This window comes from Streptomyces sp. NPDC017940, from assembly GCF_044328435.1.
Taxonomy (GTDB): Bacteria; Actinomycetota; Actinomycetes; order Streptomycetales; family Streptomycetaceae; genus Streptomyces.
Window position 1 is genome coordinate 283589 of sequence record NZ_JBIRHJ010000003.1, and the last position, 57179, is coordinate 340767.

A 57179-nucleotide genomic window follows, 5' to 3' on the forward strand; every position below is an offset into this window, starting at 1 on the left:
TGGGCCGCGCGGTCGATGCCGCTCGGCGCGGTGAGCGAGACGGGACGGTCAGTGGCGCGATCGGTCCAGGTGGTCACTGGTACTTCCAACTCCCCCGGTGGAATGGGTGGTTCAGCGAGCGGGTCCTGTGCTGCGGCGGACGGGTCTGTGCGGTGTGCGTGGGGCGGGCGGCGAGGCGCCCCGGGCGGGTGGCGGCGGGCGTCGGACGGGCGCCGGGGTGCCTCGGGCGGGCGGCGGCCGGTGCCGGACTCAGTGCGCGCCGTCCCAGTGCGCCGCGAGGTCGCCCCACAGGTAGGCGCTGGTTTCGACGCCCTTGAGGAGCAGGTCGAGCTCGACCTTCTCGTTCGGTGCGTGCCAGCCGTCCGACGGGACGGAGATGCCGAGGAAGAGCACCGGCGCCCCGAGGACGTCCTGGAGGTCGGCCGCCGGTCCCGAGCCGCCCTCGCGGGTGAAGCGGATGTCCTGCTCGAAGGCGCGGCCCATGGCGCGCGCCACGGATTGCAGGGCCGGGTGGTCGAGGGGCGTCAGACAGGGCCGTGTGGCCCCGCTGAAGGTGATCGTGTGCCGGATCCCGGCGGGCAGCTGCTCGGCGACCCACGCGCGGACCGCCTTCTCGACGCGGTCCGGGTCCTGCCCCGCGACCAGCCGGAACGACAGCTTCAGGAGCGCGCTCGACGGGATGATCGTCTTGCCGCCCGCGCCCTGATAGCCACCGCCGATGCCGTTGACCTCGGCGGTGGGGCGGGCCCAGATGCGCTCCAGGGTGGTGTGCCCGGCTTCCCCGTGGGGGGCGTGCGACTTGGCCGTACGCAGCCACTCGGCCTCGTCGAAGGGCAGCTCGGCGAAGAGTTGCCGCTCCCGCTCGGTGAGCTCCACGATGCCGTCGTAGAAGCCCGGCACCGCCACGCGCGCGTGCTCGTCGTGCAGGGCCGCGACGAGGCGGGCCGCCGCGGTCGCCGGGTTCGGCACGGCGCCGCCGAAGGAGCCCGAGTGGATGTCCTGGTCCGGGCCGAACAGTTCGATCTCGCACTCGGCGAGACCGCGCATGCCCGTGCACACCGTGGGGGTGTCCCTCGACCACATGCCGGTGTCGGAGACGATCACCGCGTCGGCGGCGACGCGGTCCCTGTGCTGCTCCACGAGGGCGCGGAAGTGCGGGGAGCCGGACTCCTCCTCGCCCTCGACGAGCAGCTTCAGGTTCACGGCGGGCGCGGTGCGGCCGGTGGCGGCGAGGTGGGCGCGTACTCCGAGGGTGTGGAAGAAGACCTGGCCCTTGTCGTCGGCGGCCCCGCGGGCGTAGAGGCGGTTCCCGCGGACGACGGGCTCGAAGGGGTCGGTGTCCCAGCCGTCGTCCAGGGCGGCCGGCTGCACGTCGTGGTGGCCGTAGACCAGCACGGTGGGCGCGTCCGGGTCCCCGGACGGCCACTCGGCGAAGACCGCGGGGGCACCCGGGGTCTCCCACACCTCCGCTGTCGGGAAGCCGGTGTCCAGGAGGCGCCCGGCGAGCCAGTCGGCGCTGCGGCGCACATCGGCGGCGTGGTCGGGCTGCGCCGACACGGAGGGGATGCGCAGCCACTCGGCGAGGTCGTCGAGGAACGCGGCGCGGTGGTCGTCGATGAACGCGCGCACGGCGGCGACGGCACCGGCGTCGTGCACGTCACTGGCGGCACGAACGGCACGGTCGGCGTTGTCGGCGTTGACGGCACTGTCAGCGCTGGGGACGGGCTTGCTCATGGTCACGAGCCTATCGGCCCGTGGGAGCGGTCCGGCCAGGTCGCCCGGCCGTCCTGCTGCCCGCCGGGCGCCGTGGGGCCCGCGCTACCGGGCCCGGTGCCGTCGGGGGCCTCGTGCGGGTGGTGCTCGTCACGTTCGCCGAGCAGGATCCGCTCGAGTTCCGCGCGACCCGGCAGGTTCGTGGGGCGTACGGTCTCGCCGCTGCGTACGTAGAGGAACGTCGCCCGTACCGACTCCGGTGGGATGCCGTGCTGCTCGGCCCAGGCCAGGCGGTAGACGGCGAGCTGGAGGGGGTCGGCGTTCTGGGTGCGGCCCGTCTTCCAGTCGACGATCTCGTACGTGGTGTCGTCGCCGTCGCCGTCCTTGTAGACGGCGTCCATCCGGCCGCGGATGACGCGGCCCGCGACGGCGAGCTGGAAGGGCAGCTCGACGCGGTGGGGCGTGCGGCGGGCGTACTCGGTGCGTTCGAAGGCCTCCTTGAGTGCTTCCAGGTCGCGCTCGTCGGCGATCTCCGCCTCCCCCGGGCCGCCGCCGGGCAGCTCGTCCGGGTCGAGCATGGGCAGCCGCAGCTCCTCGAAACGGGACTCGATCCAGGCGTGGAAGCGGGTGCCCCGGCGGGCCGCGGGTTGGGGCGGGCGCGGCATCGGGCGCGCGAGGTCCTGGGCGAGGCCGTCCGGGTCACGGGCCAGGTGCAGGAGCTGCGAGGCGGTGAGCGTGGCGGGCAGCGGAACGTCGTGCACGCCCTCGCGGGCCCGCAGGAGCTCGCCAGTGAGCGCGTCCAGGTCGCGGTCCCAGGAGGACAGGGTGCGGGTCTCCTCCGGAGTGAGATGCGGGACCTGGTGCGGGACGCGCGCGGGCGGGGCGGTTTCCCCCGGCGCGTGCGCGTGCGAGGCGGTTTCCCCCGGGGCGCGCGCGTGCGGGGCGGTTTCCCGTGCGGGCTCTTCGGAGAAGGGCGATTCTGGTGCGGGGTGGGGCGGTGCGGGGCGGGTCGGCGCGGGGCGCTGCCGCGACCAGGAGTCCCACTCCAGGGGATCGGTGGGGTCCGAGTCCTCCGGCGGCGCGAGGGCCTCCGGGTCCGTCCCGTGCTCCGCGGGCTCGGCCGGGTTCTCGTACGGCGGGGCGCACGCGGCCGGGTGGGCCTCCTCGTGGGAGCGGGCGCCGTCGGCCGCGGGGCGGTTCAGATGGGCGAGCACGGTGTCCGCGGCGGCCCGGCGGCGGGCCAGTGAGTCCGCGTCGAGCGGCAGCGGCCAGGCGTGGTCCGCCGCCTTCTCGTGCAGCGCGGGGTTCTCCTCGTCCTCCTCCGGCTCGTCCGCCCAGGCCTCGATCTCGCCGTGCCCGGCCGCGCAGTGGTCGTACAGCGCCCGGAGGAAGTCGGACGGGCCACGAGGCTTCTTCTGGCTGGGACCCCACCAGTGCCCGGAGCCGAGCAGGAGGCTGCGGGGGCGGGTGAACGTCACGTACCCGAGACGGAGCTCCTCGGTGTGCTGGTGGTCCTTCATGTCGGCGTGGAAGGCCTTCATGGCCTTGGCGTCCCAGGCGCCGATGTCGGGGAGGGTGTCGGCGTCGCCGCGCAGGGCGTGCGGGACGACCTTGGCCCGGGCCGTCCACTTCTCGCGGCCCTGCGTGCTCGGGAATGTGCCGGTGACCAGGCCCGGCACGGCGACGACGTCCCACTCCAGGCCCTTGGACCTGTGGGCGGTGAGGACCTTGACGGTGTTCTCGCCGCCCGGCAGGGCGTTGTCGAGTCCCTTCTCGTACTGCGCGGCGGTGCGCAGGAAGCCGAGGAAGGCGAGCAGCGAGGCCGAGGGTTCGTTGGCGGCGAAGGACGCGGCGACGTCCAGGAAGTTGGACAGGGTCTCGCGGCGGCGTGCGGCCAGGGCGTGCGGGGACGCGGAGAGCTCGACTTCGAGGCCGGTGACGGCGAGGACGCGGTGCAGGACGTCCATCAGCGGGTCGGCCAGGGAGCGGCGCAGGTCGCGCAGTTCCGCGGCGAGGCGCGCGAACCGCACCCGGGCCTCCGCCGAGAACGGCAGCCCGTCGTCCTCGAAGGACTCCACCGGCGTCTCCAGGAACGTGTCGAGGGCGTCCGCGAGCGAGGTCACCTCGGCCGGGTCGACGCCCTCCACGGCCTCGGCGAGCCGCCGGTCGGCTTCCTCCGGGGTCTCGGGGGCGCCGGACCCGCTGCGGCTGTGGCGTACGAGAAGGCGGGCGCGGCGGCCCAGGAGGGCGAGGTCGCGGGCGCCGATGCGCCAGCGCGGGCCGGTGAGGAGGCGCACCAGGGAGGCGTTGGCCCCGGGGTCCTGGAGCACCTCGCAGACGGCGACGAGGTCGGCGACCTCGGGGAGGTGCAGGAGTCCGGAGAGGCCGACGACCTCGACCGGGACGTCCCGTGCCACGAGGGCGGCCTGGATCTCGGCGAAGTCGCCCGCGGTGCGGCACAGGACCGCGATCTCCCCGGGGGCCGTGCCGGTGGCGACGAGGTGGGCGAGGGAGTCGGCGATCCACGCGATCTCCTCGCCGTGGGTGCCGAGCAGGGCGCAGCGCACCGTCCCGTCGCGCTCGGCTCCGGGGGCGGGGCGCAGCGCCTCCACGCCCGCGTGCAGCGCGCGCAGCGGCTCCGCGAGGCCGTTGGCGAGGTCCAGGAGGCGGCCGCCGCTGCGGCGGTTCTCGCTCAGGGCGTACCGCGTGGCGGGGCGGCCGTCGGCGTGGGCGAAGTGCTCGGGGAAGTCGTCGAGGTTGGCCACGGAGGCGCCGCGCCAGCCGTAGATCGCCTGGCAGGGGTCGCCGACGGCGGTCACGGGGTGCCCGGTGCCGCCGCCGAAGAGACCGGCGAGGAGGACGCGCTGGGCCACCGACGTGTCCTGGTACTCGTCGAGCAGGACGACGCGGAACTCCTCGCGCAGGATCCGGCCGACGTCCGCGCGGGTGCGGGCGAGGGTCGCGGAGTGGGCGATCTGGTCGCCGAAGTCGAGGAGGTCGCGGGCGCGCTTGGCCGTGCGGTACCGGTCGACGAGTTCGGCGAGCTGGAGCCGGGCGGCGGCCGTCTCGGGGACCCTGCGCAGGTCGGCGTTGGTGAGCTGGGCGTCGGCCAGGGTGCGCAGCAGGCCGGTGTCGTACGCCCGGAGCCTGTCGGGGGCCACCAGGTGCTCGGCGAGCTCGCCGTCCAGGGCGAGGAGGTCGCTGACGAGGTCGGGGAAGGAGCGGGTCAGGGCGGGATACGGGCCCGGGGCCTCGCGCAGCACGCGGGCGGCGAGCTGGAAGCGGGTGGCGTCGGCGAGGAGCCGGGAGGTGGGCTCCAGGCCGATGCGCAGGCCGTGCTCGGTGAGGAGGCGGCCCGCGAAGGCGTGGTACGTGGAGATGACCGGCTCGCCGGGGGTGTCGGCGGGGTCCGCCGCGTCGGGGTCGGTGACGCCCGCCCTGATCAGCGCCCGGCGGACGCGGTCGGCGAGCTCGCCCGCCGCCTTGTTCGTGAACGTCAGGCCGAGGACCTGCTCCGGGGCGACCTGCCCGGTGCCGACCAGCCACACCACGCGCGCGGCCATCACCGTCGTCTTCCCCGAGCCCGCTCCGGCCACGATCACCTGCGGGGCGGGCGGCGCCGTGATGCAGGCCGTCTGCTCCGGGGTGAACGGGATGCCGAGGAGCTCTTTGAGCTGCTCGGGGTCGGTGAGGCGAGGAGACACGTCAGAGAGGCTAGCGGCGGCCACTGACAACCGGGGCGTGCCCCGTCACCGGCCCGGGAGGCCGGGGGCGGGGCACGCGGGGTGGTCGTGCGGGCGTCAGGAACCGCCGCCCAGCTTGGCCGGGTCGACGACCTGGTCGGCGGGCGGAGCCTTGACGTCGACCGGCTTGCCGTAGTCGCTGAAGGTCACCGAGCCGGCTCCGTCGCCGCCCTCGTTGTCGACCTTCAGGAAGTACGGCTTGCCCTCCAAGGCGACGTAGAAGGTGCTGGTCTCCTTGCCCTTCTTCCGGGTGAGCACGGCGGTCTTCCTGCCGTCGACCTCGGCGTCGTCCTTGCGCTCCAGGTTGTTGAGGTTGTCGTTCCTGAACATGCCCTTCTGGCCGCAGGGGCTGCCGCCGGGCGACTTGACCCAGCGTCCCTTGGCGATCTCACCAGCGGTGGAGGAGCCGGTCTGCGCCTTCCAGAAGTCCTCGCCCGCCTTGATGTAGGTGTCCTTGCCGGAAGCGACGATCTCGGCCTTGCCCTTGCGGGTGGACGTCATCGAGCCCTTGCAGCCCCCGGCGTCGGAGACCGACAGGTCGATGCGGTTCTTGCCGCCCTCTTCCTTGAACTCGCCCAGCATCCGGTACGAGCCCGCGCCCTTGGAGGCCGCGGAAGCCTTGTCGGCGATCTTGTCGGCGCTCATGCCGTCGAAGGGGTCCTTGTCGCCGTCGTCGCCGCCGCAGCCGGCGATGCCGACGACGGCGGTGCAGGCCACGGCCACTGCCAGGAGCTTCCGGTTGGCTGCCATATACGCGCTTCTCCTCAAAACGGTGCAAGGACGGGTGCTGCGAGCAGCACCTGGGCTGAAACTCTAGAGGGCCCGTGCGGTGATCGGGGCCGACGGGTCAATCGACGACCTGGCGGCCCTCCGGGCGGGCGCTGCACGAGGCGCGGAAGGCGCAGTGCGTGCAGTGCTGGCCCGTCGCGGGCGTGAAGCGCTCGTCGAGCACCTTGCCCGCGGCCGTGGCGAGCAGCCCCCCGATCCAGTCGTCACGGCCGCCCTCCGCGGCGCCTTCCCCGCCCTCGTCCGGCTCGCCGGCGCCGCCGTCCAGCGGCCCCTGGGCCTGCACCTTGGGCAGGGCGTCACCGCCGTCCTTCTTGGCCGCGCCCTGGCGCAGGTGCACCAGTTCCGCGCCGCCCACCTCGGGACGTACGCCTTCGAAGACGTCGTCGGCCGCGCCCTCGCGGACCGCCAGCTGGTAGACGGCCAGCTGCGGGTGGCGGGCGACGTCGGCGGCGCTCGGGGCCTGCTTGCCGGTCTTGAAGTCCACTACGTAGGCACGGCCTTCGCCGTCGCGCTCGACGCGGTCCATGGAACCGCGTACGCGTACTTCGTAGGCGCCCGCCTCCAGGGTCACGTCGAAGTCGTGCTCACTGGCGACGGGCGTGCGGCCGGCGTGGGCGCCGCTGACGTGCCACTGGAGGAAGCGTTCGAGTGCCTCGCGCGCGTGGCCCTTCTCCTGCTCCGACTTCCAGGGGGCGTCGAAGGCCAGGGCGTCCCATACCGATTCGAGGCGCTCCATGAGCACGTCGAGGTCGGCGGGTGTCCTTCCGGAGGCGACCTCGTCGGCCAGGACGTGCACGACGTTGCCGAAGCCCTGGGCCGCGGTCGCCGGGGCGTCGGCCTTCACCTCGCGGCCCAGGAACCACTGCAAGGCGCAGGTGTTGGCGAGCTGGTCCAGTGCGCTGCCGGAGAGCACGACCGGCTTGTCGCGGTCCCTGAGGGGCACCGTGCTCGCCGTCGGGTCGAACATGCCCCACCAGCGGTAGGGGTGCGCGGACGGCACGAGAGGGCGCCCGTCGGCGTCGCTCAGGGCCGCGAGGCGGGCCAGGCGCTGGGCCGCCGCCTCGCGCAGGGCGTCCGAGGCGTGCGGGTCCACGGTGGTGGCGCGCAGTTCCGCGACGAGCGCCGCCACGGACAGGGGGCGGCGCGGGCGCCCCGCCACGTCCTTGGGCTCGACGCCGAGCTCGGTGAGGAACCGGGAGGGCTGGTCGCCGTCGTCGGCGGCCGCCTTGACGGCGGTGACGACGAGGCGTTCCCGCGCGCGGGTGGTGGCTACGTAGAACAGCCTGCGCTCTTCGGAGAGGAGTGCTCGCGGGGTCAGGGGTTCCGCGATGCCGTCGCGTCCGATGCGGTCGGCCTCCAGGAGGGAACCGCGGCGGCGCAGGTCCGGCCAGAGTCCCTCCTGGACCCCTGCCACCACGACCAGGTGCCATTCGAGCCCCTTGGAGCGGTGCGCCGTCATCAGGCGTACGGCGTCGGGGCGCACCGTGCGGCGCGTGAGCGTGTCCGCGGCGATGTCCTGGGCCTCGATCTCGTCGAGGAAGTTCAGGGTTCCCCGGCCGCCGGTGCGCTCCTCCGCGCGGGCCGCCGCGGCGAACAGGGCGCAGACCGCGTCGAGGTCACGGTCGGCGTTGCGGCCCGCGGCGCCGCCGCGTCGGGCCGCGCGCTCCAGGCGGCGCGGCCAGGGCGTGCCATTCCACAGGTCCCACAGCGCCTGCTCCGCCGTGCCGCCGTCCGCGAGCCGCTTCCTCGCAAGTCCCATGAGCGCGCCGAGGCGCTGGGCGCCCTTCGCGTACGCGGGGTCGTGCGCGGCGAGGCGCTCCGGCTCGGCCAGGGCCCTGGCGAGGAGTTCGTCGGAGGGCGGGGGGAGGTGGTTGCCCGCGGCCCGCTCCTCCTCGCGCAGGGCCCGCCCGAGCCGCCGGAGGTCGGCGGTGTCCATGGCCGCCAGCGGGGAGGTGAGCAGCGCGAGGGCGGTCTCGGTGTCGAGCCAGGCGGGGGTCACGGACGCACGGGACGCCCCCGGTTCGCCGGGCTCCGCGACAACGGCGTCCGGGGCTTCCGGCGCGCCCGGTGCTTCCGGCGTCTTCAGAGCTTCCGGCTCGTCCGGCTCATCCGTCTCACCCGACTCATCCGTATCACCTGAGTTACCCGGGACATCCGAGTTGTCCGGATAGTCCGGCATAACCGACGCATGTGGCACATCCGACGAAACCCCCTCACCGGACTCCGCCCGTGCCACCGTCCGCAGGGCCGTCAGGAGGGCCGTCACGGCGGGCTCGTGGCGCAGGGCCAGGTCGTCGCCGTCTATGTCCAGGGGCACGCCCGCCGCGGTGAGGCTCCGGCGGAAGGAGGGGATGGTGCGGGTGCCCGCGCGGACGAGTACGGCCATGTCGCTCCAGGGGACGCCGTCCTCCAGGTGGGCGCGGCGCAGGATGTCCGCGATGTCGTCGAGCTCCGCCCCGGCCGTGGGGTACGTCCGCACGTCGACGCGGCCGCCGCCCCTGACGGCCGCCGGCTCGCGGTGGGCCCGTACCTGCCGCGCGGGCAGCCTGCCGAGCGGCATGCGCGCGGTGACCAGGCGGGTCGCCGCCAGCAGCTGCTCCCCCGACCTCCGGGACGTCGTCAGAACCTCCACCGGCGCCGGGGTGCCGTCCGCGCGCGGGAAGTCCTCGGGGAACCGGAGGATGCCGTTCACATCGGCGCCGCGGAAGGTGTAGATCGACTGGTCGGGGTCGCCGAAGGCGACCAGGTCCCGGCCACCGCCCCCGAGGGCGTGCAGCAACCGCACCTGCGCCGGGTCCGTGTCCTGGTACTCGTCCACGTACACCGCATCGTACTGCGCGGCGAGCGCCCTCGCGACCTCCGGCCTGCGGGCGAGCAGCACCGCCCGGTGCACCAGCTCGGCGTAGTCGAGCACCCCCTGCATGTCGAGCACGTCCAGGTACTCGGCGAGGAACGCCGCCGCCGCCCGCCAGTCCGGCCTGCCGCCGCGCCGGGCGAAGGCGTCCAGGGCTGCCGGGCCAAGGCCTAGCTCCCGGCTGCGCGCGAGCACGGCACGCACCTCGTCGGCGAAGCCGCGCGTGGTCAGGCAGGCGCGCAGCTCGTCCGGCCACCGCACCCGCGCGAGGCCCTCCCTGGCGAGGTCGGACTGGCCGGTGAGGAGTTCTCGTACCGCGACGTCCTGCTCGGGTCCCGAGAGCAGGCGCAGGGGCTCCACGAAGAGGTCGGCGTCCTGGTGGGCACGTACGAGGGCGTAGCAGAACGAGTGGAACGTGGTGGCCTGCGGGGCGTCGGCGGCACCTATGCGGTGCGCCATGCGGTCGCGCAGCTCGACCGCCGCCCTGCGGCTGAAGGTGAGCACGAGGACGCGCTCGGGATCGGTCCCCTTGGCCACGCGCGCGGCCACCGACTCCACCAGGGTGGTGGTCTTGCCGGTGCCCGGACCAGCGAGAACGAGCAGCGGACCGCCCGCGTGGTCAACCACGGCACGCTGTCGTGCGTCCAGGTGAGGGGGGTCCGCGGCAACCGGCGGCGTGCGCACCAGGCGGTAGGCACCCGTGGTCCCCTGTCGTACCCGGGGGTGCGACAGGTGCCGGGTGGGCCGAGGGTGCTCGGCGTGCCGGGCGGATGAAAGGGAGCTCACGTGGATCGCCGGTCCTGGTGGGTGTACTGGTCGAGGTGCGGCTGCGTGACAGCCGCGGAGTGAGAGTGCATGCGTGTGGTCGACGCTACGCCAGCGGGCGCGCGGGACGGGTGGCTTCCTCCGGACGGGCCACCCGGCCGCCTCCGGGACGCCGTACGGCGGAAACTGTCGGGTGTGAGCCTCCGGAAACCGTCAGATGCGAGCCTCCGGGAACTGTCAGGTACGAGCCTCCGGGAACTGTCAGGTGCGAGTCTTCGGGAACTGTCAGGTGTGAGCCTCCGGTCCCGCACCTGCCGCGCCGCCCGTGTCCGGCGCGCCGCTCACCCCGCCTCCGCCGCGCACATCCGCTGCCACGCCGTCCCAGCGCGCTCTGCGCATGTCGAGGCGCGGCAGGCTCCCCTCGGCCGTGCGGTGCGCCTCCCGCAGCGGGGTGCTCTCCGCGCGGTACTCCGCGAGGGCCCGCAGTTCGTGTCCCGGCAGCAGCACGCCGTCCGACCGGACCACGCGCCACCACGGCACCGCGCTTCCGTAGAGCGCCATCACCCGGCCCACCTGACGGGGACCGCCCTCCTCCAGCCACTCGGCGACGTCTCCGTAGGTCATCACCCGCCCCGGAGGGATGCGCTCCGCCACGTCCAGGACCCGTTCCGCGTACTCCGGCAGCTCCGGTGCCGGTCGGCTCTCCTCGCTCATCCTGACCATCCTGCCGCATGGCACCGACACCGCGGCTGCCTCCCGGCAGAGGGTGCGACGGGGCGCCCGACACGGGACGAAGCGGCAAATCGTGACCGTATCGCGCCCCCGGATAGCCCCCTGATGCCCCCCGCCATCAGCGGGGCATGCCACCATCGTGCGGGCGGTGACTGGTGATACGAGATCAAGAAGAGGCTACGGAGCAGCAGGGCGTGCATTCCGACAAGACGGCAGGCACCCCTGCGGACCCGGCACGCCCCGGCACCGGTGAGCCCCCGCTGAAGCCGGACGACGACCGGCCGCCGCAGCCGGAGACCACCGGGGAGCGGTCCGAGCCGGAAGCCGACCGACCCGACGCGGACACGGACCGACGCGACGCGGACAGGGACCGACCCGCCCCGGACGCCGACCGACCCGAGCCGGACACGGCTCGCACCGACCCCGCCCCCGAGCCTGGCGCCGACCTCACGGCCCCCGGCGAAGCCACTCCCGCCCCCTGCGGCGACGAAGAAGAGGACGCGCACTCCGAACGCGTGGAGGGCGACGAACCCCTCCTCCCCGCGCGCGTGCACCGCCCCTCCGACCTCATGCGGCTGCTCGTCGGCATCCTGGCGATCGCCGTGCTGCTCGCGATCTCCGCGTTCGCCCACGGCACCACGTCGGGCCTGGAACAGGACATCAACGCGGGCACGGGTGAGCCACCGGACCTGCTGATGAAGCTGGCGGGACTCACCGCGAGCATCGGGGTGCTGCTCGTCCCGGTGGCGTTCGCCATCGAGCGCCTGATCAAGAGGGACGGCCTGCGCATCGCCGACGGCGTGCTCGCCGCCGTCCTCGCGCACGGCGTGACACTGGCCACCGACCTGTGGGTCGCCAAAGCCGCGCCCGGATCCATCCAGGACGCGCTCACCCAGCCGTCGCCCGGCGACGTCAACTCGCTCACCGACCCCGTGCACGGCTACCTCGCGCCGGTCATCGCGTACATGACCGCGGTGGGCATGTCCCGCAGGCCGCGCTGGCGTGTCGTCCTGCTCGTGGTGCTGCTGCTCGAAGCCTTCACCATGCTGGTCTCGGGCAACACCACACCGTTCTCGATCATCCTGACGGTCCTCATCGGCTGGTCCGTGGCCTACGGCACGCTGTACGCCGTGGGCTCGCCGAATGTGCGGCCCACCGGCCAGACGCTGCTCGCGGGCCTGCGGCACGTCGGCTTCCGACCGGTGAGCGCGGCCCGCGAGGACACCGGTGAGGCGTCCGACCAGAGCACCGACCGCGGTCGGCGGTACTTCGTGACGCTGGAGGAAGGACCACCCCTCGACGTCACGGTCATCGACCGCGAACAGCAGGCGCAGGGGTTCTTCTACCGCGTGTGGCGCAGGCTCACGCTGCGCGGCATCACCCAGTGCCGCAGCCTCCAGTCGCTGCGCCAGGCCCTCGAACAGGAGGCCCTGCTCGCGTACGCGGCCATCGCCGCGGGGGCGAACGCGCCGAAGCTGATCGCCACCTCCGAGCTCGGCCCGGACGCCGTGATCCTCGTCTACGAGCACACGGGCGGCCGTTCCCTGGACTCGCTGCCGGACACGGCGCTCACCGACGACCTGCTCCGCGACACCTGGCGGCAGGTCAGGGCACTCCAGTCGCGGCGCATCGCGCACCGCAGGCTGGCCGGGGACGCGATCCTGGTGGATCGTTCCGGCACGGTCATCCTGACCGACCTGCGCGGCGGTGAGATCGCGGCCGGCGACCTCGTCCTGCGCATGGACATCGCCCAGCTCCTGACGGCGTTCGGCCTGCGTGTCGGCGCCGAGCGGGCCGTCGCCACCGCGGTGGACGTCCTCGGCCCCGACGCCGTCGCGGACTGCATGCCGCTGCTCCAGCCGATCGCCCTGACCCGCTCCACCCGCGGCACGCTGCGCAAGCGGGCCCGTGAGCGCGCCGAGCGGGAGCGCGAGGCGGTCCTGGAGGCGTCCCGGAGCGCGAAGCTCGCGCGCGCGGAGGCGGACGAGGAGACCGACGGCGCCTCCGAAGAGGCGGCCGTGGTCGCCGCACGCAAGGCCGACCGGGCGGAGAAGCAGGCCGAGAAGCAGGCCATGGACGAAGCGCTCGAACAGGCGCGCGAGGAGGACCTGCTCACGCAGATCCGCCACCAGGTGCTCCTGATCCGGCCCACGGCACCCGTGGAACCCGCGCAGCTGGAGCGGATCAGGCCACGCACCCTGATCAGCTTCATCGCCGGTGCCTTCGGGGCCTACTTCCTGCTGTCCCAGCTGACGCACGTCGAGTTCGGCACCATCTTCGGAGAGGCCGAATGGGGCTGGGTCGCCGCGGCCGTGGCGTTCTCGGCGCTGAGCTACTTCGCCGCCGCCATGAGCCTGCTCGGCTTCGTACCGGAGCGGGTGCCGTTCCTGCGGGCCGTGTCCGCACAGGTCGCCGGGTCGTTCGTGAAGATCGTGGCACCGGCGGCGGTGGGCGGTGTCGCGCTGAACACCCGCTTCCTCCAGCGCTCGGGCGTGCGCTCCGGGCTCGCGGTGGCGAGCGTCGGCGCCTCCCAGCTCTTCGGCCTCGGCTCGCACATCCTGCTCCTGCTGGTGTTCGGCTATGTCACGGGTACGCAGAAGACCCCGACCCTGACGCCGTCGAGGACGGTCATCGCGGGCCTGCTCACGGTCGCGGTCCTCGTCCTGGTGGTGACCGCCATCCCGTTCCTGCGCAAATTCGTCGTCACGCGCGTGCGGTCGCTGTTCGCCGGTGTCGTGCCGCGCATGCTCGACGTCCTCCAGCGGCCGCAGAAGCTGCTCACCGGCATCGGCGGCATGCTGCTCCTGACGTTCCTGTTCGTGCTGTGCCTCGACGCCTCGGTGCGGGCCTTCGCGAGCGAGGAGATGGGCACGCTGAGCCTGGCAAGCGTCGCCGTGGTCTTCCTCGCGGGCAACGCCCTCGGCTCCGCGGCACCCACGCCGGGCGGCGTCGGCGCGGTGGAGGCGACGCTGACGCTCGGCCTGATCGCGGTGGGCGTGCCGAAGGACGTGGCGGCGCCCGCTGTGCTCCTGTACCGGCTCCTCACGCTGTGGCTGCCGGTGCTCCCCGGCTGGCTGTTCTTCAACCACCTCACCCGTAAGGGGCTGTTGTAGGAGCGCCCTGACGGCCCCCGCCGCAGGATGGAGCCATGCCCAAGCTCCCGCCGCGCGCCAAGGCCCTGGCCGCCACCGCCGCCCTGCTGACCGCCGCGCTCACGGCCTGCGGGGACTCCGGCTCCCGCGCGGGCGAGGACGGGGCGTCGGCGGACCAGAAGCTCAGCTGGAAGGACTGCCCGGCGCCGTCCGCCGCGGAGGGCGGGGGCGACGCCCCGTCTCCGTTGCCCGGCGGCGCCGAGTGGCAGTGCGCCACCATGAAGGCACCGCGCGACTGGGACGAGCCCAAAGGCGACACCCTGGACATCGCGCTGATCCGCGCCCGGACGAGCGACCGGGACAGGCGCATCGGCTCGCTCGTCTTCAACTTCGGCGGCCCCGGCGGCTCCGGCGTGACCTCGCTGCCCGCGTTCGGCTCGGACTACGCGAAGCTGCGCACCCGCTACGACCTGGTGAGCTTCGATCCGCGCGGGGTGGGCCGCAGCGAGGCCGTGGAGTGCGAGGACGACGAGCAGCTCGACGCGTACTACCAGCAGGACGCGACGCCCGACGACGGCGCCGAGCGGACGAAGCTCATCGACAACGTCAAGAAGTTCAACGAGGCGTGCGAGAAGAACTCCAAGAAGGTGCTCCCCCATGTGCGCACCACGGACGCGGCCCGCGACATGGACCTGATGCGGCAGGTGCTCGGCGACGACAAGCTGTACTACTTCGGCATCTCCTACGGCACGGAACTGGGGGGCGTGTACGCGCACTTGTTCCCGAAGAAGGTGGGCCGCGCGGTCTTCGACGCCGTCGTCGACCCGACGCAGACACCGGAGCAGGGTTCGCTCGGGCAGGCGAGAGGGTTTCAGCGAGCGCTCGACAACTTCGCGAAGGACTGCGTCTCGAAGGCGGAGGACTGCCCCGTCGGCGACAGCGCACAGGACGTGAAGAAGCGCATCGCGGGTCTTCTGGAGGACCTCGACAGGAAGCCGCTGCCCGGTCTGCCGCCGCGCGAGCTGACACAGACGGCGGCGACGAACGGCATCGCCCAGGCCCTGTACTCCCAGGACTTCTGGCCGTATCTGACGCAGGGCCTCGAGGACGCCTACGACGGTGACGGCAAGATCCTCATGGTCCTCTCCGACTCGATGAACGGACGCAACGAGGACGGCGAGTACAGCAACATCCAGGCCGCCAACGTCGCCATCAACTGCGCCGACGACAGACCCCGTTACACGCCCGACGACGTCGAGGCGAAGCTGCCCGAGTTCCGCGAGGCATCCCCGCTCTTCGGCGACTACCTCGCGTGGGGCATGGTCAACTGCACCGACTGGGCCGTCGAAGGCGCCGCCGACCGCCCCGACGTGCGCGCCCCCGGAGCGGCACCCGTCCTCGTCATCGGCAACACCGGCGACCCGGCCACGCCCTACGAGGGCGCACGCAAGATGGCCGACTCCCTCGGTGCGGGCGTCGGCGTCGAGCTCACGTACAAGGGCCAGGGGCACGGGGCGTACGACAGCGAGAACACCTGCGTACGCGGAGCCGTGGACGGATACCTGCTGGAGGGCACGGTGCCGAGGAGGGGCACCGTCTGCGCCTGAGCGGGGACCGCCCGCGCCGTGTGCGCGCTCCGCCCGCCCGAACCGTTGTCAGTGGCCGTGCCTACTATGGGCTGACTGTCTTGTGAGGGGGGAAGCGTCATGCCGCGTTTCGTACGGTCCGCAGCTCTGGCCGCCGCCGGGGTCCTGGTGGCCGGGCTCGCCGTCGGATGCGGGGGCTCCTCGGACGACGACAAGGACGACGCGAAGCGGCCCGGGCCCTCGGGGGCCGACCCGGCGCCGCGGCCCGACCCCTCGTCCACCCTGCCCGCCTCCCTCACGTCGCAGAAGCTCGACTGGGGGCGCTGCGAGGCCTCGGGCGAGGACGCGGCGCCGGGCGACACCTGGCAGTGCACGACGCTCAAGGTCCCGCTCGACTACGCGAAGCCCGACGGGGAGACGATCGGCATCGCGCTGATCCGCGCCAGGTCCACCGGCAAGGGCGACCGCATCGGCTCGCTCCTGTTCAACTTCGGCGGCCCGGGCGGCTCCGGCGTCTCCATGCTCCCGTCCTTCGGCGACCAGTACGCCAAGCTGCGTGAGCGCTACGACCTGGTGAGCTTCGACCCGCGCGGGGTCGCGGCCAGCGAGGGCGTGCGCTGCCGCAGCGACAAGCAGACCCAGGCGGCGGAGAACACCGACCCCACCCCGGACACCCCGGCCGAGGAACGCGCGTATCTCAAGGACGCCGCGGACTTCGGCGCCGGCTGCGCGCGCAGTGCGAAGAAGCTGCTCCCGCACCTCTCCACGGCGGAGGCCGCCCGCGACATGGACGTGCTGCGCCAGGTACTCGGCGACAGCAAGCTGCACTACTTCGGCATCTCCTACGGCACCGAACTCGGCGGGACGTACGCCCACTTGTTCCCCAAGAAGGTCGGCCGCCTCACGCTCGACGCCGTGGTGGACCCGACAACGGGAGCCGTGGGCCACGCCGAGAACCAGGCCAGGGGCTTCCAGCGCGCCCTGGAGAACTACCTGAAGGCCAACGGCCAGGAACCGAAGGCAGGCACGAAGAAGATCGTCGACCTGCTGCGCCGCATCGACGCCGAGCCGCTGCGCACGGACACCCCCGGGCGGAAGCTCAGCGAGTCCCTGGCGACGACCGGCATAACGGTCACGCTGTACAGCAAGCAGACCTGGCCCGCCCTGACCAACGCCCTGGAGGAGGCCGAGAAGGGCGACGGTACGGCCCTGCTCGAGCTGGCCGACGCGTACAACGAACGCGACGCCTCCGGGCGTTACAGCACCCAGAGCCACTCACAGCGCGCGATCGCCTGCCGCGACACCAAGGAGCGGCCGACGCCCGCGCAGGCCAAGGCGGGGCTCGACCGCTTCCGTGAGATATCGCCGGTGTTCGGCACGTTCATGGGCTGGGACACGGCGGGCTGGTGCCACAACTGGCCGGTCGAGGGGCTCCATGACTCCCCGGAGGTGAGCGCCCCCGGCGCCGCTCCGATCCTCGTCGTCGGCAACACCGGCGACCCGGCCACGCCGTACGAGGGCGCGCGGAAGATGGCGGACGAGCTGGGCAAGGGCGTCGGTGTGCACCTGACCTGGAAGGGCGAGGGCCACGGGGCGTACGGCAATGGCAGCGACTGCGTCGACGACGCGGTGAACGGCTATCTCCTGGACGGCAAGGTCCCCGGGGACAACAAGGTCTGCGAGTCCTGAGCACCGGCCCGGCCGGGGAGTTCTGCCCCGGACCGGCCCCGGCCCCGGGGCGCCGCAGGCCTCGGAGTGCCGAAGGTCCCGCAGTGCCGAAGGCCCCGCCCACCGGAAGGTGAGCGGGGCCAAGGGAAGCATCGAGCCTCGGGGAAGCCGCGTGCGGGAGCCGCAGGCCGCGGAGCCGCGGAGCCGCGTCTAGTAGACCGGCTTCTCCGGCTCGATCTGGTGGACCCAGCCGATCACTCCGCCGCCGACGTGCACGGCGTCCGCGAAGCCCGCGGACTTGAGCACGGCGAGGACCTCCGCACTGCGGACACCTGTCTTGCAGTGCAAGACGATCTTCTTGTCCTGCGGAAGCGACTCCAGGGCGGTGCCCATGAGGAACTCGTTCTTCGGGATCAGCTTGGCGCCCGGGATGGAGACGATCTCGTACTCGTTCAGCTCGCGGACGTCGATGATCTCGATCTTCTCGTCGGCGTCGATCCACTCCTTGAGCTGCTTGGGAGTGATCGTCGAACCGGCCGCCGCCTCCTGGGCCTCTTCGGAGACGACGCCGCAGAAGGCCTCGTAGTCGATGAGCTCGGTGACGGTGGGGTTCTCGCCGCAGACGGCGCAGTCCGGGTCCTTGCGGACCTTGACCTGGCGGTACTGCATCTCCAGGGCGTCGTAGATCATCAGGCGGCCGACGAGCGGCTCGCCGATGCCCGCGAGGAGCTTGATGGCCTCGTTGACCTGGATGGAGCCGATGGACGCGCACAGCACGCCGAGCACGCCGCCCTCGGCGCAGGACGGCACCATGCCGGGCGGCGGGGGCTCGGGGTACAGGCAGCGGTAGCACGGCCCGTGCTCGGACCAGAACACCGAGGCCTGGCCGTCGAAGCGGTAGATGGAGCCCCACACGTAGGGCTTGTCGAGCAGCACGCACGCGTCGTTGACCAGGTAGCGCGTGGCGAAGTTGTCCGTGCCGTCGACGATCAGGTCGTACTGGCTGAAGATGTCCATCACGTTGTCGGCCTCGAGCCGCTCCTGGTGAAGGACCACGTTCACGTACGGGTTGATGCCGAGGACCGAGTCCTTGGCGGACTCGGCCTTGGAACGGCCGATGTCGGCCTGGCTGTGGATGATCTGGCGTTGCAGGTTCGACTCGTCGACCTCGTCGAACTCCACGATGCCGAGGGTGCCGACGCCCGCCGCCGCCAGGTACATCAACGCCGGCGACCCCAGGCCGCCGGCGCCCACACAGAGCACCTTGGCGTTCTTCAGCCGCTTCTGCCCGTCCATCCCGACGTCCGGGATGATCAGGTGGCGGGAGTACCTGCGGACCTCGTCGACGGTGAGCTCAGATGCTGGCTCGACCAGGGGTGGCAGCGACACGGGGACTCCGTTGGTCGAAAGTGCGATCGAAGTCCCCCGGTCCGGGCAGCGCCGGACCGGGGGACGCTTGTTCTCCTGGTAACACTGCCACGGCCTCCTTCATTCCGAGACACCTGGTCCGATGCGCGAGACGATTTCGTCCCAGTAACCGGGCAGGGACTCCCACGGGTCGACCGTGGGGCCGCTGTCGGTGCGGTCGGTGCCGTCGGTGCGGTCGGTGAAGTAGATCGTGGACGCGCCTTGCCAGCGGGCCACGCGCAGGGCCTCGTCGAGGTGGCCGAGCGGCACGCCGTGGACGAGGTGGCAGAAGCGTTCGGGCGGATGGTCGGCGGTCCACTCGGCCACCTGCGACCAGCGGTACCGGTTCCAGGGACCGGCGAAGGTCACCAACTGGTCGGCGGCGTCCGCGTATCCGGGGCAGGGGTGGGAGCCGTGGCCGAGGACGATGTGACCGTCGCCGGGCGCGCCCCCGAGCAGCGCGCGCAACGTGCTCACCGTGCGCACGACCTCCGGCAGGTCGGTGCGCCCGGTGGGGCAGCGGCCGAGGAAGAACCCGTCGACGAGATACCAGTCGAGGTAGCGGGTGGCGTCGGAGACGAGTTCACCGCAGGAGCGGGCGCCGTACGTCAGGTCGAGCCGCCCGAGGACACGGACCCCGGCGTTCCGCAGCCGCCCGACGGCCTCCAGGCAGTGCTGGTCGGGGCGGCCGCCCGGACCGTGGTGGACATTCAGGACGACCCAGTGCAGCGGGGTCCCCGGGCGGGTGAGTTCGGCCCATTCGGTGGTGGCGAGCAGGGGGTGCGCGAAGCCGGGCACGCCGAACCCGACGCGCAGGCCGGTCCTCGCGGCGCCCGTGGCCGCGCTGCTCAGATGCGGCATGCCGCCTCCATCCAGATGTCGGCCAGGGACTCCTCGAGGTTGATGCGGGGCCGCCAGCCGAGCCGGTCGCGCGCGGTGCGCACGTCGGCCTGCTGCCAGCTGCCGCAGCCGTCCGGGTACGGGTAGGCGGTCGGCGCCACGTGGTCGGGGTCGGGGCGGGGGTGGCCGATGACGGGCCGCCCCGCGGGTTGGTCGAGTTCGTGCAGGGCGCCGCCGTAGCCGGCGACACGGGCGAGGACGGCCGCCGCGTCCCGCAGCCGCACGGCACGCCCCGAGCCGATGTTGACGACGCCCTGGGCAGCCGACAGCGAGGCGGCGTGCACGGCGCGGGCGATGTCGCGTACGTCGATGAAGTCCCGTTGGACGCCGAGTCCGCCGAGTTTGAGCTCGCCGTCGCCTGCCTGCATGGCGCGCCGCATGGCCTCGGCGAGCCGGCCGAGCGGCGAGCCCGCGGGGGTGCCGGGTCCTGCGGGTGAGAACACCCGCAGGACGACGGCGTCGAGGCCGGAGCCGAGGACGAGTTCGGTGGCGGCGAGCTTGCTGACGCCGTACGGGCCGCCGGGGCGGGGTACGGCGTCCTCGGCCGTGGACGATCCCGGCTGGCTCGGGCCGTACTCGGCGCCGCAGCCGAGCTGCACCAGGCGGGCACCGCAGCCGCTGCGGCGCAGGGCCTCGCAGATGGTGGCGACGGCGACGGTGTTGTGCCGGGTGAGGTCGCGGGCACCGCCGCGGGTGGCGCCGGCGCAGTTGATGACGACGCCCGGGTGCACGGCGTCCAGGAAGCGGGTGAGCGCCCCGGGACTGCCGTTCGCGAGGTCGAACCGTACGTCGGAGTCGTCGCCCCGTCCGAGGGCGGTGAGCTGCACCGCCGGGTCGGCGAGCAGCCGGTCCGCGACGAACCGGCCGAGGTATCCGTTGGCTCCGATCAGCAGCACCCTCATCGGGCGGCTCCTGGGACACTCGCTCGGAGGCTGGGGGTGGTCATCTGCGTTTCTCCTTCAGGATGTTGCCGTGTTCGAGGAAGGGACGGACGGAGCGGGAAGGTCCCCGCCGGGCTCGGCGGGCTCGGCGGACGCACGGGGCGGCACGGCGGGGGCCGGGGCGTGAAGGTGTCTGAGGGCGGCCCGCGCCGCCGCACCCGGGCGTGCACGGCGCCCGGGGTCGCGCAGCGGCGCCACGCACGCCTGCGCGAGCGCCCGCGGATTGCGCGGCGGCACCACGAGACCGGTGCCACCGATGATCTCCACTACCGCGCCGACGCCCGTCGGGACCGTCGCGCGTCCGCAGAGCATCGCGGGGCGCTCGCGCTCACCGACCTCGCCGGAGCGGCTCGAAGGCGGGCCCGGAGGGACCGTGCGCGGCTCGGTCCGGTCCGCGCCGCACCGTTCCTGCCAGCGGCGCGCGTGCGCGTTGCCCGAGGTCGCGTACGCGTTGCCCGAGGTCGCGTGCGCGTTGCCCGAGGTGATGACGGTGGCCTGCCGGTACCGCTCGTTGGCGAGCCTGGCCTGGATGGCCTCGATCAGCGCACGCACGGGCACCGCGAGCCCCGGCTCACCACCGGCACCGGCCTGCGCGTCCGCGCCCGCTCCGCCACACGCACCCGCACCCGCACCCGCACCCGCACCCGCACAAGGAACAGCACAAGGCCCAGCACCAAGCAGGTCAAGCACCCCGGCGGCGCGCGCGGCCCTACGTGCGCCCGGCGCGCGACCCTGCACGCGGCGGCCCTGCACGCGGCAAGCCTTCTCCAGGGCCCACCCAGCGACTTCGGACCGCAGCGAGCCCGCCGGGCCACCGGCGTCACGGGGCAGGACACGTGCCAACTTGGCGAGCCCGTACAGCGAACTGCCGAAACGGTCCGCCAACTCGTCGGAGCCGACCCCGGAGCCCAGCCCGAATCCTGAGCGGATGCCGAACCCCCGCGCCCCCCGCCGCCCGCTCCGGCCCAGCGGGTACACATCGCACTCGCGCTCCCCGAGCCCGCGCACGAGCCGGTCGCACCGGAGCACGGACGCACCGCCCCCATACGGATGGCCACCCTCCGTAAGCAATCCTGTGCGCACGTGTGCACCCCCGTTCTCCCCTGTGGGGAGCCGCCGTCGGGTCGGCGGCTCGCAGCGGGACGAAGGTATGCGGACATGGCGGTGGCGCGACGGACGGTTGTCCATCGCGCCACCAGAAGGGGTGAAGCGCCGTAACTTCTGGGTGTAGGTAGCGTTCCGTCGCGCTATGGCGGGGTCAGGTCAGGACGATAGTGGTAGAAAAGCCGCATTTCCTCCCAAGCCGTCACACCCGTATGTACGGAACGTCACGCTGCGGCCAGCTCCTTGCCGGCGGCGCCGCCGCCTTCGCGCACCGCGTGCGCACCGGCCGCGCGCGCCGCGCGCCGCTCCGCGGCGACCGCCGGATCCAGGGCGGGCACCGCGGCGAGCAGTTGCCGGGTGTACGGGTCCTGGGGAGATCCGTACACCTCGTCCACCGATCCCTGTTCGACGATCCGCCCGTTCCGCATCACCGCGACCCGGTCGCTGACCTGGCGGACCACCGCCAGGTCGTGCGCGACGAAGACCAGGGCGAGCCCGAGTTCCCGTTGCAGCTCGGCGAGGAGGGCCGTGACCTGCGCCTGGGTGGTGACGTCGAGGGCGGAGACCGGTTCGTCGCAGACGATGAGCCGCGGGTCGGCGGCGAGCGCGCGGGCGATGCCGACGCGCTGGCGCTGGCCACCGCTGAACTCGTGCGGGTAGCGGTCGTAGTGGGCGGCGTCCAGGCCGACGCGCGCCATCAGGTCGCGCACCCGGGTCCGGATCGCGTCCTCGTCGCGGTCGCCCCGCGCCCGCAGCGGATCGGCGATCGACTCGCCGACGGAACGCCGCGGGTTGAGCGAGGAGACGGGGTCCTGGAACACCATCTGCACCCCCGGCACCACGCCCTTGCCGGACTTCTCCGCACCCCCGTGGCGGAGCTGCCCGGACGTCGGCTCCAGGAGGCCCACGAGCATCCGGCCGAGGGTCGTCTTGCCGCTGCCGCTCTCACCGACGACACCGAGCGTCTCGCCCGCGCGCACCGTGAGCGAGACCCCGTCGACGGCGGCGAAGGCCCGCCTGCCGCGGCCGAACACACGCCGCAGCCCCTCGGCCTCGACGACGACGGCACCCGCCGCTCCCCCCGCGTCACCGGGCTCCGAGCGCCCCCCGCGCGCCCCGTCCACCCGCGGCACCGCGCTCAGCAGCTCCCTGGTGTACGCCTCCCGCGGGGCCCCGAGCACCTGGACGACGCCTCCGCGCTCCACCACGCGCCCGTCCCGCATGACGAGCACGTCGTCCACGCTCTCCGCGGCGACGCCGACGTCGTGGGTGACCAGGAGCAGGCCCATGCCGGTCTCCTCGCGCAGCGCGTGCAGCAGGTCGAGGATCTGGGCCTGCACGGTGACGTCGAGGGCGGTCGTGGGTTCGTCGGCGACGAGGAGGTCCGGCTCGCAGGCCAGCGCCATGGCGATCAGGGCGCGCTGGCGCATGCCGCCGCTGAACTCGTGCGGCCGCGAGCGGGCGCGGCGGGCGGCGTCCGGGATCCCGACCCGGCCGAGCACGTCGACGGCGCGGGCGCGGGCCGCCCGCCGCGAGGCGCCGGAGTGCGCGCGGTAGACCTCGGCGATCTGGTCGCCCACGGCGAAGTAGGGGTCGAGCGCGGACAGCGGGTCCTGGAAGACCATGGCGGCGACCCCGCCGCGCAGCCGCCGCAGTGCGTCGTCCCCGGCCGTCGCCACGTCCACGCCGCCGACCCGCACGGACCCCGTCACCCGGGCGCCGGTGTCCCGGTGCAGACCGAGCAGGGCGGCGGCGACGGTCGACTTGCCGGAGCCCGACTCGCCGACGAGGCCGAGCGCGGCGCCCGGCGCCAGCGTGAAGGAGACCGAGTCCACCGCGCGTACGGCACCGAACCCGACACTCAGGTCCTCGACTTGTACGAGGCTCATGACAGCACCACCCGTCGGTCGGCCACCGCGTACAGGACGTCCGCGACGGTGTTGGCGAGTACCACGAAGAAGCCGGTGACGAGGACCATGCCGACGACCACCGGCAGGTCGACGACCCGTACGGCCTGTACGAGTTCGCGCCCGAGGCCGGGCAGGCCGAACAGCGTCTCGGTGAGCATGGCGCCGCCGAACATCGACCCGAAGTCGTTGGCGCTGAGCGCGATGACGGGGGCGAGCGCGCCGCGCAGGGCGTGTCTGCCGACGATGGAGCGCTCGCGGACACCGTACGCGCGGAAGGTCCGCACATGGTCGTCGGCGAGCGTCTCCAGCATCGACGAGCGCGTGAGGCGGGCGTACTTGGCGGCCTCGATGAGAGCGAGCGACACCCAGGGCAGGAGCAGGTTCCACGCCCACTGCTGCGGGTCGTCGGTGAACGGCACGTACTGCGGGAACGGCAGCCATTGCAGCTTGCCGCAGATGAGGATCATCAGGAGCAGGCCGATGACGAACACGGGCGTGGCCGTACCGGCGAGGGTCACCGCGGTCAGGACGCGCTCGGTGGCGCGGCCGCGGCGCCAGGCGGACAGCACACCGGTGCCGACGCCGAGGATCAGCCACAGCACCATGGCGCCGATCGCGAGCGAGCCGGTGACGGGCAGCTTGTTCAGGATCAGGTCGGTGACCTGCTGGTCGGTCTGGTACGACAGGCCGAGGCAGGGCGCGTCGCAGTGCAGCACGCCGGTACCGGTCGAGTAGTCCTGGCCGACGAGAAGGCCGCGCAGGAAGTCCAGGTAGCGCACGTGGATCGGGTCGTCCAGCTTGAGCTGCTCGGAGACCTGCTGCACCTGCGCGGGCGAGCAGCGCGGGCCGCAGGTGATCTGCGCGACGTCGCCGGGCGCGATGTAGAAGACGGCGTAGATGACGACGGAGAGCACGAGGAGGGTGACGACGGCGCCGAGGATCCGGCGCAGGACGAAGCCGGTGAAGCCGCCGCCGAGCAGGCCGCCGAGCCCGCGGGTGAGCGCGCGGTCGATGGCGCGGGGCTGCACGGCGGCAGGGGTGGTCGTGGTCATGAGCCGTCCTCCCGCTTGCGGCGGGTGCCGATGCGCAGCCGGGAGGCCGCCCGCGGGTCGAGCGCGGTGCGCACGCCGTCACCGAGGACGGTGAGCGCGAGCACGGTCACGAACAGCGCGGCGGCGGGCAGCAGCAGGTACTGCGGTGCTGCCTGGTACCAGACGTCGGCCGACGTGAGCATCTGGCCCCAGGACGCGGTGGGCGGTTTGACGCCGACGCCGAGGAAGGACAGGGCCGCCTCGACGGTGATGTTGGTGGGGACGAGCAGCGCGGCGTACGTGATGACGGGCGCGGCGAGCGCGGGCAGCAGCTCGCGGCGGGCGATGCGGACGCCGCCCCAGCCGCTGAGCCGGGCCGCGGCCACATGGTCGAGCGACTTCAGCGAGATGGTCCGTGCGCGCACCACCTTTGCCACGCCGCCCCAGCCCACGAACCCGATGACGAGGGCGACGAGCACCGGCCGCGGGAAGCCGCCCGGCACCACGGCGAGCAGCGCGAGCGCGAGGACCATCAGGGGCAGCGCCACCATCACGTCGGTGGCGCGGCTGAGCGCCTGGTCGAGCCAGCGGCCGCCGAGACCGCCGACGAGCCCCACGGTGACGCCGATCGCGACCTGGAGGAGGGTCGCCGCGAGGGCGACACCGAGGGACACGCGGGCGCCGTACACGAGCCGTGCGAACAGGTCCCGGCCGGTCTGCGGTTCGACGCCGAGCCAGTGCTCGGAGCTGATCCCGCCGAGCGGCCCGACGGGCACCCCGCCACGTGCGGAGTCCACGAGCCCGGGGTGGTACGAGGTGGGGTCCTGGCCTTCGATGGCTGTGAACAGGGGCGCGGCGAGCGCCACCAGGACGAGCAGGGCGACGACTGCCGCCGCGACGAGGGCGGCGCGCTGCGTGCGCAGCCGCCGCCAGAACTGACGGGCTCCGGAGACGGGGGCGGGCGCCGTGGCGGCGCCCACCCCCTGGGTCTCCGAGGCCAACAGGGCCTCAGTCATGACAGGTTGACCCGACCGGCCCTACTTGACCGCGACCTGGGAGACGTCGAGGACGCCCGTCCAGTCACTGATCACGACGTTCTTGACGTCCTTGCCGTACAGGCGCTTGTAGACGGGGTGGAACAGCGGCACGTTGAGGGCCTTGGCGCCGATCTTCTTGTCAAGAGCCCCCCACCTCTTGGCGGCCTCGTCGTGATCGGTCAACTTGTTGATCGAGTCAATCTCCGCATTGATCGTCTTGTCATTGTGGAAGCTGGAGTTGAAGTTGTATCCATCATTGACGATCTGTCGGCCGTCGAAGATCGGTGAGAGGAACGGTCCGCCGGAGGGCCAGTCGGCGCCCCAGTGGGCGAGGAACAGACCGGGCTCGTCCTTGGCGTCGTGGACCTTGTCCTCGTAGTCGTTGTCCTCGAGGCCCTGGAGCTTGACGGTGAAACCGGCCTTCTTCAGGGCGTCCTGGAGGGCCGTGGCGATCTCGGGTCCCGTCTCGAAGTTCTTGGCGTTGGAGTGGGTGAGCGTGATGGTCGGGCCGTCCTTGTGGCCGGCGGCCTTCAGGAGCTCCCTGGCCTTGTCCGGGTTGCCGGACGCGCCCGCGGGGAAGTGGTCGAACTTCGTGTACCCGAAGGGCTTCTGGTTCGGCAGGAACGTGGTGGCGGGCTCGGCGAGCGAGGACCCGCCCGCGGCGTTGACGACCGAGGTGCGGTCGACGGCGTAAGCGATGGCCTTGCGGACCTGGGGGTCGTTGAACGGCTTCACCTTCGGGTTGAAGGCGAGGTAGTTGGTGTAGCCGAAGTGGCCGGTGCCGACCTGCGCGGCGAGCTTCTTGTCGCCGCTGACCTTGGCGAGTTCGGCGGGCCCGAGATTGGTGTCGGTGGTGACGGCGGCGGCGTCGGCGCCCTGGCTCGCGGAGAGCCGCTGGTTGACGACGGACGAGTTGAGGCCCGACCGTACGTCGATCCTGTCCGGGTACGCCTTGCGCTCGGCGTCCGTCGCCGCGGACCAGTGCGGGTTGCGCTCCAGTTGCAGCCGCTCGCCGTCGTTCGTGTTCTTGACGACCTTGTACGGGCCGGTCGAGGCCGGGTGCTCCTCGTACTTGGTGCCCTTGTCCTTGGCCTTCGGCACGGGGGCGAACGACGTCTGCGTGGCCACGTAGTCGAAGTCGCCGACGGGCTTGTTCAGCCGGAAGACGATCGTGCGGTCGTCCGGGGTCTCCACGGAGTCCAGGCCCTTCTTGTCCTTGTAGGGGCCCTGGTACTTGTCGCCGCCGATGAGCCAGTCCCGCAGGAAGGGCGCGCCGCCGGACAGTTCGGCGGCGAAGGAACGCTCGATGCCGTACTTGATGTCCTTGGTCGTGACCGGTGTGCCGTCCTCGAACTTGAGGCCCTTCTTCAGGGTGTACGTCCACACCGTGGCGTTCTCGCTGGGCTTGCCGAGGCTCTCGGCGAGGTCCGGGACGACCTTGGCGCCAGCGGCGCCGTCCTCGCGGTTGCGGGTGGTCAGGGTGCGGAAGACGAGGCTCGGCACGTTGCCGCCGCCGGAGGTGTACAGGCGCGCCGGGTCGAAGTCGCTCTGGGGTTCCCTGTTGAGGACCGTGAGGGTGCCGCCCTTGCGGGGCTTGCCGTCGCCGCCCGCCTCGCTCTTGTCCTCGGGACCCGCGCAGGCGGCGGCGCCCGCGGCCAGGACGACCAGGGCGGCGGACGCCGCAGCCGTGCGGCGGGATATGACGGACGTGGGACGACGCAGACGGCGCATCGGAGTGCCTCTCGGAAAGCGAAAGAAGGCGAATCGGGACGGGACTCGCCGGAATCAATGGAATGACTCGACTGAACGGCTCGACGGAACAGTTCGACAGCTCAGCTCGACTGAACGGATGTGCTGAACGGATTCGCTGAACAGACTTGCTGTACGGATCTGCCGAATGGATCGGCTGAGTGGCTCAGCGAAACAATTCGGCCGGACAGTTCAGCCGGACAGTTCAGCGAAATGGTTCAACCGAACCGGAAACGCCCGCCCCGGGGCACGCACACCTGCCGCGGTCGCGGACCTGCCGACGGCCGCGCCGACTGCACCGCACAAGCGGTCAGGGCGTACGGCACGGAAAAGCACAGGTAAGAGAGACAGCAGCGTACGGAAAAGACGCGACGCACTCGCCGGGGCGGGCGTCAGCGACAGTGAATGTCGGCCACGCAGAGCGCGGTCACGCCGAACAGCGCCAGCTCAAGGGCGGCGCTCACGGAGGCGTGACGGCTCGACATGCGGAGAAATATGGTCGATGACGCGCGGAATGTCAACGCGGGATCCGGTTCGTCCCCCGCGTTCAGCTTCCGTTCCCTCGGCTCAACTCTGGCTCAACTCTTCGGGAAGGACCAGGGGTTGGCCTTGCAGCGAATGCCGTCGTGGTTCAGGAACTTCGTCTGCTGCTGCATGACGGGCGCGAGCTCGCCGTCACGACGGCAGTCCACGTGGCCGTAGCCGAGCCGGTGGCCGACCTCGTGGTTGATCAGCATCTGCCGGTACGGGTGGATGCGGTCGCCATAGGTCCGAGCGCCCTGGGCCCACCGGTAAGCGTTGATCATCACCCGGTCGGTGGCGGCGGAGTCGCACGACACATTCTGTTCCCAGGTGTCGAGGCCGGATTTGGCGCACCATGCCGCCGTCGTTCCCGGGCTGGCCAGCGTGATGACGAAATCGGGGTGACCCGACGAGATCCGCTCGAAGGTCCTGGCACCGCCGTGTGCCCAGCTCCGGTCGTCGTTCAGGGTCTTCTGCACGGCATCCGCGAAGAGTCCGCCGTCGAGGGCCATGCCTTTCTCCACGTCGACGCGGTATCTGAACTTCTGCCCCTTGCCCGGCGCCTTGGCGAATCCGCGGACCGCGTCGAAGTCGCCGGACGCGGTGAGTTTCGCGTCCAGCGGATACTTCTTGCCCATTTTCTCGTCGTACGTGGCCGGGGCGGCCGGCGGGGGCGTGGGGTCGGAGGGCGCGGGACGGTTGTCCGAGCGGGACGCCTCGGAGTCCTGGCCGTCGCGGTTGCCGCCCTGCTCGGCCGCCCGGGTGGGCGATCCGTCGCCCTTGGCGCCGTCGGCGACCTGACCGGCCACGACGACGGCGAGGAGGGTGGTGACAGCCGCGGCGGCGATGCCCGTGACGGTGCGGCCGCGGCTCCTCCCGCGGCCCGGCGCGGCGCCGGGGTCGCCGTCTCCGGCGGGTTCCTGGTCGCCGTCACCGCCGTCACCGTCGCCGGTGCCGTCGCGGCCGCCGCCGTCGGAGCCGCCCGAGTCCCAGGTGGTCACGGACGCGTACGGGTCGCGGTGGCGCGGCGTGCGCGGCGCGGTCTTCGTACCGGCGGCGAACACGTCGTCGACGTCGCTGTCGAAGCCCTCGTCGAAGCCGTCCTCGAGGTCGTCGTCATGGACGTCGATCATCTCGTCGGCCCCGAAGGCGTCGACGTAGTCCTGCCGGGGGCCCCGCGCCCGAGTCCCGCGTCCCTGGGGTGGCACCCCGTAGCCGGTCCCGGCACCGGCCCCGCGGGCCGCTCCCCCGACCTCGCCCCAGCCGCCCCCCGGCTCACGCTGCTCCGGATGCCCGCCGCGCACCTGGGGGGTGCCGCCGGGCGGGGTGTGCTGGGGGGTGCCGTGCGGGGGCGTGTGCGCAGGCTTGGGCTGGGGGACGCCGTGGGGCGGCGTGTGCGCAGGCTTGTGCCGGGGCACGCCGTGCGGGGGCGTCGTCGTGGTCGGCGGAGCCACCCGGGGCACCCCGTGCGGGGGCGTCGTCGTGGTCGGCGGGGCCGCCTGGGGCACCCCGTGCGGGGGCGTGCCGTCGTCCCCGCCGCGCCTGCGGCGGCCGGAACCGGGTGTGGGGCCCTCGACCTGGGCCTTCGGTGCGCCACTCTGTATGCCGGAGGTGCTGGTGGTGTCCGAGGTCTCGGCCGGATCCCGGCGGCTATGACGTCCCACGCCGCGCCTCAGCTCCTCGAACCCGAATCGTGGTGGTCCTTCATCACATCGCCACGATCGCGCACACCATGTGTCTCACTCAACTCAACAGCACCGGTCAACTCACCCGAATCGGCCAGTAGTTCACGAATGGCGGAAGCGACCGTCTCCGGATACTCCATCATCGCCACGTGCCCGGCGTCGGGCAGCGTGAGGAGCCGCGAGTCGCGGAAGGCCGCCGAGGCCCGGCGCGCCTTGCGGTACGACACCAGCAGGTCGCGTCCGCCGTACACGAGCAGCGTGGGCGCGAGGACCCGCTCCGCCTGCCGCCACAGTCCGTGCTGGCCGCCGAGGGTGTAGGCGTTCACGATGCCGCGCGCGGAGCGGGCCATCGCGTCCCAGAAGTAGGGCAGCGCGAGCCGCCGCTCCATCTCGTGGACCGCGGCGCCGAAACCTTCCGGCGTGACCCGCCCGGGGTCGCCGTAACAGAGCCCGAGCACACCGCGCACCCGCTGCTCGGCCGTCCACTGCTTGGTGAGCCGGGTGAACAGGGCGGCGACCCCGGGCAGCGCGAGCAGCCCGGTCGGCACCGCCGAGCGCTGCACCCGCAGCTCGGGCAGGGCGGGCGAGATCAGCGTCAGCGTACGCACCAGGTCGGGCCGGACCGCGGCGACGCGCGTCGACACGGCACCGCCCAGCGAATTGGCCACCAGGTGCACGGGCCCGCGGCCCCGGGAGTCGAGGAGCCGGATGACCGCGCGCGCGTGCCCGGTCACCGAGTAGTCGCCGTCGTCCGGCGGCGGTGAGTCGCCGAAGCCCGGCAGGTCCACGGCCGCGCAGTCCACGACGTCCTCGAGCAGCGGCATCAGCGCCGTCCAGTTCTGCGAGGACCCGCCGAGCCCGTGCACGAACAGCGCGGGGGGCAGACCGGGGCGCACCGAGGGGCGCGAGCGCACGGTCAGGGTGAGTCCGGGCAGGGCGACCGAGTCGAGTCGCTCGCCCTTCGCGACGGCGACGGCCCCCGGCTTGGGGACCACGGCGGCCAGTGCGCCGGGCAACTCGGACGAAGACATGCGGGCAATGTTACGAGACGATCACGCGCGGGATCACGTGTTCGGCATCACAGGTCCCCTATGGATCGCGTGGCGGCCCACACGGGTCTTCCCTAGGCTCGGAGGTGATCGAGGCAACCACCGCACCACCGGGAATCCGGTCGCACCCCGGGCGCGGCGCCAGGCATGAGAGCCAGTCCCCGGGAAACCCCAGGAGAGCGGGACACAGCAAGCAGACCCAGGGAAGAGAGCCGAGGAGCCCACATGAGCGTCGATCCGACCGACCCCGACACCTTCACGGCCGACGAGCTTTCGGCGCGGGAGCCCGGTCCTGAGACTCCGGAGGCGGACTCCGCCGAGCAGCACACCGAGCTCACCCCCCAGCGGGACGACTCCCTCCAGTCGCTCAACGACGCGGACCAGAACGCCGCCGACGAGGCCGACCTCGCCGAACAGGCACGCGTGGTGTCCCTGGACGAGGACGACTACCGCTGACGGCAGGACCACGACACGCTCGCGCCCGGCCGTGTTCGCCCGGCTACGCAGGGCGGCGGGACGTGCCAGTGGCATCCAGTCCGTGAAATTCTGCGCTCGCACCGCACACATCGCAGTTACCGAAAAGTACGATGGCGACGCGGCGCACACCGCAGCACTAGGACGACTTCGGGAGGCGGCGTGACAGCCATCGAGCAGACAGAGGCGGCGCGCCCGCGGGGCACACGCCTGCCGCGCCGTGCCCGGCGCAACCAACTTCTGGGCGCGGCCCAGGAGGTGTTCGTCGCCCAGGGGTACCACTCGGCGGCCATGGACGACATCGCGGAACGCGCGGGCGTCAGCAAGCCGGTGCTCTACCAGCACTTCCCCGGCAAGCTCGACCTCTATCTCGCGCTGCTCGACCAGCACTGCGAGAACCTGCTGCAAGCGGTGCGCGCGGCGCTCGCGTCGACGACCGACAACAAGCTGCGCGTCGCGGCCACGATGGATGCCTACTTCGGGTACGTGGAGGACGACGGCGGAGCGTTCCGGCTCGTCTTCGAGTCGGACCTGACGAACGAGCCCGCGGTCCGCGAGCGCGTGGACAAGGTCACCCTGGAGTGTGCGGAGGCGATCTGCGAGGTGATCGCGGAGGACACCGGCCTCTCCCGGTCCGAGTCGATGCTCCTGGCCTCCGGGCTCGGCGGCCTCGCCCAGGTCGTCGCGCGCTACTGGCTGCACAGCGACGGCGGTGTACCGCGCGAGAAGGCGGTGCAGCTCCTCACCTCGCTGGCGTGGCGCGGCATCGCCGGCTTCCCGCTGCACGGCACGGAAGGTCACTGACCGCGCGTTTGTTCCCACCGCGCACTCCGGCGTTGTTCGCTCCTGGCGTGCACGCCCGGCGCCGATCCTGTCCCCTCACCGGGCTAATCTGTGCTGGGTACGGCGCGGGCGCCCGCGCACATCACTGACCGTCGGAGGGACAAAGCGTGGAGGTCAAGATCGGCGTGCAGCACGCGCCGCGCGAGATCGTTCTGGAGAGCGGTCAGAGCGCCGAGGAGGTCGAGAGCGCGGTGTCCGAGGCTCTTTCGGGCAAGTCCCCGCTGCTGAGCCTGGAGGACGACCACGGCCGCAAGGTCCTGGTGCCCGCCGACCGCCTCGCCTATGTGGAGATCGGCGAGCCGACGCAGCGCAAGGTGGGCTTCGGCGCCCTGTAGGACCACGCGCGAGCACAGCACGACGACGGCCCGGAAGCAGCTGCTTCCGGGCCGTCGTCGTGCTGTGCGCCCGTGCGTCGGCGCGGATGCGGTTCCGTCCGCGTACGACGACACGTGGCCGCGTACGACGACACGTTGCCGCGTAGCACGGCATGTGGCCGCGTACGAGCGTGTCGACCGGGCACCAGGTGCTGGAGGGTTGTATTCCGACAGCCGGGGGTAAGACCGGCTACGACCGATTTGCACCTGGCCACGAGGGAGGGAACACACCGTGATCCTCGAAGCACTCGGCTCCGCACTCATCGGCTTCGCCCTGGCCTGGGCGACGGCCCGCCGACTGCCGCACCGGCTTCCCGCGCGGACGCTCGTGCTGTCCACCGGCGTGGGCGGAGCACTGGTCGGCGCGTTCATCACACACATGGCACTCGGCCCCGGCCACCCGCCCGCGATCCTCCTGGGCGCCCTGGCCGTCTCGGCCGCCCTGCTCTCCCTGCTCCTGCGCCCGACCCACCGCCTGCACCGCCACCGCCAGGCCCCTGCGTAGGCCTGGCGGCCGCCATGAGCCCGTCCGACCCGAGCCAACTCACCCGCCGGGGCCAATCCAGCCCGTCCGGCGTTTGAGGACGAGCCCGCAGGGCGATAAACGGTCACTCCCACAAGCCCGGCCAGCCCACCGGCGGGTGCGAATCAGCCCGTCCGGCGCTTGAGGACGAGCCCGCAGGGCGACAGACGGCCACCCCGGCAGGGGCCTCCCCCACACCCGACGGTGACCGTCACGGCAAGGCTAGGCCGCCAGGCCAAGCGCGGCCATCCGCTTGGTGTGCGCCTCAGTGATCCGAGAGAACATCCGCCCGACCTCCGCGAGGTCGAACCCATCGGCGACCCCCCCGACCAGCATGGTCGACAACGCGTCCCGCTCGGCGACAACCCGCTGCGACTGGGACAGGGCCTCGCCCATCAACCGCCGCGCCCACAGCGCGAGCCGCCCGCCGACCCGCGGCTCCGCGTCGATCGCGGCCCGCACCTTCTCCACCGCGAAGCTCGCGTGTCCGGTGTCGTCGAGCACCCCGAGCACCAGACGGCGGGTGTCGACGTCGAGCCGCGCCGCGACCTCGCGGTAGAAGTCACTGGCGATGGAGTCGCCGACGTACGCCTTGACCAGGCCCTCCAGCCAGTCGGACGGCGCCGTCTGCTTGTGGAAACCGTCGAGCGCCTCGACGAAGGGCTCCATGGCGTCGGTGGGCTCCGCGCCGACCGCCGCGAGCCGGTCGCGCAACTGCTCGAAGTGGTGGAACTCGGCGGACGCCATCTTGGCCAGCTCCGCCTTGTCGGCGAGCGTCGGCGCCAGCTTCGCGTCCTCCGCGAGGCGCTCGAACGCCGCCAGCTCGCCGTACGCGAGCGCGCCGAGCAGGTCCACGACGGCGGCGCGGTACTGCGGCTCGGCGGACGCCGTCTTCCAGTCCTGCGCGGCGACCCCGGTGGGGGCGGCGGCGGTTTCTCCGGCGGCTCCGGAGCCTGCGGGGGTTTCGGGGCCTTCGGGGGGCTTCGCGGCGGTGTCAGGCGTCTCCATGAAGCGCACAATAGCCCGCTCGCCGCACGGCGTAAGGGCCTGGTCAACCACTGTGACGACGGCAACGTGAGCAATTCGCCGGACACGCATGCGGGATTCCGGGGTACAGTGGTAATGCGCCCGCCGAATATTCGTCGGGCCGCATGAATGAGGATGCCCGGTCGGTGGCCCGATCGGCTCCGACCAGACAGCCCTCCAGGGCGGTACGCACTGTGCGTACTGCATGCGGAGGGACCCCCTCAGCGGTGTGAGCGCTCGAGCGTCGGCAGTGGTCCCGTACCACCGGCTCGCCGGGTTCGTTCCCCAGGCGGCCGGCAGTCCCCGGTACGGTCACGACCCCCAGCGTTCGCCTCGCGCCGCGTCTCACAGAAGAGGCATTGCCCTGACTACGACTTTTCGAGAGCTCGGAATCCTTCCCGAGACGGCCGAGGCCCTGGAGGCCGTCGGCATCATCAACCCCTTCCCCATCCAGGAGATGACGCTCCCCGTCGCCCTCTCGGGCACCGACGTCATCGGCCAGGCCAAGACCGGCACCGGCAAGACGCTCGGCTTCGGCCTTCCGCTCCTCGAGCGCGTCGTCGTTCCCGCGGACGTCGAGGCGGGCCGCGCCGAGTCCGACCGGCTGACCGAGGCGCCGCAGGCCCTCATCGTGGTTCCCACCCGTGAGCTGTGCCAGCAGGTGACCAACGACCTGCTGACCGCCGGCAAGGCGCGCAACGTCCGCGTCCTCGCCATATACGGCGGCCGTGCCTACGAACCCCAGGTCGAGGCCCTCAAGAAGGGCGTCGACGTGGTCGTCGGCACCCCGGGCCGCCTGCTGGACCTGGCGGGACAGCGCAAGCTGAACCTCAAGCACGTCAAGTGCCTCGTCCTCGACGAGGCCGACGAGATGCTCGACCTGGGCTTCCTGCCCGACGTCGAGAAGATCATCAACATGCTTCCGGTGAAGCGCCAGACGATGCTCTTCTCCGCGACCATGCCGGGCGCCGTCATCGGCCTCGCCCGCCGGTACATGTCCCAGCCCACGCACATCCGCGCCACCGCGCCGGACGACGAGGGCCAGACCGTGGCGAACACCGCGCAGTTCGTGTACCGCGCGCACTCCATGGACAAGCCCGAGATGGTCTCCCGCATCTTGCAGGCCGAGGGCCGCGGCCTCGCGATGATCTTCTGCCGTACGAAGCGCACGGCCGCCGACATCGCCGAGCAGCTCGAACGCCGCGGCTTCGCCTCCGGCGCGGTCCACGGCGACCTGGGCCAGGGCGCGCGCGAGCAGGCGCTGCGCGCGTTCCGCAACGGCAAGGTCGACGTGCTCGTGTGCACCGACGTCGCCGCGCGCGGCATCGACGTCGAGGGCGTCACGCACGTCATCAACTACCAGTCGCCGGAGGACGAGAAGACCTACCTCCACCGCATCGGCCGCACCGGCCGCGCGGGCGCCAAGGGCATCGCGATCACGCTGGTCGACTGGGACGACATCCCGCGCTGGCAGCTGATCAACAAGGCGCTGGATCTGAAGTTCAACGACCCGGTCGAGACGTACTCCAGCTCTCCGCACCTGTACGAGGAGCTGAACATCCCCGCCGGTACGAAGGGTGTCCTGCCGCGTACGGAGCGCACCCGTGCCGGGCTCGACGCCGAGGAGATCGAGGACCTGGGCGAGACCGGTTCCCGCGGCGGTGGTGGTCGCGGGGGCTCCGGTGCCCGGGATGGCGCGCGTCGTGGTGAGCGGGGTGCCGGTGAGCGTGCCGGTGCCGGCGCCGGTGGGCGGCCGCAGGCCGAGGAGGGTGAGCGGGCCGCTCGTGCGCCGCGGCAGCGTCGGCGTACGCGTGCCGGTGCGCCTCTGTCCGGCGAGGCGGTGGCCGGCGAGGCCGGGGCCGGGGCGGACGCCTCGGCGGTGCCGTCCGCTGCCGCCGCGGTTTCCGTCGGCGTTGCCGCCGGGTCCGCCTCTCCTGTCGTCGATGCTGCCGGTGCTGCCGAGGAGGCCGCCGCGCCGCGTACGCCTCGGCGGCGGCGGCGGACGCGGTCCGGTGATGCTGCGGCTCCGGCTGCCGCCGTGACCTCGGCTGCCGCCGAGGAGGATTCGGCTGCTTCGGCTGCTTCTGCTGCCTCTGCCGCTCCGGTTGCGAAGCCGCGGCGGCGGCGGACCCGTAAGTCCGCGGACTCCGCCGACAGCTAGTCTGCGCTCCTTCCACCCGTGCCTGGGGGCCCCTTTGGTCCCCGGGTGCGGGTGTTTTTTCGTCCCCGCCGCTCCGCGACGGGACGCTTCCCACCCACCCACCCGTCACCCCGCAGCTTCGACACTCCCCCCGGGCCAAGGCGACACCGCCGCCCGCTGCGGGCACCTGGCCCGCCAGTGACGGAGCACGTGGGCACAGCCCGCAGCACCCCCCCGCTGTGGGCATCTGGTCCGCCAGGGGCGGAACGGGTGGGCACAGCCCTCAACTGCGGCAACTGGGAGCGGGGGGAAGGGGCACCCCCGTGAGCACAGCCCGCAACCGCGGCAACCGAGGGCCGGGGCAAGGAGCACCCCGGTGGGCACAGCCCGCGACCGCGGCAACCCGGGGGCGAAGGGCAAGGGCACCGCGGTGGGCGCAGCCCGTGGGGGCGGTGACCGGCAGTGGGGGCGGGGGTAGCAGCCGGGTTGAGGCCTGCGGCCAGTAGCCTCGGGGGATGAGCAGGCCCCCGACCTTCACCCCGCCCGCGGGCACCCTCGCGTACCCGCTGCCTACGGCCCGCGGCGACTTCGCCGTGCTCGACACCCACCCGACCGGCGAGGTCAAGGGCACCGCCCTGCTGCTGCCGGGCTACACGGGGAGCAAGGAGGACTTCGTCGCCCTGCTCCGCCCCCTCGCCGAGGCCGGCTACCGCACCGTCGCCGTGGACGGCCGCGGCCAGTACGAGTCCACGGGCCCTGACGACGTCTCCGCGTACGCACAGAAGGAGCTGGCCGCGGACGTCCTGTCCCAGGCGGCGGCCGTCCACACCCCCGGCCAGGGGCCCCCGCACCTGCTCGGCCACTCACTCGGTGGTCTGGTGGCCCGCGCCGCCGTTCTCCTCGCGCCCCCGGACACCTTCGCCTCGCTCACCCTCATGGCGTCGGGCCCCGCCCGCGTCTCGCCCTCGCAGCGGGCCCGCGCCGCGCTCCTCACGGACGCCGTCGCCGCCCACCCCATGGCCGTGGTGTGGCAAGCCATGCAGGCCACACAGCCTCCGGAGGACACGGCGACCGGATCCGGGACCGATACCGCCGCCGCCCCGTACGCCGCCGACGACGACGCGCTGCGCACCCGCTGGCTGCGCAACAACCCGGCCCAGCTCATCGCCACCGGCGAGCAGCTGCGCACCGAACCCGACCGCGTCGACGAGCTGGCCGCCGTACCGCTGCCCAAGCACGTGGTGTCCGGTGAGCGCGACGACACCTGGCCGGTGCCGCTCCTCGACGACATGGCGCGCCGCCTGCGCGCCCATCGCACGGTGGTCGCGGGCGCGGAGCACTCCCCCAACACCGACCGCCCCGAGGCCACCGCCGCCGCGCTCGCGGCCTTCTGGGACGACTGCGCTCAGTAGCACTTCTGAAGGTGGTCCCAGAAGCCGTCCCGCAGCACCCGCCGCAGGTCCGACTGGCCCCGCAGGGAGTAGTCGAGCAGCCGCTCGGCCTCGACCAGGAGTTCCTGGTCGACCGATCCCGGCAGGTAGGGGTGGCCGGGCAGCAGGCCCACCAGCGCCTCCCGTCCGCGTGCCGAGAGCCACTTCGCGGAGATCTGGGCGCCGACGAAGCGCACGTCGTCCCGCGAGGGCCGCAGCGCCGTGGCCGGGGGCTCGTACGGTACGGCGGGGCGGCGCGTGACGAACGGCTTGAAGAAGTCCGCGTCGAACGTGCGCTGACTGTCGACCTCCCACAGGAGCGGATCCGCCTGGTTGCGGCCGTCCGGTGCCTCGATGCCCCAGAGGTGGACGCGGGCGCCGTACCCCTGCGCGGCCTCGACCGCCGAGACCAGGTCCTCGTCGCCGCCGATCAGGGCCGCGTCGCTGATGGCCCGGTGCCGGGCCAGGGACTCCAGGTCGGAGCGGATCAGGGAGTCGACGCCCTTCTGCTGGTTGTTGGCGTTGAGGTTGCCGAGGCGGACCTTGACGTCGGGGAGTTCCGCGATCGACTGCTGCTCCGCCGTGTGGATGCGGCGCCGCGCGCCGTCGTACCAGTACACGCGCAGCAGCCTGCTGTCCGCGAAGATGGTGCGCGCCTTGTCGATCAGCGCGTCGATCAGCGCCTCGGCGTCCAGTTCGAAGGCCCGCCGGTCCTCGGTGCCCGTCACGAGCCGTCCGGTGGCGGCGTACAGATATCCGGCGTCCACGAAGATCGCGTGCGTGGACGGGGTCTTGGCCACCTCGGCGAGCATGCGCTCCAGGAGTCCGTTGGTGCGCTCAAGGCAAGCGGTGATGCCGCTCTCGGTGCCGTCGCTCTCGTCAATGGTCTCGTCCATGTCCATACAGAACGCATTGTTCCGTCCGTCACACGGCGGGCACAACTGGTGACCATGACGGAGCGAACACAACCAGCCGCGTTACCGTCACGAAAAGCCATGTTCATTAGCCACGCGAAAATTTTCTTTAGCGTAGGGAATGTTTGAACGGGTCAAGCCGTTGCACCCTCATGTAGCAAGCAGTTCTCCTTCAGGAGGATCACCAGACGAAGGGAGAAGCCCGTGCGCTTCGAAATCATGCGACTCGACGACGTCGACGGCACCGCCGTGGACACGACCGTCGTGGACGCCGCCTCCGTCAACCGGATCGTGCAGCAAGCCGCCGCCATAGGGCAGCGCCTCTACATCCGTCCGGCCGACGCCTCGGCCTCATAACGGCGCCGAACGGCCTCATCCCACACTTCAGAGCCCTGGACGCCACCGGAGATCGACCGGTGCCGTACAGGGCTCTGTGCGTGGTGCGTGGGTTCACCGAGGCGACGGACCGCGGTCGTGCGGTCACCCGGCCGGCTCAACCGCCGCGGATCACCTGCGTCACACCGTTGATGATCTGCTGCACCGCGATCGCGGACAGCATCATGCCCGCGAGCCGGGTCACGAGCACCACCCCGCCGTCCTTGATGACGCGGATGATCAGCAGCGAGAAGCGCATCGCCAGGAACAGCACCACGTGGATGGCGAGGATCGCCGCCCACACCGACACCTGCTCCATGCCGTCGGCGTGCTGCACGGCGAGGATCACCTGCACGATGGCTCCGGGCCCCGCGAGCAGCGGCATGCCGAGCGGTACGAGGGCGACGTTCACGTCCTTGGTCTGCTGCGGCTCGTCGGTCTTGCCGGTGAGCAGGTCGAGCGCGACCAGGAGCAGGAGCAGACCACCGGCGATCATCAGCGCCTGCGTGGAGACGTGCAGATAGTCGAGGATCTGCTGGCCGACGATGCCGAAGACGGTGATGACCCCGAGGGCCACGCACACCGCCTGGAAGGCCATCTTCTTCTGCACCTTGGCGGGGCGGCCCGCGGTCAGCGCGAGGAAGATCGGCGTGACCCCAGGGGGGTCCATGATGACAAAAAGGGTGAGAAAGAGGGATCCGAAGACGGCGACGTCGAACACAGTGATGGCCTTGCAGATGAGAGTCGTACGGAACAGGGGGCGCCGGTGCGTCGCGCCGGGGGGCGCGGGCGTGCGGGTGCTCGCGGGGCGCGCGTGCGTCGTGCGTGCGCGGTAGGTCGTGGTGGTGCGGGTGCGCGGGGAGCCGTGCGGTGCGCGGTCGACGGCTCCGCGTCTTCCGGCGGCTCCGCGGCTCCCGGCGGTTCGTTACGCGGCCGGGTGTCCGCCCGCGCCCGGCACCGGGAACGCGCCCGTGGCCCGGCGGGTGATCTCGCCGTAGATCTCGGGGTCGGTGGTGAACTCGCCGAGGGCGACGTTCTTGCGGCTGCCGTGGTAGTCGCTGGAGCCGGTGACGAGCAGGCCCAGGTCGGCGGCGAGGGCGCGCAGCCGGGGTCCCGACTCCGGCGCGTACGCCAACTGCTCGGGGTGGTCGACCTCGATGCCGTCGAGACCGGCCGCGGCCAGCTCCGCTATCGCCGACTCGGGTACGGTCCTGCCGCGCTGGGCGGCGGCCGGGTGCGCGAGGACGGTGACGCCGCCCGCGGCCTTGACCAGGCGGATCGCCTCGAACGGGTCGAGCTCGTGCTTCTCGGCGCAGGCGCGGCCGCCGTCCGCGAGCCACTGCGGTGTGAAGGCGTCGGAGACGCTCGCCACCACGCCGAGCTCGACCAGGGCCTCCGCGACGTGCGGGCGGCCCACCGAGCCGTCGCCCGCGATGCGCGCGACCTGCTCCCAGGTCACGGGGACGCCGAGCTCCTGGAGCTTGCGGACCATGGTCTGCGCGCGCGGGATCCGGTCGTCGCGTACGAGTTCGCGCTCCCGGGCCAGTTCCGGCTCGTCGGGGTCGAAGAGGTACGCCAGCATGTGCATCCCCACGCCGTCGAGGCGGCAGGACAGCTCGGCGCCGGTGACGAGGGTGAGGCCCGGGGGGAGGGCGGCGATCGCCTGCGCGTGGCCGCGCGTGGTGTCGTGGTCGGTCAGCGCGATGACGTCCAGGCCCGCGGTGGTCGCGTTGCGGACCAGTTGGGCGGGGGTGTCCGTGCCGTCGGATGCGGTGGAGTGGGTGTGCAGGTCTATGCGCACGCTGCGGCTCCACGCTTCTCGGGACTTGGCGGTTGACGCCCCCAGCCTACCGGCCCGCACCCCCTGCCCCCGCCCCCGCCTGGGGCTCCACGCCTCTCGCCCCCCGCACCGGCACGTTCCGCACCTCGCCCTTGAGCGCCGGACGGGTTGTCTCCCCCACCCGCCCGCCCACCCCCCGCGCTGACGCGCTCGTCGTCGGTCACCGGACGGGCCTTCTTCCCCACCCACCCGCCCTTCCCACGCGCTCCGCGCTCGTCCTCAATCGCCGGACGGGCTCTTCCCCACCCGCCCCCCCTTTCCCGCGCTGACGCGCTTGTCCTCAAACGCCGGACAGGCTGGATGATCCCCCGGCGTCGAGCTCCGGCCCGCCCAACGCTTGTCGACGACCGCGTCAGCGCGGCCCTGCCAGCCCCCTAGCGCGTCCGGCGCAAGAACGAGCGCGTCAGCGCGACACCCGCAGCCCCCAGCCCGCGCGGCGCGACGACGAACGCGTCAGCGCGACACCCCAGCCCCCAGCCCGTCTGGCGCTTGACGGCGAGCGTGCAGCGCGACACCCCCGGCCCCCAACCCGTCCGACGCGCGTAACGGCTAGCGCATCACCCCGGCGCCCCCGCCCTATAGCCCGTCCGATGCGCGATGGCGAGCGCGCAGCGCGGCACCCCCCGCCCCCCAGCCCGTCCGGCGCATGACGGCTAGCGCGTCAGCCCGGCACCCCCAACCCCCGTCCCGTCCAGCGCGTGACGACGAGCGCGTCAGCACGGCACCCCCAGCCTTCAGCCCGCCCGGCGCGTGATGGCTAGCGCGCAGCGCGACACCCACCCCCTAGCCCGCCCGGCGCGTGACGGCTAGCGCGCAGCGCGACACCCACCCCCTAGCCCGCCCGGCGCTTGAGGACGAGCGCGTCAGCGCGACAAACCCCCACCGGGCGGTGACACCCCACCCACCCCCGCGCGGCACCCACCCCCCAAGCCCGTCCGGCGCTTGAGGACAAGGCGCGCAGCGCCGACAAACCCCCACCAGGCGGCAACTCTCCACCCAGCCACACAACACCCACCCCCCAGCCCGTCCGGCGATTGAGGACGAGCGCGTCAGCGCGACAAACCCCCACCCGGCGGTGACACCCCACCCACCCCCACGAGGCACCCACCCCCCAAGCCCGTCCGGCGCTTGAGGACGAGGCGCGCAGCGCCGGAAGAGGCGGGGTCCCAGGGGGCGCCGAGCCACCTGGTTCGGGAAGGGGCGGGTCTGGGGCGTCCCGCGAGGGAGGGGGCGGGTGGCGGTGGCCCTACGGTGTGAGCAGCCGGGGGGACAGAGCTCCGCACGGCAGGAGATCCACCTCGGCGCCGGCGTCCCGCAGATCCGTGAGGACCATCTCGTCGTACATGAGCAGCCCCGACTGCTCGGGCCAGGCGATGGCCCACAGCCAGAGCCCGCGCGCCTCGCCCGCGAACACGGCCCGGTCGTCGGGCACTCCGGGCACGTGCCACATGGCCGTGGGCCGCCCGGCCGCGAGGACCTTGGTCTGGGCGGGCTTGCCGGCGCTCATGGAGGGGCCGGGATCGGGCCCGTCGATGCCCGCGTACCTGGCCCCGAGCCCGACCCCCAGCTCCTCCGCGACCAGGACCAGTTCACCGACACCACCGAGCGGCGCGGGGCCCGAGCAGGCCACCGCGGTGGCCCGCCCGCCACTGCGGTCGTCACCGGCGCAGACGACTCCGGTGAAGAGCCAGCCGACGGGCAGCGGCCACGGCATCCACACGGGCACCTGGCTGCGGTGCACCACGACCTGGAGAGCCTCGACGCTGGGCGGGAGCACGGGTTGCAGCGGGTGCACGGTGCCGTGCACATCGCACTGCCAGGAGTCGGCAAAGAGGCCGGGAGCCCGGACCCGGCCACCACACTTCGGGCAACTGGGTTCGCCCCTCATAGCGCTCAACGGTCCTCCCCGGGGGGCGCCCCGTCAAGGACGATCACCCGTCCGGAGGCCGCCTCCACCACACTTCCGTCCACTTTCCCGTGCCCGTCACCGGGGAAAAGTAGATGTAGCTTGCATTAGTTAGGGCAGCTAATTTAATATGTGTATACATCAACGATCCTTGCCGGAAGCATGCGAAGGAGCTGCGGATGACCACCCCCACGGCCGCCCCCGTCCCCGCGGACGGAGCACACCCCACCGACGGAGCGCCTCCCGCGGACGGAGCACACCGAGATCCCTTCGAGGCCGGGGCCGGCAACCTGCTGCGGCAGCCGAAGGCGGTGTGGGCCACGGCGGGTGCGTCGGTCGTGGCGTTCATGGGCATCGGCCTCGTCGACCCGATCCTGCCGTCCATCGCCGAGGGCCTTGAGGCCACGCCGAGCCAGGTCTCCCTCCTCTTCACCTCGTACTTCCTGATCACCGCCGTCGCGATGCTGGTGACCGGCTTCGTCTCCAGCCGCATCGGCGGCAAGAAGACCCTGCTCGCCGGGCTCGCGCTCGTGGTGGTGTTCGCCGGGCTCGCGGGCACGTCGGGATCGGTCGGCGAACTCGTCGGGTTCCGCGCGGGCTGGGGGCTCGGCAACGCGCTGTTCGTGTCGACCGCGCTCGCCGTCATCGTCGGCGCCGCCGCCGGGGGCAGCGCGGCCGCGATCCTGCTGTACGAGTCCGCGCTCGGCCTCGGCATGGCCTGCGGACCGCTCCTCGGCGCAGTGCTGGGCGACGCCAGCTGGCGGTACCCGTTCTTCGGCACCGCGGTCCTGATGGCCGTCGGCTTCCTGTGCGTCACGGTGTTCCTGAAGGAGCAGCCGAGGCCCGCGCGCAAGACCTCGCTGCTGGACCCGCTCAAGGCGCTCGGGCACGGCGGCCTCGCCTCGGCCGCGGCGTCCGCGTTCTTCTACAACTACACGTTCTTCACGGTCCTGGCCTTCACGCCGTTCGTCCTGGACATGAGCCCCTACCGGTCGGGCGCGGTGTTCTTCGCCTGGGGTCTGCTGCTCGCGGTGTTCTCGGTGCTCGTCGCGCCGCGGCTGCAACACCGGTTCGGGTCCCTGCGGGTGCTCGGCGGGTCGCTGGTGCTCCTCGCCGCGGACGTCCTGGTGCTCGGGTACGGCGGCCACGGCGCCGCCGTCGTCTGCACCGTCCTGTCCGGCGCCTTCATCGGCGTGAACAACACCGTCTACACCGAGCTGGCGCTCGGCGTCTCGGACGCGCCGCGGCCCGTGGCGAGCGCCGGGTACAACTTCGTGCGCTGGTTCGCGGCCGCCGCGGCCCCGTACTTCGCGCCGAAGATCGAGGAGTGGACGGACATCCACATCCCGTTCGTCGTCGCGGCCGTCACCGCGCTGCTCGGCGCGGGCGTGGTGTGGGCGCGCAGGGACGCGCTCACCACGAAGGCCGAGGACCTCGAACCGCGGCACGCCACGGAGGACGGCGTGACCGTCTTCGCCAACTGACCCGGCGGGGCGTGCCGTTCAGTCGAGCGGTACGGACCGGCGCAGGGGGTCGCGCAGGTCCGTACCGCTGTTCAGCCAGCGTTCCTGGAGCGCCTGCGCGCCGTGCACCCGCTTCCACGCCGCCTCGTTGGGCGTCATGGGGAGCAGGGGCAGGAACTGGACGGGGTCCATGGGCGCGTCCAGTTCCAGGTCCTCGACCAGGCCGCCCGGCTCCGCGACGAGGACCGAGGTGAACGAGGCGCCGGGCCACAGCGGTTCACCCACGTCGAGGGAGGCGCCCGGCGCGACCACGAGCCCCTCCACCTGCGGTGAGGCCGCGAGAACGGCCAGCGGGCGCAGCACCTTGTCGGTCTCGGCGAGGCCGCCCCGTACGGAGAGGACGAGTTCCGCGCGAGGGCCCCGCACCGGGTCGGTGAGCACCGCCGTGGGATCGGTCATCGGGTGGACGGACATACCGAGCGTGGCGTACCGCACCACGTCCCCGTCCGGGAAGCGCAGCACCTCGACGCGGTCCGTACCGAGGAACGTCACCGCCGCGCGCGCGTCCGGTTCCCCGAGGCCACCGCGCAGCCGGGCCTCGACCAGAGCAAGAACATCAGCCATGACGCGAGCATAGAACTCGTCAGGGATGGGTAGAGGTGGAGACTTGACGTACCGGTCGGCTGATACTGTTGGCCGCTGGCACCCGGGCAGCACGCAGAAGCGTCGCCTTCAAGCCCGGACGCAGGAGACGGCGCTACGCGCCTGGGACTTCCCCCACGGGGGACCGGCCGGAGGAGGTGGGGCTGCAGTGGATCGAAGTCGACCGTGCAGTACCACTCGCTCTTCCGCCCGCTGAATCTCCCGCAGCAGCGTCGCTGCGGCCGTGCGCTCGGCCTTTCGTGGATCACCTCTCCGCACCCGGCGTGAGCGCACATGACGGAAGAGCACCGCGTTTCACCTGATCTGCATCAGTAGCGTTGCTGCCACCGCGACGGTGCGGTGCTCCCCGCTTTGTGGACGTGCCACAGACACCAGCAGGACGTCCCCATTCCGGGCAGTTCCACCCGCCGCAGGCGGCCCTTTCGTCGAAGGAGCCTGCCCATGTCGATGATCCGCGACCTGCGTGACGCCGTCCGTCCCGCCCTGCGCAAGGACAGCGCGTCCTACAGCTCGTACGACACCACCCGCGACCCCAGCTCCGTCTCCGCGGTCGTGGACTGCGCCGTCTACCGCGACGGCCGCCGCGTCGCCTGTGACGACACTCTCACCCCGCACGAGGCCATGCTCCAGGTCCGCCGGGACGGCGGCTTCGCGTGGATCGGTCTGCACGAGCCCACGGAGGCCGAGTTCGCCGGTATCGCCGCCGAGTTCGGGCTGCACCCGCTGGCCGTGGAGGACGCGGTCCACGCCCACCAGCGCCCCAAGCTGGAGCGCTACGACGACACGCTGTTCACGGTCTTCAAGACCATCCACTACGTCGAGCACGCCGAGCTGACCGCCACCAGCGAGATCGTCGAGACCGGTGAGGTCATGTGCTTCACGGGCCGGGACTTCTTCATCACGGTGCGGCACGGCGGGCACGGCTCGCTGCGCGCGCTGCGGCGCCGCCTCCAGGACGAGCCCGAGCTGCTCGCCAAGGGCCCCTCGTCGGTCCTGCACACCATCGCCGACCACGTCGTGGACGGCTATCTGGCCGTCGCCGACGCCATGCAGGTCGACATCGACGACGTCGAGAACGAGGTCTTCGCGGCCACCGGAAAAGGCGTCTCGCGCGGTGTCGACGCCGGGCGGATCTACCAGCTCAAGCGCGAGGTCCTGGAGTTCAAGCGGGCCGTGCAGCCGCTGCTCCGCCCCATGCAGCTGCTGAGCGAGCGGCCGATGCGGCTCGTCGACCCCGACATCCAGAAGTACTTCCGCGACGTCGCCGACCACCTCGCGCGCGTCCAGGAGCAGGTGCTCGGCTTCGACGAACTGCTCAACTCCATCCTCCAGGCCAACCTCGCCCAGGCCGCCGTCGCGCAGAACGAGGACATGCGCAAGATCACGTCCTGGGCGGCCATCATCGCCGTGCCCACGGCCGTCTGCGGTGTCTACGGCATGAACTTCGACCACATGCCGGAGCTGCACTGGCGGTTCGGCTACCCGATGGTGCTCGGCCTCATCGGCGTGGCCTGCTACTCGATCCACCGCACCCTGAAGCGCAACGGCTGGCTGTAGCGCCTCCCTCGGCCGGAGGGGCCCGGCCGGACTAAAGTGGCCGCATGACTGCCACCGCTGACGCGCTGTTCGGCCGCGCCCTGGTCGAGGAGGCCACGAAGAAGTCGGGGCTCATCTGGGTCGGCGGCCCGGGCCCCGTGCGCGCGCTGTGGCACGTCTGGACCGACGGCGCCGCCCACGTGGTCGGCGACGGCCCCGGCGAGCAGCCGCTGCCGGACCTCGTGGACGGGGCCCGCGCCGACATCACCGTACGCAGCAAGGACAAGGGCGGGCGGGTGGTCTCCTGGACGGCGACGGTGACCGAGCTCGCGCCGCGCTCCGAGGCCTGGGAGGCGGCCGTCGCCGAGCTCAAGGGCAAGCGTCTGAACGCCCCCGACGGCGAGCGGATGGTGGAGCGCTGGGCCGAGCAGTGCCGGGTGCTGCGGCTCGCCCCCGAGGACGCGAGCACGGACCTGCCCGACGGCTCCCTGGCGGCGGCCCCGCTGCCCACCCGGGCGACGACCCGCGAGCCGGTGCCCCCGGGTCTGCCGCGGCTGCTCTTCACACGCAAGCGGCGCTGAGCCCCGTAAGCAGTCGTAAGCGGCCGTAGGCACCCGTAAGCACCTGTACGCACCCGTACGAGGTGAACTGCTCGGGGCGCCGACCGCTCACGACGTCGGCAGCTGCTTCCCGTAGTCCACCGTCTCGTTCAGGCCCGGCTCCTCCAGGGGGAAGTCCTTGCCCCACTCCGTGAGCCGCAGCGTCCCCGCGTCGCCCGCCCGCTGGAGTCGCTGCGGATAGGGCTTGCCCGCCAGGGACACGTCCAGGGTGCCGCCCGCGCCCTCGTCGCCCGCGATCCTGATGACCCGCCGGGCGCCGGACCCGACGCGGTCGCCCTTGGACAGCGCCCCGTGCAGCGTGAGCGTGCCGTCGAGCATCAGGCCCTTGTCGGTGAAACCGCTCAGCTGCTGGTACGCGGGGTCGCCCGGCGGCACCTTCACATACTTGCCGCCGAGCTTCTCCGCCGCCGCCCGGTCCGCGGGGGAGCCGCCACCCTGGCCGCCGGACTCGCCCTGGTGCGTCCAGAAGTCCGCGTCGGCCTTCAGGTACAGGTGCTTGTCGACCCTCAGGAGCTGGAAGGTTCCGCCCTTGGAGGTCACGGATCCGGTGCCGCCGGAGTCCTTCAGGCGCATGTCGAGCTTGTACGTCCGGCCCTTGCTGACGAGCGTGCCGGAGAGCCGTACGGCGGTGGCGCCCTTGGCGGCCTGCTGCGTCTCGCCCTGGATCTTCGTCGCGGACAGCTTGCCCACGCCGTTCGTGCCCGCGTCCGGGTCCTCGCTGCCGCCGCCGCAGCCCGTCAGGCCCGCGCCGCCCACCACGAGCCCGGCGCACACCGTGCCCACCCAGGCGGCCCTTCGCGTACGGCGGGCCTGTCGCATCGCAGTCACAGGTGGCGCTGCCTCTCGTGCGTACGTCCTCTACGGCTGCGGCCGCAGCGGACCACGGCCTGGCGTACCGCAGCGTACCGGTGCCGTCCGGGTGGCTCGGAGCCAGTCCGTCCGGACGCCCCACCAGCGCGGATGCGCCGGGTACCGGCTAGCCTGAGGCCCGTACGGCAGACCGTACAAATGATGCCAAAGAACGAAATGGCCCGGCGGACGAACGGTAGCGAGCAGCAGGGAGGCGCCGCACATGGCAGGGAGCGCGCCCCGGATCTTCGTCTCGCACCTCGCCGGTACGGCCGTCTTCGACCCGAACGGCGACCAGATGGGCCGGGTGCGCGATCTGGTCGCCATGCTCAGGGCGGACCGCAGACCGCCGCGGCTGCTCGGCTTCGTCGTCGAACTGGCCACGCGCCGCCGCATCTTCCTGCCCATCACCCGGGTGACCGGCATCGAGTCCGGCCAGGTCATCACGACGGGCGTCCTGAACGTGCAGCGCTTCGAGCAGCGGCCCACCGAGCGGCTGGTCATCGGCGAGATGCTCGACCGCCGGGTCAGCCTGGTGGAGAGCGGCGAGGAGGTGACGGTCCTCGACGTCTCCGTGCGGCAGCTGCCCGCCCGCAGGGACTGGGAGGTGGACCGGCTCTTCGTCCGCAAGGGCAAGGGCGGGGCGTTCCGGCGCAGGGGTGAGGCGCTCACCGTCGACTGGTCCGCCGTCGCGGGCTTCTCCCTGGAGGAGCACGGCCAGGGCGCCGAGCGGCTGCTCGCCACCTTCGAGCAGCTGCGCCCCGCCGACCTCGCCAACGTGCTGCACCACCTGTCGCCGAAGCGGCGCGCCGAGGTCGCGGCGGCACTCGCCGACGACCGGCTCGCCGACGTGCTCGAAGAGCTTCCCGAGGACGACCAGATCGAGATCCTCGGCAAGCTCCAGGAGGAACGTGCCGCCGACGTCCTGGAGGCCATGGACCCCGACGACGCCGCCGACCTGCTCGCCGAGCTGCCCGAGGACGACAAGGAGCGCCTGCTCACCCTGATGCAGCCCGACGACGCCGCCGACGTGCGCCGTCTGATGGCGTACGAGGAGCGCACGGCGGGCGGTCTGATGACGACCGAGCCCATCGTGCTGCGCCCGGACGCCACCGTCGCGGACGCCCTCGCCCGGGTGCGCAACCGGGACCTCTCCCCCGCGCTCGCCGCCCAGGTGTACGTGTGCCGACCGCCGGACGAGACCCCGACCGGCAAGTACCTGGGCACGGTGCACTTCCAGCGGCTGCTTCGGGACCCCCCGTACACGCTGGTGGCCTCGATCATCGACGACGACCTGCGGCCGCTGCGCCCGGACGCGGAGCTGCCGGTGGTGGCGGGCTTCTTCGCCGCGTACGACATGGTCTCGGCGCCGGTGGTCGACGAGGGCGGCTCGCTGCTCGGCGCGGTCACCGTCGACGACGTGCTCGACCACATGCTGCCGGAGGACTGGCGCGAGACGGAGCTGCACCTCCAGGAGGGTACGGGTCATGGCGGCGGCTGAACGGGACCGGGAGCGGGAGCCGCGCGGCCGGGAGCGGGACCGTGGGCGGGAGCGGGACGGCCGCGGCCGGGAGCGGGAGGGCCGGGGCCGGGAGCGGGACGGGCTCGGGCGGTTCCGGCTCGACCAGCCGCGGCCGCCGCGCCGCAAGCTGCTCCCCGACTACGACCGGGAGGCGTTCGGGCGGCTCTCGGAGCGGATCGCGCGGTTCCTCGGCACCGGACGCTTCATCGTCTGGATGACGGTCGTCATCATCATGTGGGTCGTCTGGAACGTCTCCGCCCCCGACCACCTGCGCTTCGACAGCTACCCGTTCATCTTCCTGACCCTGATGCTCTCCCTCCAGGCCTCGTACGCGGCCCCGCTGATCCTGCTCGCGCAGAACCGCCAGGACGACCGCGACCGCGTCACCCACGAGCAGGACCGCAAGCGCAACGAGCGGTCCATCGCGGACACCGAGTACCTGACCCGGGAGATCGCCGCCCTGCGCCTCGGCCTTGGCGAGGTCGCCACCCGGGACTGGATCCGCTCGGAACTCCAGGACCTGGTCAGGGAGCTGGAGGAGCAACGGCCCGTATTCCCGGCCGAGAGCGGTGGGCCGCGTGATGTAGGCGACCGCTGAGAGACCTTCCCGGCCCCCTGCTACTGGGCCGTACCATTCCCTTATGGCTACGGAAGACGCGGTGCGCGCAGCACTGGCGACGGTGAACGACCCCGAGATCCAGCGACCCATCACCGAGTTGGGGATGGTCAAATCGGTGGAGATCGGCGCCGACGGCGCGGTCGCCGTCGCCGTCTACCTGACGGTCTCCGGCTGCCCGATGCGCGACACGATCACGAAGAACGTGACGGACGCGGTCTCGGCCGTCGAGGGCGTCACGCGCGTCGACGTCACCCTGGACGTGATGAGCGACGAGCAGCGCAAGGAGCTGGCCACGGCGCTGCGCGGCGGGCAGGCCGACCGGGAGGTGCCGTTCGCCAAACCGGGCTCCCTGACCCGGGTGTACGCGGTCGCCTCCGGAAAGGGCGGCGTCGGCAAGTCGTCGGTGACGGTGAACCTCGCGGCGGCGATGGCGGCGGACGGTCTCAAGGTCGGCGTGGTCGACGCCGACATCTACGGCCACTCGGTGCCGCGCATGCTGGGCGCGGACGGCCGCCCCACCCAGGTCGAGAACATGATCATGCCGCCGTCGGCGCACGGCGTGAAGGTCATCTCCATCGGCATGTTCACCCCCGGCAACGCGCCGGTGGTGTGGCGCGGACCGATGCTGCACCGCGCGCTCCAGCAGTTCCTCGCCGACGTCTTCTGGGGCGACCTCGACGTCCTGCTCCTCGACCTGCCGCCGGGCACGGGCGACATCGCGATCTCCGTCGCCCAGCTCGTCCCGAACGCCGAGATCCTGGTCGTCACCACCCCGCAGCAGGCCGCCGCCGAGGTCGCCGAGCGCGCGGGCTCCATCGCCGTCCAGACCCACCAGAAGATCGTCGGCGTGGTCGAGAACATGTCGGGCCTGCCCTGCCCCCACTGCGACGAGATGGTCGACGTGTTCGGCACCGGCGGCGGCCAGAAGGTCGCGGAGGGCCTGACGAGGACCACGGGCGCGACGGTGCCGGTGCTCGGCTCCATCCCGATCGACGTACGGCTGCGCGAGGGCGGGGACGAGGGGCGGCCCGTCGTCCTGTCCGACCCCGAGTCGCCCGCGGGGGCCGCGCTGCGGGCCATCGCCGGGAAGCTCGGCGGGCGCCAGCGGGGGCTCTCCGGGATGTCGCTGGGGATCACTCCCCGGAACAAGTTCTGAGCGGTTCCCTTCCGAGCTCCCCTCCGCGTTCCCCTCCGACCGCCCGCCCGTTCGTCGCGCTGCGGGCTCGTGCATCGCGCTCGTCCTCGGGCGCCGGACCGGCTGATCCCAGCCCGTCCGGCTCCCGAGCTCCGTGCGGGAGCTCCGCCGGTTACTTCGCCTCGTACGCCGTGATGTCCTGCACCACCGAGAAGCCCAGGCCGTACGCGCTCATCCCGCGTCCGTAGGCTCCCAGGTGCACTCCCCCTTCGGTGGAACCCGCGAGGACCCAGCCGTACTCGGACTCCCGGTAGTGGAACGAGGTCGGCCTCCCGTCCACGGGCAGGGAGAGGGTCGACCAGTCGGACCCGTCCAGGTCGTCGGCGAGCACCCAGGCGGTCTCGGTCTGCTGGTCGAGCCAGTCGTCCCGCAGGCTGTGGTCCATCTGGCCGGGCCAGGTCAGGGACAGCAGGCCCACCCCGGCCAGCCACGCCGCGGAGGACACCGAGGTCGCCTCCAGGACGCCGGTGCCGTCGCCGCTGCTCCGCACCGGGTTGGCGGCGACGGTCACCACGACCGCGAACCGCTCCTTGTCACCGGTCCCGAAGGTCTCCTCGGCACGCACCGACGGCTCGTCGCCGTGTCCGATGGAGCCGTGCTCCACGGCCCCGTCCGCGCCGGTGCCCACCTGCATCAGCCAGCGCGGCCCCGTGAAGGCCTCGTCGAGGCCGTACCAGGGGAAGGGCGCCAGCAGGTAGCCGTCGACCGTGCGCCGGGCGGAGGGCACGGCCTGCGCGGCACCCTCCGCGTCCGGCGCCTGCGCGCCCACCCGACTTGTCGTCTCCATGTACCCGGCCGCCTCCTCGCTCTCGTCGGTCCGGAGCGGCCCGCCCCCCTCGGGCGTCCTCACGCCGGACAACAAGGCAGGATAGCCACACCGATTCCGGATGCCGGTACACCGGTGGGCGCCAGGGGTGTCCGCGACGCCATCGATCGCGCCGTTGCCCGCCACGGAGCGCGTACGCCGGACGGCAGGGGGAGCGCGCTTCCGGAGGGGTGGCGCGAGGCCCGTGCAGTGGTCCCGGGCGGGCCCGGGCCGGGTGTCAGGTGGCGTCGGAGTCGAACGGCGGCGGGTCCCCGGCCGGGGGTTTGCCGGGCTCGGAGCGCTTCTCCATGTCGATGCGGTCGCCGCGGGCGCCGCCGGAGCCGTTGACCGACGCGGCGGCGGAACCGCCGGCGCGGCTGCCGGAGTCGTCGGCGGAGTCGCTGTCGCGGCCGTGCACGGCGTCCGCGACTTCGGCCATTTCCTTCTTCAGGTCGAAGCCGTTGCGGATCTCCTTGAGACCGAGGTCGTCGTTCTCCATCTGCTTGCGGATGAACTTCTTCGGGTTCAGGTCCTCGAACTCGAAGTCCTTGAACTCGGGTCCCAGTTCATTCCGTATGTCCTGCTTCGCGCTGTCGGAGAACTGCCGGATCTTGCGGACCGTGCGGGACACGTCCTGGATCAGCTTCGGCAGCTTGTCCGGACCGAAGATCAGCACGGCGAGGATGATCAGCGTCACTATCTCGAGTGCGCCAATGTCGTTGAACACCTTGAAGACTCCTTGCCGTCCGGACCGGTTCCACGGTACCCGCCGCGGCTGTCCGTCCGGTAGCCGCAGGGCTACCACACGGACAACAGGGCGACCGCCGCTGTTCGGGCGCGCTCGTCCGCCCGGGGCTCACTCGCCGCCGGCGGTGCCGAGGACCAGGCTCACCTTCCGCTCGTCGCCGCCCCGCTCCACGGTGAGTTCCAGGCGGTCCCCGGGGCGGTGGGCCCGGACCTTGACGATGAGTTCGTCGCCCGAGTGCACGGGTTGAGCGTCGACCGCCTTGATCACGTCGCCCGCCTTCAGGCCCGCCTTGTCGCCGGGTCCGCCGCGGTTGACGGCGGGGCCGCCGCTCCGGCTCGTCCGCGCGATGCGGGCGCCGTCCCCGGTGAACTGCTTGTCGATGGTGACGCCGATCACGGGATGGGTGGCGCGGCCGGTGTTGATCAGCTCCTCGGCGACGCGTTTGCCCTGGTTGATGGGTATGGCAAAGCCGAGCCCGATGGAGCCCGAGCGGCCGCTCTCGGGGGCGGAGCCCGATCCGCTGTCCGCGGAGCGGATGGCGCTGTTGATGCCGATGACACGGGCCCGGGAGTCGACGAGGGGGCCACCGGAGTTGCCCGGGTTTATCGGCGCGTCGGTCTGGAGGGCGTTCACGTACGACACGTCGCTCCCGTCGCCCTTCTCACCGCCCGCCGTGATGGGCCGCTCCTTGGCGCTGATGATTCCGGAGGTGACGGTGTTGGCGAGGTCGAAGGGGGCGCCGATGGCCACGACGGGATCGCCGACCTGGACGTTCTCGGAGTTGCCGAGCGGCAGCGGCTTGAGGCCGCGGACGCCGGAGACCTTGACGACGGCCAGGTCGTAGCCCGCGTCCCGGCCGATGACCTTGGCGCTCGCGGTCTCTCCGCCGCTGAACGTCACCGATATGTCGCCGCCCTTGCCGCCGGGCTCGACCACGTGGTTGTTGGTGAGGATGTGGCCCTTGCCATCGAGGACGAAGCCGGTGCCGGTGCCCGCGCCGTCGTCGCCGCGGACGTGCAGCGTCACCACGCCGGGCAGCGCGCTCGCCGCGATCCCGGCCACGCTGTCCTTGGGCCGCTTCTCGGTCTCCGACCCGGCCTGCGGCAACTCGACCCGGCTCCCGAGCCCGCCCTCCCGCTCCAGGTGGGCCCCCACGACGCCACCGATCCCACCCGCCACCAACGCGATCACGGCCGCCCCCAGGACCAGCACCTTCCGCCCACGCCGCTGCCGCTGCGCCTGCACGGCGGCACCGTTCTGCTGGAGAGGCGCGCCCCAGGGGTCGTAGCGCCGCCAGGGGTCGGGGTACCCCCCTTGCGGGGGGCCGCCATGCGGGGCTGCGGCTTGCTGCGGGGGTGTTCCGTGTACGGGGGTGCCCTGCGGGGCGGGTGCGGGGGGTGGGGTGTCGTGGGGGGTGTCGTACGAGGGGGTGGTGCCCGCCGGGGTGGGGGCGTCGCTGTGGCTGAGAGGGTCGCTGTGGCTGGGGGCGCCGCCCGGCGGGGGGTCGGTGGGGGTGTCGTCTCGCATGGGGGTGCCGTGGGCTGGGGGCGGCGTTCCGTGGGGCGGGGGCGGCGTTCCGTGGGGCGAGGGTTGTGTGCCCGGTGCCGGGGCGTGGGCTCCGTGGGCGGGGGTGCCGTGGCCCGGCGTTCCGTACGTGGGTGTGCCCTGGGCCGGAGTCGCCATGGGGTGCTGCACGGGCGGGGCGAGGGCCCAGGGGCCGGGCTCGCCGTAGGGCGGGGTGCCGTAGGGGTCGGGGTCGTGCAGGGGGCGGGGGCGGCCTTCTGGGGCCTGCGGGGTGGCTGAGTCGGCCGCGGGGCCGGGGGTGCTCCCCGCGGCGGGAGACGCGGCGACAGGAGGCGGCTGCCCGGGCCCCGGAGCCGAGGCCCGGCCGGGACCGGGGGCCACCCCGCTGCCCGAGAGCGCTCCGCCGCCGGGGTGCACCGCTGCGTCGAAGGCTTCCCGAGCACCGGGGGCTACGGCGGAACCGCGGGCCGCCCCCGGTTCAGGAGTTACCCCCGCAGCACCGGGGACCACCCCAGCGCCAGGAGCCACCTCGGCACCAGGAGCCGACTCGGCGCCGGAAGTCGACTCGGCGCCGGAAGCCGCGCCCGCATACGCACCAGAAGTCACCCCTGCTCCAGGAGCCACTCCTACGCCGGAAGGCACCCCGGCACCCGGAGCCACCCCCGCACCAGAAGCCGCCCCGGCCTCCGGGGTCACCCCGGCAACGGAAGCCGCACTCGCACCGGAAGCCGCACTCGCGCCAGGAGCCACCCCCGCGCCGGAAGTCACCCCAGCCCCAGGAGCCGCCCCGGCCCCAGGAGTCGCCCCGGCGCCGGAAGCCGCACCCGCACCCGCACCCGCATGAGGGACCGCACCCGGGGCCGCCCCCGCGTCAAAGCTCCCCCCAGCACCCGCACCCGGCTCAAGCCCAGTGCCAACGTCCCGTGGACGACTCCACCAGTTCGGCTTCGCCTGGGTGGGCTTGCCCTCGTCGTCCATGTTCTCCCCACAACTGACCCGCGGAGGACGCCGATTGCGTGCTCCCGCCGTGCCCGCCGCGTCCCCGGCGCGCACGGCCCTCCCTGGATTCAACCAGGTCTGCGCGCCGACGCGCAGTGCGCGTCAGCGGATCTGCGAGCTGCTGTGGCGCAGGCCGGTGTCGGGCTTCGGGGAGGCGGTGGGGGCGAAGTCCGCGGCGGCGTTGAGCATCAGGCCCCGGGGATGGTCGCCCCGCAGGTCGTCGGCCACGGCGCGCACCAGGGGGGACATGACGCCCGCCCCGGCGAGCAGCGAGGCCGTGAGCTGCTTCCTCTCGTGCGGTCCTGGCCGGGCGGGCGCACCGGACAGGAGCGGCACCGCGGCCGTGGTCGGCACGAGGGCCTGGGGCCGGGGGCCCTGCACGGAGAGCGGGTTGCTGCCCCGGCGCCGACCGGAGTCGGTCACGGCGGCGCTGGGCGTGCCGGACGAGCGCAGGGGCGAAGCGTTGCTGTTGGCGGCGCCGGCGCCGCCCGCACGCTGCTCACCGGCGGTGAGGGGCGTGCCCATGGTGACCCCGCCCAGTGCTATCGCGGCCAGCGAGACCGCTCCGGCCGCGGCGAAGGCGAACCTCCGCCCCAGCCAGACGGACCGCTCACCCTCGGGCTTGGCGGCGTCATGGACGTCGTGGATGCGGAAGCCGCGCCGCTCACTGGCGAGGACGGCGGCGTGGGCGCCCGCGGGGACGTATCCGAGGAAGGGGTCGGGTCTTCCCGACAGGGTGCTGAAGACCCCGCCGCCGGGCATGCCGGTGACCTCGGACGACCCGGTGGCGAACCCGTCGTCGACGGGCGTCCTCGGGCCGCCGGGCTGTTCGTCGTCGTCACTGCCGATGCCGGTGGCGGGCAGGCTTTGCAGACGGGCGAGGAAGCTCGCACTGGGGGGCGGCGGCGCGCTCTGGGCGAAGACGTTCTTGAGCCGGCGCTGCGCGTCGGCCTCCGCCTTGCACTTCGGACAGGTCGCGAGATGTGCGAGCACACGCTCGCGGGCGTCATGACCGAGCTCACCGTCGACCAGCGCGGCGAGCCGGTCCCCCAGGTGCTGCTCGGCGAGATGCCGCTCGGCAGGATTGGACCGTGATCCACTCACGCGGTCGCGCCCCCTCCTCCCGGTGCCACGGCTCCGCTGACGGCGAGCGAGCGACGCTCGGCACGGGCCTCGGGAGAGCGGTGCTGAAGGGTCTTGCGCAGCTGGGAGCGGCCGCGGTGGATACGGCTGCGCACCGTGCCGAGCTTGACGCCGAGGGTGGCGGCGATCTCCTCGTACGAAAGGCCCTCGATGTCGCACAGGACGACCGCGGCGCGGAACTCGGGTGCGAGGGTGTCGAGCGCCTGCTGGACGTCCGCGTCGAAGTGGGTGTCGTTGAACACCTGCTGCGGCGAGGGCTCGCGGCTGGGCAGCCGCTCCGCCGCGTCGTCGCCGAGGGCGTCGAAGCGGATGCGCTGCTTGCGCCGCACCATGTCCAGGAAGAGATTGGTGGTGATGCGGTGCAGCCAGCCCTCGAAGGTGCCGGGGGTGTACGTCGAGAGCGAGCGGAAGACACGGACGAAGACCTCTTGCGTGAGGTCCTCGGCGTCGTGCTGGTTGCCCGTCAGGCGGTAGGCGAGGCGGTAGACGCGGCCGCTGTGCGTGCTGACGATCTCCTCCCAGGTGGGAGGAGTCCACGCCTGCGATTCCGCGTCAGCGGCAAAGGTCGCGGTCTGAGCGGAGTCGGTGGCGCGGGAACGGTCAGCGGTGTCGGTCACGGATTTCGGCTTACCCGCCAATCCGAGAAGACGCCGCAGCGCCCCTCCCCGATCCGCGGACTCGGCCGCACCTCCCCTGTCGGCTCTGGTGGTGTCCAGTGGAGCCCCTACCATAACCACCCCGCCCGTTAGCTCCGGATAAGCGTTTTTACGTGAATTTGGTACTTGCCGCCTGGTCGGCCGGGTCCACTCCGTCTGCGTGACGCCGCTGGTGCGGGCCGGCTTGAGTTCCAGATCCATGTCTGTGTCCCCGCTGTCCTCTCACCCCTTCACAACGCACAGTCCCATCTGCGGGTTCCCGGCCCCAACGGATACAGTCACGGCCAGGCAACCACGGGGACAGGAGAGGGCCATTACCGGCAACCGGCAGACGAGCTGGGCGTTCGCCGACGCCTTTGTCGCCGAGGACGAGGCGCTGCGCTGGGCCCGGGGCCGGGCGCGGGACGCGGGGCTGCGCTCCGTGTCGCCCGGAACCGGTGCCGCGCTGGGGATGCTGGCCGCCACCGTGGAAGCCAAGGCGGTCGCCGAGATCGGTACGGGCACGGGAGTGTCGGGCATCCACCTGCTGCACGGGATGCGGCCCGACGGCGTCCTGACGACGGTCGATCCGGACCCGGAGCGCCAGCAGTTCGCCCGTACGGCCTTCCGCGCCGCGGGCTTCGCCGGCAACCGCGCCCGCTTCATCCCCGGCCGCGCCCTCGACGTGCTGCCGCGCCTCGCGGACGGCGGCTACGACCTGGTGTTCTGCGACGGT

46 protein-coding genes (2 of these 46 running past the window's edge) are annotated in these 57179 nt (G+C 72.5%); 17 read left to right on the top strand and 29 right to left on the bottom strand.

The window, feature by feature from the left end; all coding sequences use genetic code 11:
- The 6 genes from nudC to ACH4DX_RS11445 form a co-directional block, all read right to left on the bottom strand.
- Positions 1-77 carry the beginning of an NAD(+) diphosphatase gene (gene nudC, locus ACH4DX_RS11420; protein ID WP_398120376.1) on the bottom strand. 871 nt of this gene lie to the left of the window's left edge, so 77 of the gene's 948 nt are visible here — the first part of the coding sequence; it begins with the start codon at positions 75-77; the stop codon falls past the left edge of the window.
- A 172-nt stretch (positions 78-249) separates the two neighbouring features.
- Positions 250-1734, bottom strand: a complete 1485-nt coding sequence (locus tag ACH4DX_RS11425) for a dipeptidase (protein ID WP_398154916.1) — start codon at positions 1732-1734, stop codon at positions 250-252.
- A 2-nt stretch (positions 1735-1736) separates the two neighbouring features.
- The gene (locus ACH4DX_RS11430; RefSeq protein ID WP_398154917.1) at positions 1737-5417 is read right to left on the bottom strand and encodes an ATP-dependent helicase; all 3681 of its coding nucleotides are present in this window, start codon (positions 5415-5417) and stop codon (positions 1737-1739) included.
- Positions 5418-5513: 96 nt separating this feature from the next.
- Entirely contained in the window at positions 5514-6206 is a 693-nt protein-coding gene (locus ACH4DX_RS11435) for a hypothetical protein (protein WP_398154918.1), read from the bottom strand.
- Positions 6207-6303: 97 nt separating this feature from the next.
- Positions 6304-9831 carry a UvrD-helicase domain-containing protein gene (locus ACH4DX_RS11440; RefSeq protein ID WP_398155252.1) on the bottom strand — a complete coding sequence of 1176 codons (3528 nt, stop codon included), beginning with the start codon at positions 9829-9831 and terminating at the stop codon, positions 6304-6306.
- Between the two features lie 318 nt (positions 9832-10149).
- Positions 10150-10587: an MGMT family protein gene (locus ACH4DX_RS11445; RefSeq protein WP_398154919.1), complete on the bottom strand. Its 438-nt coding sequence runs from the start codon at positions 10585-10587 to the stop codon at positions 10150-10152.
- A gap of 164 nt (positions 10588-10751) precedes the next feature.
- Between ACH4DX_RS11445 and ACH4DX_RS11450 the strand changes: the two genes are divergently transcribed.
- The 3 genes from ACH4DX_RS11450 to ACH4DX_RS11460 all read left to right on the top strand — a co-directional run bounded on the left by ACH4DX_RS11450 (position 10752) and on the right by ACH4DX_RS11460 (position 16963).
- The gene (locus ACH4DX_RS11450) at positions 10752-13709 is read left to right on the top strand and encodes a lysylphosphatidylglycerol synthase domain-containing protein (protein ID WP_398154920.1); all 2958 of its coding nucleotides are present in this window, start codon (positions 10752-10754) and stop codon (positions 13707-13709) included.
- 35 nt (positions 13710-13744) lie between these two features.
- Complete coding sequence (locus ACH4DX_RS11455) at positions 13745-15295, top strand: alpha/beta hydrolase (protein ID WP_398154921.1); 1551 nt, start codon at positions 13745-13747, stop codon at positions 15293-15295.
- A gap of 99 nt (positions 15296-15394) precedes the next feature.
- Positions 15395-16963 (top strand): alpha/beta hydrolase, encoded by a 1569-nt coding sequence (locus ACH4DX_RS11460; protein ID WP_398154922.1) that lies wholly within the window; start codon positions 15395-15397, stop codon positions 16961-16963.
- 189 nt (positions 16964-17152) lie between these two features.
- On the opposite strand, the gene moeZ is transcribed toward ACH4DX_RS11460, so the two are convergent.
- The 11 genes from moeZ to ACH4DX_RS11515 form a co-directional block, all read right to left on the bottom strand.
- The gene (gene moeZ / locus ACH4DX_RS11465; protein WP_398120362.1) at positions 17153-18331 is read right to left on the bottom strand and encodes an adenylyltransferase/sulfurtransferase MoeZ; all 1179 of its coding nucleotides are present in this window, start codon (positions 18329-18331) and stop codon (positions 17153-17155) included.
- 99 nt (positions 18332-18430) lie between these two features.
- The gene (locus ACH4DX_RS11470; protein ID WP_398154923.1) at positions 18431-19210 is read right to left on the bottom strand and encodes a spherulation-specific family 4 protein; all 780 of its coding nucleotides are present in this window, start codon (positions 19208-19210) and stop codon (positions 18431-18433) included.
- Positions 19198-20151, bottom strand: a complete 954-nt coding sequence (locus tag ACH4DX_RS11475; RefSeq protein WP_398120359.1) for an NAD-dependent epimerase/dehydratase family protein — start codon at positions 20149-20151, stop codon at positions 19198-19200. The genes ACH4DX_RS11470 and ACH4DX_RS11475 overlap by 13 nt, the downstream gene beginning before the upstream one ends.
- Before the next feature lie 57 nt (positions 20152-20208).
- A complete protein-coding gene (locus ACH4DX_RS11480) occupies positions 20209-20748 on the bottom strand; it encodes a hypothetical protein (RefSeq protein WP_398154924.1) in 540 nt (179 codons plus the stop codon).
- A gap of 770 nt (positions 20749-21518) precedes the next feature.
- Positions 21519-23183: a dipeptide ABC transporter ATP-binding protein gene (locus tag ACH4DX_RS11485; protein ID WP_398154925.1), complete on the bottom strand. Its 1665-nt coding sequence runs from the start codon at positions 23181-23183 to the stop codon at positions 21519-21521.
- A complete protein-coding gene (locus tag ACH4DX_RS11490) occupies positions 23180-24256 on the bottom strand; it encodes an ABC transporter permease (protein ID WP_398154926.1) in 1077 nt (358 codons plus the stop codon). The genes ACH4DX_RS11485 and ACH4DX_RS11490 overlap by 4 nt, the downstream gene beginning before the upstream one ends.
- Entirely contained in the window at positions 24253-25251 is a 999-nt protein-coding gene (locus tag ACH4DX_RS11495) for an ABC transporter permease (RefSeq protein ID WP_398154927.1), read from the bottom strand. The genes ACH4DX_RS11490 and ACH4DX_RS11495 overlap by 4 nt, the downstream gene beginning before the upstream one ends.
- Positions 25252-25272: 21 nt before the next feature.
- On the bottom strand, positions 25273-27003 hold the full coding sequence (locus ACH4DX_RS11500) for an ABC transporter substrate-binding protein (protein ID WP_398154928.1): 1731 nt from the start codon (positions 27001-27003) through the stop codon (positions 25273-25275).
- Positions 27004-27413: 410 nt separating this feature from the next.
- A complete protein-coding gene (locus tag ACH4DX_RS11505) occupies positions 27414-27506 on the bottom strand; it encodes an Ms4533A family Cys-rich leader peptide (RefSeq protein ID WP_343040134.1) in 93 nt (30 codons plus the stop codon).
- A 93-nt stretch (positions 27507-27599) separates the two neighbouring features.
- The gene (locus ACH4DX_RS11510; protein ID WP_398154929.1) at positions 27600-29207 is read right to left on the bottom strand and encodes a DUF3152 domain-containing protein; all 1608 of its coding nucleotides are present in this window, start codon (positions 29205-29207) and stop codon (positions 27600-27602) included.
- Positions 29208-29215: 8 nt separating this feature from the next.
- The gene (locus tag ACH4DX_RS11515; protein WP_398154930.1) at positions 29216-30259 is read right to left on the bottom strand and encodes an alpha/beta fold hydrolase; all 1044 of its coding nucleotides are present in this window, start codon (positions 30257-30259) and stop codon (positions 29216-29218) included.
- Positions 30260-30502: 243 nt separating this feature from the next.
- On the opposite strand from ACH4DX_RS11515, the gene ACH4DX_RS11520 reads away from it, so the two are divergent.
- The 4 genes from ACH4DX_RS11520 (at position 30503) to ACH4DX_RS11535 (ending at position 32473) form a co-directional block, all read left to right on the top strand.
- Positions 30503-30733: a hypothetical protein gene (locus ACH4DX_RS11520; protein WP_398154931.1), complete on the top strand. Its 231-nt coding sequence runs from the start codon at positions 30503-30505 to the stop codon at positions 30731-30733.
- A gap of 180 nt (positions 30734-30913) precedes the next feature.
- Positions 30914-31555, top strand: a complete 642-nt coding sequence (locus ACH4DX_RS11525) for a TetR/AcrR family transcriptional regulator (protein WP_398120344.1) — start codon at positions 30914-30916, stop codon at positions 31553-31555.
- Positions 31556-31701: 146 nt separating this feature from the next.
- Complete coding sequence (locus tag ACH4DX_RS11530; RefSeq protein WP_398120342.1) at positions 31702-31929, top strand: DUF3107 domain-containing protein; 228 nt, start codon at positions 31702-31704, stop codon at positions 31927-31929.
- A gap of 271 nt (positions 31930-32200) precedes the next feature.
- Entirely contained in the window at positions 32201-32473 is a 273-nt protein-coding gene (locus ACH4DX_RS11535) for a hypothetical protein (protein ID WP_398120340.1), read from the top strand.
- 240 nt (positions 32474-32713) lie between these two features.
- Here ACH4DX_RS11535 and ACH4DX_RS11540 read toward each other — a convergent pair whose 3' ends face one another.
- Positions 32714-33508 carry a ferritin-like fold-containing protein gene (locus tag ACH4DX_RS11540; RefSeq protein ID WP_398155253.1) on the bottom strand — a complete coding sequence of 265 codons (795 nt, stop codon included), beginning with the start codon at positions 33506-33508 and terminating at the stop codon, positions 32714-32716.
- Positions 33509-33974: 466 nt separating this feature from the next.
- Here ACH4DX_RS11540 and ACH4DX_RS11545 point away from each other — a divergent pair, with 466 nt between their 5' ends.
- Together ACH4DX_RS11545 and ACH4DX_RS11550 are read left to right on the top strand one after the other, a co-directional pair.
- Positions 33975-35678, top strand: coding sequence for a DEAD/DEAH box helicase (locus tag ACH4DX_RS11545; RefSeq protein WP_398154932.1), 1704 nt, complete (start codon positions 33975-33977; stop codon positions 35676-35678).
- 494 nt (positions 35679-36172) lie between these two features.
- A complete protein-coding gene (locus ACH4DX_RS11550; protein WP_398154933.1) occupies positions 36173-37069 on the top strand; it encodes an alpha/beta fold hydrolase in 897 nt (298 codons plus the stop codon).
- Here ACH4DX_RS11550 and ACH4DX_RS11555 read toward each other — a convergent pair.
- A complete protein-coding gene (locus tag ACH4DX_RS11555; RefSeq protein WP_398154934.1) occupies positions 37063-37989 on the bottom strand; it encodes an NYN domain-containing protein in 927 nt (308 codons plus the stop codon). The two genes, ACH4DX_RS11550 and ACH4DX_RS11555, sit on opposite strands and share 7 nt — an antisense overlap.
- Positions 37990-38205: 216 nt before the next feature.
- Between ACH4DX_RS11555 and ACH4DX_RS11560 the strand changes: the two genes are divergently transcribed.
- The gene (locus ACH4DX_RS11560; RefSeq protein WP_016644538.1) at positions 38206-38358 is read left to right on the top strand and encodes a hypothetical protein; all 153 of its coding nucleotides are present in this window, start codon (positions 38206-38208) and stop codon (positions 38356-38358) included.
- Positions 38359-38494: 136 nt separating this feature from the next.
- Here the strand turns inward: ACH4DX_RS11560 and ACH4DX_RS11565 are convergent, their stop codons facing one another.
- From ACH4DX_RS11565 to ACH4DX_RS11575, 3 genes are all read right to left on the bottom strand, one after another.
- A complete protein-coding gene (locus ACH4DX_RS11565) occupies positions 38495-39097 on the bottom strand; it encodes a MarC family protein (protein ID WP_030560588.1) in 603 nt (200 codons plus the stop codon).
- 204 nt (positions 39098-39301) lie between these two features.
- Complete coding sequence (locus ACH4DX_RS11570; RefSeq protein ID WP_398154935.1) at positions 39302-40177, bottom strand: PHP domain-containing protein; 876 nt, start codon at positions 40175-40177, stop codon at positions 39302-39304.
- Between the two features lie 1285 nt (positions 40178-41462).
- A complete protein-coding gene (locus ACH4DX_RS11575) occupies positions 41463-42104 on the bottom strand; it encodes a DUF6758 family protein (protein ID WP_398155254.1) in 642 nt (213 codons plus the stop codon).
- Positions 42105-42301: 197 nt separating this feature from the next.
- Here ACH4DX_RS11575 and ACH4DX_RS11580 point away from each other — a divergent pair, with 197 nt between their 5' ends.
- Complete coding sequence (locus ACH4DX_RS11580) at positions 42302-43606, top strand: MFS transporter (RefSeq protein ID WP_398154936.1); 1305 nt, start codon at positions 42302-42304, stop codon at positions 43604-43606.
- 18 nt (positions 43607-43624) lie between these two features.
- On the opposite strand, the gene ACH4DX_RS11585 is transcribed toward ACH4DX_RS11580, so the two are convergent.
- Positions 43625-44209 carry a suppressor of fused domain protein gene (locus ACH4DX_RS11585; protein WP_398120327.1) on the bottom strand — a complete coding sequence of 195 codons (585 nt, stop codon included), beginning with the start codon at positions 44207-44209 and terminating at the stop codon, positions 43625-43627.
- Between the two features lie 480 nt (positions 44210-44689).
- On the opposite strand from ACH4DX_RS11585, the gene ACH4DX_RS11590 reads away from it, so the two are divergent.
- Entirely contained in the window at positions 44690-45805 is a 1116-nt protein-coding gene (locus ACH4DX_RS11590; protein ID WP_398120325.1) for a magnesium and cobalt transport protein CorA, read from the top strand.
- 44 nt (positions 45806-45849) lie between these two features.
- Complete coding sequence (locus ACH4DX_RS11595) at positions 45850-46365, top strand: hypothetical protein (protein ID WP_398154937.1); 516 nt, start codon at positions 45850-45852, stop codon at positions 46363-46365.
- An 87-nt stretch (positions 46366-46452) separates the two neighbouring features.
- Here the strand turns inward: ACH4DX_RS11595 and ACH4DX_RS11600 are convergent, their stop codons facing one another.
- Positions 46453-47223, bottom strand: coding sequence for a hypothetical protein (locus ACH4DX_RS11600; RefSeq protein WP_398155255.1), 771 nt, complete (start codon positions 47221-47223; stop codon positions 46453-46455).
- A gap of 253 nt (positions 47224-47476) precedes the next feature.
- Here ACH4DX_RS11600 and ACH4DX_RS11605 point away from each other — a divergent pair, with 253 nt between their 5' ends.
- Genes ACH4DX_RS11605 through ACH4DX_RS11615 form a run of 3 tightly spaced genes read left to right on the top strand, consistent with a single transcriptional unit; the run spans position 47477 to position 50550 of the window.
- Positions 47477-48754, top strand: coding sequence for a magnesium transporter MgtE N-terminal domain-containing protein (locus ACH4DX_RS11605; RefSeq protein WP_398120321.1), 1278 nt, complete (start codon positions 47477-47479; stop codon positions 48752-48754).
- The gene (locus tag ACH4DX_RS11610; RefSeq protein WP_398154938.1) at positions 48741-49373 is read left to right on the top strand and encodes a DUF1003 domain-containing protein; all 633 of its coding nucleotides are present in this window, start codon (positions 48741-48743) and stop codon (positions 49371-49373) included. The genes ACH4DX_RS11605 and ACH4DX_RS11610 overlap by 14 nt, the downstream gene beginning before the upstream one ends.
- A gap of 43 nt (positions 49374-49416) precedes the next feature.
- Positions 49417-50550, top strand: coding sequence for an Mrp/NBP35 family ATP-binding protein (locus ACH4DX_RS11615; RefSeq protein WP_398120317.1), 1134 nt, complete (start codon positions 49417-49419; stop codon positions 50548-50550).
- A gap of 151 nt (positions 50551-50701) precedes the next feature.
- On the opposite strand, the gene ACH4DX_RS11620 is transcribed toward ACH4DX_RS11615, so the two are convergent.
- The 5 genes from ACH4DX_RS11620 to sigE form a co-directional block, all read right to left on the bottom strand.
- Positions 50702-51376 (bottom strand): hypothetical protein, encoded by a 675-nt coding sequence (locus ACH4DX_RS11620; RefSeq protein ID WP_398120795.1) that lies wholly within the window; start codon positions 51374-51376, stop codon positions 50702-50704.
- 256 nt (positions 51377-51632) lie between these two features.
- Positions 51633-52121, bottom strand: a complete 489-nt coding sequence (locus tag ACH4DX_RS11625; RefSeq protein ID WP_398120316.1) for a sec-independent translocase — start codon at positions 52119-52121, stop codon at positions 51633-51635.
- A gap of 129 nt (positions 52122-52250) precedes the next feature.
- Complete coding sequence (locus tag ACH4DX_RS11630; protein ID WP_398154939.1) at positions 52251-53825, bottom strand: trypsin-like peptidase domain-containing protein; 1575 nt, start codon at positions 53823-53825, stop codon at positions 52251-52253.
- 942 nt (positions 53826-54767) lie between these two features.
- Positions 54768-55769 carry an anti-sigma factor family protein gene (locus ACH4DX_RS11635; RefSeq protein ID WP_398120314.1) on the bottom strand — a complete coding sequence of 334 codons (1002 nt, stop codon included), beginning with the start codon at positions 55767-55769 and terminating at the stop codon, positions 54768-54770.
- Entirely contained in the window at positions 55766-56539 is a 774-nt protein-coding gene (gene sigE, locus ACH4DX_RS11640; protein ID WP_398120312.1) for an RNA polymerase sigma factor SigE, read from the bottom strand. Before sigE ends, ACH4DX_RS11635 begins: the two co-directional genes overlap by 4 nt.
- Before the next feature lie 124 nt (positions 56540-56663).
- On the opposite strand from sigE, the gene ACH4DX_RS11645 reads away from it, so the two are divergent.
- A protein-coding gene (locus ACH4DX_RS11645; protein WP_398120310.1) for an O-methyltransferase crosses the window boundary here: on the top strand, positions 56664-57179 show its 5' portion. It continues 231 nt past the right edge of the window; 516 of the gene's 747 nt are visible here — the first part of the coding sequence; the start codon lies at positions 56664-56666; its stop codon lies off the right edge, out of view.

What these genes read in the sequence shown, in the direction of transcription:
- ACH4DX_RS11585 (WP_398120327.1), bottom strand. Translation starts at nt 44,209, where the DNA reads ATGGCTGATGTTCTTGCTCTGGTCGAGGCCCGGCTGCGCGGTGGCCTC.
- ACH4DX_RS11595 (WP_398154937.1), top strand. Translation starts at nt 45,850, where the DNA reads ATGACTGCCACCGCTGACGCGCTGTTCGGCCGCGCCCTGGTCGAGGAG.
- ACH4DX_RS11475 (WP_398120359.1), bottom strand. Translation starts at nt 20,151, where the DNA reads ATGAGGGTGCTGCTGATCGGAGCCAACGGATACCTCGGCCGGTTCGTC.
- ACH4DX_RS11485 (WP_398154925.1), bottom strand. Translation starts at nt 23,183, where the DNA reads ATGAGCCTCGTACAAGTCGAGGACCTGAGTGTCGGGTTCGGTGCCGTA.
- ACH4DX_RS11470 (WP_398154923.1), bottom strand. Translation starts at nt 19,210, where the DNA reads ATGCCGCATCTGAGCAGCGCGGCCACGGGCGCCGCGAGGACCGGCCTG.
- ACH4DX_RS11600 (WP_398155255.1), bottom strand. Translation starts at nt 47,223, where the DNA reads ATGCGACAGGCCCGCCGTACGCGAAGGGCCGCCTGGGTGGGCACGGTG.
- ACH4DX_RS11495 (WP_398154927.1), bottom strand. Translation starts at nt 25,251, where the DNA reads ATGACTGAGGCCCTGTTGGCCTCGGAGACCCAGGGGGTGGGCGCCGCC.
- ACH4DX_RS11425 (WP_398154916.1), bottom strand. Translation starts at nt 1,734, where the DNA reads ATGAGCAAGCCCGTCCCCAGCGCTGACAGTGCCGTCAACGCCGACAAC.
- ACH4DX_RS11500 (WP_398154928.1), bottom strand. Translation starts at nt 27,003, where the DNA reads ATGCGCCGTCTGCGTCGTCCCACGTCCGTCATATCCCGCCGCACGGCT.
- ACH4DX_RS11615 (WP_398120317.1), top strand. Translation starts at nt 49,417, where the DNA reads ATGGCTACGGAAGACGCGGTGCGCGCAGCACTGGCGACGGTGAACGAC.
- ACH4DX_RS11550 (WP_398154933.1), top strand. Translation starts at nt 36,173, where the DNA reads ATGAGCAGGCCCCCGACCTTCACCCCGCCCGCGGGCACCCTCGCGTAC.
- ACH4DX_RS11435 (WP_398154918.1), bottom strand. Translation starts at nt 6,206, where the DNA reads ATGGCAGCCAACCGGAAGCTCCTGGCAGTGGCCGTGGCCTGCACCGCC.
- ACH4DX_RS11590 (WP_398120325.1), top strand. Translation starts at nt 44,690, where the DNA reads ATGTCGATGATCCGCGACCTGCGTGACGCCGTCCGTCCCGCCCTGCGC.
- ACH4DX_RS11515 (WP_398154930.1), bottom strand. Translation starts at nt 30,259, where the DNA reads ATGTCTTCGTCCGAGTTGCCCGGCGCACTGGCCGCCGTGGTCCCCAAG.
- ACH4DX_RS11580 (WP_398154936.1), top strand. Translation starts at nt 42,302, where the DNA reads ATGACCACCCCCACGGCCGCCCCCGTCCCCGCGGACGGAGCACACCCC.
- ACH4DX_RS11575 (WP_398155254.1), bottom strand. Translation starts at nt 42,104, where the DNA reads ATGAGGGGCGAACCCAGTTGCCCGAAGTGTGGTGGCCGGGTCCGGGCT.
- ACH4DX_RS11455 (WP_398154921.1), top strand. Translation starts at nt 13,745, where the DNA reads ATGCCCAAGCTCCCGCCGCGCGCCAAGGCCCTGGCCGCCACCGCCGCC.
- ACH4DX_RS11555 (WP_398154934.1), bottom strand. Translation starts at nt 37,989, where the DNA reads ATGGACATGGACGAGACCATTGACGAGAGCGACGGCACCGAGAGCGGC.
- ACH4DX_RS11490 (WP_398154926.1), bottom strand. Translation starts at nt 24,256, where the DNA reads ATGACCACGACCACCCCTGCCGCCGTGCAGCCCCGCGCCATCGACCGC.
- ACH4DX_RS11620 (WP_398120795.1), bottom strand. Translation starts at nt 51,376, where the DNA reads ATGGAGACGACAAGTCGGGTGGGCGCGCAGGCGCCGGACGCGGAGGGT.
- ACH4DX_RS11460 (WP_398154922.1), top strand. Translation starts at nt 15,395, where the DNA reads ATGCCGCGTTTCGTACGGTCCGCAGCTCTGGCCGCCGCCGGGGTCCTG.
- ACH4DX_RS11505 (WP_343040134.1), bottom strand. Translation starts at nt 27,506, where the DNA reads ATGTCGAGCCGTCACGCCTCCGTGAGCGCCGCCCTTGAGCTGGCGCTG.
- ACH4DX_RS11630 (WP_398154939.1), bottom strand. Translation starts at nt 53,825, where the DNA reads ATGGCGACTCCGGCCCAGGGCACACCCACGTACGGAACGCCGGGCCAC.
- sigE (WP_398120312.1), bottom strand. Translation starts at nt 56,539, where the DNA reads ATGGTAGGGGCTCCACTGGACACCACCAGAGCCGACAGGGGAGGTGCG.
- ACH4DX_RS11445 (WP_398154919.1), bottom strand. Translation starts at nt 10,587, where the DNA reads ATGGTCAGGATGAGCGAGGAGAGCCGACCGGCACCGGAGCTGCCGGAG.
- ACH4DX_RS11605 (WP_398120321.1), top strand. Translation starts at nt 47,477, where the DNA reads ATGGCAGGGAGCGCGCCCCGGATCTTCGTCTCGCACCTCGCCGGTACG.
- ACH4DX_RS11520 (WP_398154931.1), top strand. Translation starts at nt 30,503, where the DNA reads ATGAGCGTCGATCCGACCGACCCCGACACCTTCACGGCCGACGAGCTT.
- ACH4DX_RS11610 (WP_398154938.1), top strand. Translation starts at nt 48,741, where the DNA reads ATGGCGGCGGCTGAACGGGACCGGGAGCGGGAGCCGCGCGGCCGGGAG.
- ACH4DX_RS11545 (WP_398154932.1), top strand. Translation starts at nt 33,975, where the DNA reads ATGACGCTCCCCGTCGCCCTCTCGGGCACCGACGTCATCGGCCAGGCC.